Source organism: Allocoprococcus similis (assembly GCF_054660775.1).
Map to the genome: position 1 here is coordinate 1 of NZ_BAAHSG010000038.1, position 57,671 is coordinate 57,671.

Here is a 57,671-nt window from a genome sequence, read left to right on the forward strand (position 1 = left end):
GTAGGACAGGGTAAAGAAATGGATGGAGTAAAGATTTAAGTTTGTATGTGGTTTTGAAGGTACATGAGATAATTCGAGAGAAGTTGTAGACCAGATGGTTTGCAGCTTTTTTTGTGCAATAATCCAGGGATAACAGAAAAGAGCCGTGAGCCAACTGATAACTTTTGCGGAAGAATAGTATAAAAAAAGATTTGTAAATCGTAAAAGTAGAAATACAAATCTTTTTTAGGGATATTTTACCAGCCGCATCTGCCACAATTTGTACAGGGAATGCAGCTCTTCTTTTTTAGAAGAGGGTACCAAGGATGAATCTGAATATCCGGTAATTTATGAAGATCCAAGGTTAGAGAATGATAATGATCTTTCAAAATAATCTGATCATCATGACAATGGATAATCGTCAGTGGATAGATGGTTTTCTCTTCTGGAATCATGCAATTCTGATGAAGAACAGGAGTGTATTTATCTGCTCTAATCTGAATTAATTGATCTATTGTGATAATTTTATAGATATCGTCAGAATCTGAAACAATAGCAGGAGAGCTGTAAAGTGTATAACCAGCAGGAATCTCATAAGAATTTATTGTGAATTCTCCGATAGGAGTTACTATTTTTTTCATACGATTATTTGTTGAATCATCCATTTTTCTGTTCTTCTTTCATGGCGCTGTCTTTTCCCTGCATAAAATGATCTTTTTTCAGGATTGCAAAAGCCCGCTCATAATCATTTTTACGCATATATTTAACCATTTTTTTCAAATTCTCATTCGTTGGAACGATCCGCATGCCGTTTTTCAGCGAATACATACCCACTCTTACCAGCTCTGATAAATTGGATTCGTAGAATTTGGTGATCCGGTCATTATTGAAAATGCTGACAATTTCCAGATGCATCTGCGTATCAGCAAGCTCCCACTCATAAACATCGGAAGCAACCGCACACATATGTACCACTTTTTCTTCAATTCGATAGGAATATTCTTCTGCTTTTCCACTTTCAAAGATCAGTTTAAATGCACTGCCCTCTAAGAGTTCGCGGAGCTGATAAAGTTCATTGATATCTTTATCGGTGATTTCTTTTACAGTCATGGATTTATAATAATCGGTAACGATCAGACCTTCAGACTGCAGCATTTTGAGTGCAGTGCGTACCGGATTACGGCTCATACCAAGTTCTTCTGTCAGAAGTGCTTCTGTAAGAGGCATTCCTGGTGGATAAGTCAGATTCATAATATTATTTTTGATAATTTCATAAGCCTGATCGGCAAGTGATTTCCTTTTTTCAGCCATGTGAAATCCCCCTCTGTCTGGTGAATATATTAAGTATAACACATTAAAACGGGGTTTGTAAAAAACAAAATTGGGTATATGTAAAGTCGCGTTTAATATAAGAGTACAGACTGGTGATTGTATACAATGGTGCACGTATTTTCGACGGAAAACGGCATTTTCTATTGTGAAAATGTTGACTTTAAACAGGGGAAGTGATACATTGAATGCAGAAAGAAATTTGTATACAAATTTAAAGATTGTATACAAATTAAAAATGAAAATGTATAAGGTTTTAAGTTCATCAGGAGGAGAAAGACTATGAAATTAGGATTTATCGGAACAGGTAATATGGCAGGAGCAATTATGGGAGGCGTTATTAAAAGTAACGTATTCAAACCGGAAGAAATCATCGGAGCAGATCTTTTTGCACCAGGCCGCGAAAAAGTAAAAGAACTTTATGGAATCAATGTTACCGATAGCAATAAAGAAGTAATTGAAAAGTCAGAAGTTGTTATTTTTTCTGTAAAACCACAGTTTTATGCAGATGTCATTCAGGAAGTAAAAGATCTGGTAAGACCGGAACAACTTATTATCACGATCGCACCAGGAAAGACACTTGCATGGCTTGCCGAACAGTTTGGAAAAGATGTTAAGATTGTTCGTACAATGCCGAACACTCCGGCTATGGTTGGAGAAGGTATGACAGCTGCCACGCCGAATGAGTATGTAACAAAAGAAGAACTTGATTATGCATGCAAGATCCTTTCTGCATTTGGCAAAGTAGAAGTTGTGACAGAGCATATGATGGATGCAGTTGTTGCAGTAAGCGGAAGTTCACCGGCATATGTATTTATGTTTATCGAAGCAATGGCAGATGCCGCTGTTGCAGAGGGAATGCCGAGAGCACAGGCATACAAATTTGCAGCACAGGCAGTTCTTGGAAGTGCGAAGATGGTTCTTGAAACAGGAAAGCATCCGGGAGAACTCAAAGACATGGTATGCTCACCGGCAGGAACAACGATTGAAGCCGTAGGTGTATTGGAAGAACACGGATTCAGAAGTGCGATCATTGATGCAATGAAGGCCTGTGTTGATGTTGCAAAAGGAATGTAGATACGATATACTTGTTTACGGGGAAAAACATGTCCACGTAAACCTGAGAAGGACCGGGGCGTATGACGCAGCCGGTCCTTCTTTTATTCATAGGAAAATTCGAAGGAACTTCCTGTGAAATAAAAGACACTGCGTGTCGGGGATGCGCATTCGTGCGAAGAGGAAGAATGCCGCAAGCGACGACCGCAGATGTCGAATAGCTGTAAGCGGTCTATGAGGAACATGATACCACAGGAGGTAGATAGATGGCAGCAAAACAGAATGTAAAGCGGCGGATCGTAGATGCCGCATGGGAATTGTTCTATGAAAAAGGATATGATGATACGACAGTAGATGATATCATCCGTCTTTCTGAGACATCAAAAGGATCGTTCTATTATTATTTCAGCAGTAAAGATTCTCTGCTTGATACATTATCAACTATTCTGGATGAGAATTATGCAAAGCTTGAAGAGGAACTGGATCCGGAAATGAACAGTTTTGATAAACTGATGTATCTCAATTACCGTTCGCATTCATTTATGGAGCAGAAAATTGATGTCGCATTGTTATCATCTTTGTATTCGACACAGCTGATCGCAAAGGGAGACCGTAATCTTCTGGATCAGAACCGTACTTATTATAAACTGATCAGCCGGATTATTGAAGAAGGACATGTGCGCAACCAGATCAGCAGAGAGAAGAGTATTCAGGAAATTACAAAATATTATTCACTTTGTGAGCGGGCATTGGTATCGGACTGGTGTCTGAACAGGGGAAACTATTCTCTTGGAGAATATAGTAAAGAGTATATGCCAGTTTTGATGGAACATTTCCGGGTAAACGAGGCAGAATAGATTAAAAATAGAAGTTTCCGGCATGTAGACAACTTTGGGCTGGATAGTCATTGCAATAGGTAAGAGCCAGATGCAGGGAAACGTGTCAGAGTCTAATTTTGAAGAGTTGATTTGAGAGGAAATTACAAATGGGGAAAACAGAACTTACGGAGAAGTTTGACCGCCGTGAGAACTTAAGAGGAACTGCACTTACCATTATGGGTGGAATATTTTGGGGACTGGCAGGAGTGTTTGGAAAATATTCTTTTGTATACAGAGGAATGACAGCACAGTGGCTGGTAAATGTAAGACTTATTATTGTAGGAATTATCCTGCTTACGGCTGTATACAGAAAGCAGGGAAAGGATACCTGGAGAGTATGGAAAAATAAAAGACATGCGATTCGGATGATCCTTTATGGCGTGATCGGAATTGCTGCATGCCAGATGACATACTATATGGCGGTGGACGATTCCAATGCCGGTATTGCGACGGTACTTCAGTATACAGCGCCGGTTATGATCATGATATATCTTGCCATCCGTAATCGGAAAATGCCGAACTGTACCGAGCTTACTGCATTATTTCTGGCGTTTGCAGGAACCGTGCTTCTTGCTACTCACGGGAATCTGACAGAACTCAGTATTTCAAAAATAACGCTGGTTCTGGGACTTCTTTCAGCAGTGGCAACCGTCTTCTACAATCTGCTTCCGGGAGAGCTGATGAACGAGTATGGAACCTTTGAGATTGTTGGCTGGGCGATGCTAGTGAGTGGAATTTTATTACTTCCGGTTGTCAGACCGTGGACGATACAGGGAATTATCTGGGACTGGCAGACCGTGCTGTGTGTGGGAGTCGTGATTATCATTGGAACCGTGCTGTCTTTTGGATGCTACATGGAAGGTGTCCGGCTGATCGGAGGAACAAAAGCAAGTCTTTTTGCATCGATAGAACCGCTGACCGCAACGGTTATTTCAATCCTGTTCATGGGAGGTGCATTTTCATGGATGGATCTGTTTGGCTTTGTGGGGATCATCGGAGCAGTTACAATCCTGTCATTACCGAAAAAGAAGGCATAAAGAAAGGATTTTTATATGAAAGAGAGTCAGGGGAAAGGGTTAATTTCAGTACATATTGCTGTTGCATTGTTTGGCTTTGTAGGGCTTTTTGCAAAGCTGGTAGATCTGCCGGCGGTGATCATTGTACTTGGAAGAGTGTTTTTTTCATCCATTTTCCTCTGGCTTTTTCTGCGTTTTAAGAAGCAGAAAATTCGCCTGGAGGAGAAAAGTGATTATTTTTGGATGATCGGAGCCGGAATGGTTCTTGCGGTACACTGGAGCAGTTATATGCAGTCGATTCAGAGTTCGACTGTTGCTGTCGGGACGCTTACGGTATCTACATTTCCAGTATTTGTAATTTTTCTGGAGCCATATCTGTTTCATGAAAAACTGAAAAAATCAGATGTATTTTGTACACTGATGATGCTGGTCGGAGTTTTCTTTATCGTACCGGCATTTCAGATGGACAATCAGATCACACAGGGAGTTCTGTGGGGACTTTTGAGCGCGTTTACTTATGCAGTGCTTTCACTGATGAACCGGCGTTTTTCCTGTAAATACCCGGCGACATTGGTGTCCCTTTATGAACAGGGAACAGCGACGATCGTTCTGATTCCGACACTTTTTGTGTTAAAGCCGGTGATCACACTGGCAGATGCGGGTGTTCTGATGATGCTGGGAATTATTTTCACTGCGGTTGCACATTCTTTATTTATCGGTGGGCTTCGGACGGTCAAGGTAAGGACAGCGGGGATTCTGTCCGGACTGGAGCCGGTATACGGAACTCTGAGTGCATTTCTCTTTTTGAAAGAAGTTCCAAGCTTCCGGGAGTGCCTTGGTGGTGTGATCATTCTGGTTGCAGTTTTCTTATCGACACTGAAGCCGGAAGAGAAAGAAAAATAGCCGAAGATTCACTGGCAGGAAGGTTTGGCAGAAGGACAGAAAGGAAGGACTGGCATGAAAAAGGAACTGGAATATTTTACAATAGACGGTGAATTTGGCGGAAATCAGGACTGGTTTACCAATGTGGTCATGCATGTGGGTGGCTGCGCTGCGGCAACTGCATGCGACAGCTGTATCTATTTTGCAAGAAAATTTGGGATGAAAAGCCTGTATCCGTTTGATACATGGAAGTTGAATAAAGAGGAATATAAAAAATACAGCCAGATCATGAAGCCTTATCTGAGACCGCGGATCAATGGAGTTAACAAATTATATCTGTATACGGACGGATTCCGCAAATATCTGAAGGATAAGCAGAAAGATGGTGGAGTTTGTGTTTCTGCGGAAATGAAAGAATTTTCCGGGGAGCATACGGTGACGGAGGCAAAGCAGTTTGTCAGACAGCAGATCGGAAAGGAGATACCGATCCCGTATCTGATGCTCCGGCACAAGAATAAAGAGAAGTTTGAGGATTTTATCTGGCACTGGTTTCTGGTGATCGGTTATGAAGAAAAAGAGGACGGATTCTGGATCCGGGTTGCGACCTATGGGGAAGAAACCTGGCTGAACCTGGAAGAACTTTGGAATACCGGAGAAAAAGAAAAGGGCGGTATGATCGGATATCGTCTGGAAAATGTATAAAGACTTTCTAAAAACTATTTACGGACGGGAAAAGTTCCGTTACAATAGGTAGAGAAATCAATGAAAAGGAGATTGTATAAAATGGCAAATCCAATAGTAACATTTGAAATGGCAAATGGCGATGTGATCAAAGCGGAATTATATCCGGAAATCGCACCGAATACAGTGAATAACTTTGTATCTCTTGTAAATAAGGGATTCTATGATGGACTGATCTTCCACCGTGTCATCAGTGGATTCATGATCCAGGGTGGATGCCCGGATGGAACCGGAATGGGTGGCCCTGGATACAGTATCAAAGGAGAATTTAAGCAGAACGGTTTTGCAAATGATCTGAAGCATGAACCGGGCGTTCTTTCGATGGCGCGTGCAATGCATCCGGATTCAGCAGGATCACAGTTTTTCATCATGCATAAGACTTCACCACATCTTGACGGTGCATATGCAGCTTTTGGTAAAGTTACAGAAGGTATGGATGTTGTAAATAAAATTGCTGAGACGGCAACAGACTACAGTGACAGACCGCTGGAAGAACAGAAGATGAAAAAAGTGACTGTTGAGACTTTTGGAGAGGCTTATCCAGAACCAGAGAGAGTCTAACAGGAGTTACAAAGCAGACAACATTTGGAGAGACAGAATAATAAAGACGGGGGAGTCGGTGAAAGACAGGCTGAGAGGAAGCAAAAGAGCTTCGACCCTTTTTACCTGATACGGATCATGCCGTCGTAGGAAGTCATATTGATTTTTTAAGAGACACTTGTGCATGGCAGGTGTTTCTTTTTTTTCATAGGAAATTATGAAGGAACTTCCTGTGAAAAAAAGGCACTACGTGCCGGAGATGCGTACTTGCACGAAGATGAAGCATGTCGCAGGCAACTGTGCTCGGCGTGAGAATGTGCCAAGGCACATTCTTTTTATACAAAATATTCAGAATTATGGAAAAAGAGAGGAAGAGAGTCAAATGAGAACAGCACTTACAATTGCAGGAAGCGATTCAAGCGGAGGAGCAGGTATCCAGGCAGATATCAAAACAATGATCAGTAACGGAGTCTATGCTATGAGCGCAATTACGGCTCTTACTGCACAGAATACAACCGGAGTTACAGGAATTATGGAGGCAACGCCGGAATTCCTGGGAGAACAGCTGGATAATATTTTCACGGATATTTACCCGGATGCAGTGAAGATTGGAATGGTATCTTCAAGTGGTCTGATCACAAAGATCGCAGACAAATTAAAAGAATATGATGCGAAAAATATTGTAGTTGATCCGGTTATGGTAGCAACAAGTGGAGCAAGACTGATCAGCGAGGAAGCGATTGATGCGCTGAAGAGCCGCCTGCTTCCGATGGCAACCGTTCTGACTCCGAATATCCCGGAAGCAGAAGTGCTTGCAGGTATGAAAATCCAGTCGCAGGCGGATATGATAAAAGCAGCAGAAGAGATCGGCACCCAATATCACTGTGCAGTTCTTTGTAAGGGAGGGCATCAGCTGAATGATGCCAATGATCTGCTGTGGAGAGACGGTGGATATAAGTGGTTCTACGGAGAGCGGATCGACAATCCGAATACGCACGGAACAGGATGTACTTTATCCAGTGCGATCGCATCAAATCTTGCAAAAGGATATGATCTGGATGAGTCAGTAGAACGTGCGAAGAAATACATTTCCGGAGCACTTGCAGCAATGCTGGATCTTGGTAAAGGCAGTGGTCCGATGAATCATGGATTTGCAATTAAAAATGAATATACAGAAAGCAAAGTGGAGGAATAGAAGTATGAATGAAAAGGGAACCTCTATCTTTGAAAATGGACTGATCTGGTTTGGGGCAGGCGTGTCCCTTGCAGAGATCCTGACCGGTACTTATTTTGCGCCTCTTGGATTCGGAAAAGGAGTTCTGGCGATTATTATTGGTCATATCATAGGATGCACGATGCTTTTCCTTGCCGGAGTAATTGGTGGAAAGACCAGACGAAGTGCAATGGAAACAGTAAAAATGAGTTTTGGCGAGAAAGGAGGAGTCTTCTTCTCCTTCCTGAATGTGCTGCAGCTGGTTGGCTGGACAGCGATTATGATTTATGATGGGGCACTTGCAGCAAATGGTGTTCTTCATACCGGCAGATGGGTATGGTGTCTGGTGATCGGTGCACTGATCATCTTATGGATTGTGATCGGAATCACAAATCTTGGCAAGATCAACACGGTTGCAATGGCTGCTTTATTTATCCTGACACTGGTACTCAGCAAAGTGATCTTTGGTGATGGATCGGTAGCAGGCGCAGGTGGAGATGCCATGACGTTTGGTGCAGCGGTAGAGCTTTCCGTTGCCATGCCACTTTCCTGGCTGCCACTGATCAGTGACTATACAAGAGAAGCAAAAGAACCGGTAAAAGCAACCGCAGTCAGTGCCGTTGTTTATGGAGTTGTCAGCTGTTGGATGTATGTGATCGGTATGAACGCCGCGATTTACACAGGAGAGTCTGATATTGCAAATATCATGGTGAAGGCCGGACTTGGAATAGCAGGACTTCTGATCATTGTATTTTCTACCGTTACGACGACTTTTCTGGATGCTTACTCAGCAGGAATTTCATCAGAGTCAGTATTTTCAAAAATCAATGGGAAATATGCAGCAATTGTTGTCACTGTGATCGGAATGATCGGAGCGATCGTTTATCCGATGGACAACATTACCGATTTCCTGTACCTGATCGGTTCTGTATTCGCGCCGATGATCGCAATCCAGATTGCGGATTTCTATATTCTGAAGAGAAAGGACAGCCTGGGAGTATCTCTGGATGTCATGAATGGTGTGATCTGGGTGATCGGTTTTATACTTTATCGTATTCTGATGAATGTGGATATTCCGCTTGGAAATACACTCCCGGATATGGTCATTACCATCGTGATCTGTATTCTTGCAAGAAAATGTATAAAGACAGAAAAATAGCTTTGAAAGAAAATGGAAATGCCGTGTTGACATTTCCATTTTCTTTTGACAGAATATGTAGCGATCTACAGAATAGAGGTGGAAAAATGAATGATGATGCCTGGGAATGTGGTAAAATTTTATAAGAAAGAAGTTTTGGAGAATTTAGTTAGAAGATTGCGAGAGTGCAAAGCACGTAGCAATCTGGTATCAAAGGGGTCAAAATACCTTTTGCCAACAACATCTATATATGGGAAAAAGAGTTGGGCAGAATGAAAAAAGAGCTTACGACATATGATCGGGGGAAATGTCGTAAACTCTTTTTTCTGTAATTTCATTAAAGGAGAAATGAAAATAAAAAGTATCAAAATACTGAAAACGTCTTATTTGGTTTTGATTCCTAATCAAGTGGGGCAATTGTGACTGACTAAGATGCCGCCCCACCGAGGAATTCTTATCTAGTTGTTATCTTCAAGCTGATATTATAATACCAAGAGGCTGGGAATTTGTATATTCGCAAAAAAAACAAAAGAAAAAAGCTTTGAAAAATATAATTGTGCAAAATAACAGGGGAAAAATCAATTTATACAAAAGGTTATCTGGAATTGGGAAATTGATAATAAAATTTGCATAAATGTAAAAAAATGAGTGCGAATGATTTCTGTTTAAGAACAAATGTGTTTTTGAGAAGGAATTATGAATGATTATTGTAAATGTCAATATAAAAAATTTTCGAACATGAGGAGACCGGTATGAAAATCCTGAAAAAGAAAAAGAGCTTACGACATATGATCGGGGGAAATGTCGTAAACTCTTTTTCCAATAATTTCATTAAAGGAGAAATGAAAATAAAAAGTATCAAAATACTGAAAACGTCTTATTTTGTTCGGTTAAGTGTTATCCTTAACTTGTTATTATAATAGCATTTGCCGGCAGTTTTGTATATTCGCAAAAAAAACTAAAAGAACTGGAAAGTTAAAATAAAATTGTGCAAAATAACGAGGTGCAAAACAAGATTGACAAAAGAATGTAAAAAAAGGAAATTTTAACGGTAAAAATATATAATGTCTAATAATTAACAAGAGGTTACAGAAAGTTACAAGGAAAACTGTAATTTTTGAAAGTTTACTCCGGAAGCAAGGGGAAAAATAGAGGAGGATACTGTTTGTGAATGCCGGAAAGATTCAGATAATGGAAAAAGAGCTTGCGACATATGATCGGGGGAAATGTCGTAAGCTCTTTTTCTGTAATTTCATTAAAGGAGAAATGAAAATAAAAAGTATCAAAATACTGAAAACGTCTTATTTAGTTTCGTTAAGTGCTATCCTTAACTTGATATTATAATACCATGTGCATGCTCTTCTGTAAATTCGCAGAAAAGACAAATGTTACAAAAATGATGCTGCAAAATTGTGCAATATAGCCAAAGACATTACGGGAAATGGAAAATGTGAAAGTTTTATAATCTTACGACTTCTTATTTGATTTGCTTTTCCAATATGTTAAAATTAAAAAAAGCAGAAAATTTTACAGATAAGGGGAAAGATGATGAAAGAATTTGTTGAAATGCGGGATGTCCGTAAGATTTACCGTATGGGTGAAGTTGAGATTGCCGCAGCAGATGGAATTGATTTTCAGATAAAAAAGGGTGAATTTGCAGTTGTAGTAGGTCCAAGTGGTGCGGGAAAAACGACAGTGCTCAACATTCTGGGGGGAATGGATACGGCAACAAGTGGAGAGGTCTGGATCGATGGAAAGAATATTGTAAAGTATTCGCCGAGGCAGCTTACTTCCTATAGAAGGGATGATATTGGATTTGTATTCCAGTTTTACAACTTGATTCCGAACCTGACGGCGCTTGAAAATGTAGAGTTGGCACTGCAGATCTGTAAGGATCCGCTGGATGCGGAGATGGTTCTTAGGGAAGTGGGACTGGCAGACCGTATGAAGAATTTCCCGGCACAGCTTTCCGGTGGGGAGCAGCAGAGGGTATCGATTGCGCGTGCACTGGCAAAGAACCCGAAGCTTCTTTTGTGTGATGAGCCGACAGGGGCGCTGGATTACAATACCGGTAAGGCAATATTGAAGCTTTTACAGGATATGTGCCGTGAACGAGGGATGACAGTGATTCTGATCACACACAACTCAGCGATCACGCCGATGGCAGATCGTGTAATTAAGATGAAGAATGGAAAAGTCGGAAGCATGAAGCTGAATGAAAGACCGGTTCCGGTAGAGACGATTGAATGGTAGGTGGACGTAAAGACCGATGAAGAAAAATATTTTACGCAAAGACTTTATAATAGAAATTAAAAAGACGATGGGACGGTTTATATCGATCTTTTTTATCGTGGCATTGGGTGTCGCATTTTATTCGGGAATCCGTGCATCAGAGCCAAGTATGCGGATCACTGCAGATCAGTATTTTGATGATTCGGAGCTGATGGATCTGAAGGTAATGGGAACCATGGGACTTACCAAAGCGGATATCAAAGCGATTGGAAAGGTATCGGGAATTGAAGCTGTAGAAGGCGGATACAGCAAAGACGTGCTTTGCCCGGTTGGAGACAATGAAAAGGTTGTCCATATGCTGAGCATGCAGAAGAATTTTGATCAGGTTTCGGTTGTGGAAGGCAGGTTGCCGGAAAAAGCCGGAGAATGTCTGGTGGATGAAGATTTTCTGAGCTATACAGACCTGAAGGTTGGCGACACGGTAACTTTCCATTCTGGAGATGGAGAGGCATTGACGGATTCACTGGTTACAGATGCATACAAGATTGTCGGGATCGGGAACAGTCCGCTGTATATTTCATTTGGAAGAGGAAGTAGTACGATCGGAACCGGAGAGATCAGTGGATTTGTTGTAGTGGATAAATCCTCTTTTGACATGGATGTTTATACAGAAGCTTATGTGAAAGTGAGCGGTGCAGAAGAGAAAACTGCATTTACTGATGAATACAATAATCTGTCGGATGCAGCAAAGGAAGCCGTGAGTGCAATTGAAGAGGAACGCTGTGCAGTCCGCAAACAGGAGATCGTAGATGAGGCAAATGAAAAGCTTGCTGATTCAGAGAAGACTGTGAATGAAAAATCACAGGAACTGGAGGATGCGAAAAAAGAGCTGGAGAGTGGGAAAAGCAAGGCAGCCGAGGAACTGGAAAAAGCAAAGCAGCAGCTTACGGATGGAGAAGCAGAGCTTGCGGATGCAAAGCAGCAGATCGCAGACGGCGAGACGCAGCTTGCAGATGCAAAAGCGCAGCTGAATGAGAAGCAGGCACAGCTTGATTCGGCGGAGGCACAGTATGAGTCCGGGAAAGCACAGCTGGATCAGAAAGAACAGGAGCTTGCGGCAGCGGAGCAGACTTATCTGAGCAATTATGAAAAATATATGCCGTTCATTACGGCTGGAAAAGCGCAGATTGCAGCAGGCAGGACGCAGATCGCGGATGGAAAGAAGCAGCTGGACGAAGGTCTGACACCGCTCACACAGCTGAAAGACGGACTGGCTGGGATTGAAGATGGAATCAGCCAGTGTGATTCGGGGATTGCGGAATTGCAGAAGCAGATAAATGATGGAGATGCATTATATCAGAAGTATACAGAAATCCCGGAGTCAGAAAGAACGGAAGGAGAGCAGGCGTATCTCGAAAGCTGGAGTGGAGTCAAACCGGGACTGGAAACACAGCTTGCCGATATGCAGAATCAGAAGACAAAGCTTGAAAATACAAAGAGCGATATGCTGAACCGGGCAGGCTTTGCCACAGAAGCAGATCTGGAGGCCCAGATCGCCAGCCTGACTGCGCAGCGAGATGAACTGGATAAAAAAGAGGCTGCACTTATTGGACAGGAGCAGACGCTTGCCGCACAGGAAGAAGAGCTGTTAAGTGCAGGCAGACAGATTACAGATGGCAAGAGTCAGATTGCAGCAGCCAGATCCCAGCTTGACAGTACAAAATCACAGATCACGGACGGAAAAGCCCAGATTCAGTCAGCATGGGCACTTCTGAATGAAAAAGAGACTGCTTTAAATGCAAGCAAAGCACAACTTGCATCCGGTGAACAGGAGCTTGCAGATGGCCGGAGTGAATATGAGCAGGCAGCAAAAGAAGCGGAAGAGCAGATCGCGGACGGACAGGCGAAGATCACAGACGGAGAAAAGCAGCTTGCGGATGCAAAGCAGAAAATTGCAGACGCAAAGGCTGAGATCAAAAAGATCGAGAATCCGAAATGGTACGTGCAGACGAGAGAAGATGCGCTGACAGAATATCAGGGATACGGGGATAATGCAGACCGCATGCGTTCCATTGGAAAAGTGTTCCCGGTACTCTTTTTCCTGGTGGCAGCATTGATCAGTCTGACAACGATGACACGAATGGTAGAGGAACAGCGTGTACAGATCGGAACGATGAAGGCTCTCGGTTATGGAAAAGCTGCGATCGCAGGAAAATACATCGGATATGCGCTGATAGCAACGCTGGGAGGAAGTGTTTTTGGGGTACTGATCGGGGAGAAGATTCTGCCGCTTGTCATTATTTATGGCTATATGATTTTGTATAAGCATTTGCCGGCAATCCTGCTTCCGTATCACATGAGCTATGCAATCCAGGCTTCGGTGATCGCAGTTGCCTGTATACTGATCGCTACGATCGCATCCTGCTACAAAGAGCTGGCAGCAGAACCGGCAGAACTGATGCGTCCGGCAGCACCGAAGCAGGGCAAGAGGATTCTGCTTGAACGGATCGGAATTATCTGGAAGCATCTGAATTTTACATGGAAATCAACCGTGCGGAATCTGATCCGGTATAAAAAGCGATTCTTTATGACTATTTTCGGAATCGGCGGCTGTATGGCGTTGATGGTAGTCGGATTCGGACTGAAAGACTGTATCTATGAGATTGTCAGCTTACAGTATGAGAAGGTGCAGTTCTATGATGCGGCAACCTATATGAGTGATGACATTTCTGAGGAAAACAGACAGCAGATCCAGGAGTATCTGGATCAGAATGCAGATGTAAAAGAGACGATCGAAGTACATATGCAGAAGACAGATGTAAAGTCTGCATCTGGTAAAAAGACACTTTATCTGATGGTTCCGTCGGATGATGAAAAGATTGAGGACTTTTTAAGCTTCCACAGCAGAACGAATAAGAATGAAGTTTATTCACTGAAAAAAGATGAGGTGATCCTTACCGAGAAAATGGCATCTCTTCTGAATGTGAAGGTGGGAGATCAGCTTACAATCGAAGATGAAGACCGTGGGGACCAGACGGTTACCATTGGAGCAATCTGCGAAAACTATATGAGCCATTATCTGTATCTGTCACCGGAAAAATACGAGGAATTGTATGGAAAACCGGTCGAATACAATACGATCATTTACAGTGTGAAAGATGGAAAAGATGATCAGATCGAGAAGACAGGAACAAAGCTTCTGGCGATGGACGGAGTGTTGAATGTAAGCTACACCAGCAGTATTGAGGGCAGACTGGATGATATGCTCCGCAGTCTGAACCTGGTTATTGTGGTACTGATCGTATCGGCCGGAATGCTTGCCTTTGTGGTACTGTACAATCTGAATAATATCAATATTACGGAGCGCCAGAGAGAACTTGCCACACTGAAGGTTCTGGGCTTTTATGACGGAGAAGTTGCCTCTTATGTGTACAGGGAAAATATTCTGTTGACGATCATCGGATCAGTTGTAGGTATGGTGCTTGGCAATTTCCTGCACCGTTATACTATCCTGACGGTTGAAGTGGAAGAGGCGATGTTCGGACGTCAGATACACTGGCAGAGTTATCTGTACAGCTTCTTGTTTACTGCAGCATTTTCTTTATTTGTAAACTGGGTAATGTTCTACAAGCTGAAGAAGATTGATATGGTGGAATCTTTGAAGAGCGTGGAGTAAAAGCTTTTGACAGTGTATGTCAAAGATTTCTTATAGACGGTACACAAAGGATTGGAAAATATATTTCACAGAAATTTTATATTCTTCACAGAATTATTAGCACTCTTATTGAAAGAGTGCTAATTTTCTATTGACATTTAGAAATCAGGGTATTAAGATATTTCATGGACAGAAAAATACGGTGTTTGAAACCGCAAAAAGATAGAATATGAAATTTAGGAGTGATAAAAATGGCAGCAAAAAAAGGTAGTCTTTCAATCAGCAGCGAAAATATTTTCCCGATTATCAAGAAATGGGTATATTCCGATCATGATATTTTCGCAAGAGAGCTTGTTTCCAATGGATGCGACGCGATCACAAAATTAAAGAAGCTGGATATGATGGGAGAATATACACTTCCGGATGGTTATAAAGGAAAGATCCAGGTTATTGTAAACCCGGAAGAGAAGACTTTGAAATTCATCGATAATGGTCTTGGTATGACTGCTGATGAAGTAGAAGAATATATCACACAGATCGCATTTTCAGGAGCAACCGAATTTCTGAATAAATACAAAGATAAGACAACAGAGGACGATATGATCGGACACTTTGGTCTTGGATTCTACTCTGCATTCATGGTAGCTGATGAAGTTCATATTGATACCCTTTCTTATAAAGAGGGTGCCAAACCGGTACACTGGGTAAGTGAAGGCGGTACAGAGTATGAGATGGAAGAAGGGGATAAAGAGGAAGTTGGTTCTGAAATCACCTTATTCCTGAACGAAGACTGTGTAGAATTTTCAAATGAATACAGAATCCGTGAAGTCCTTGAGAAATACTGCTCATTCATGCCGGTAGAGATTTTTGTGTCAAAAGAAAATGCAGAACCGGAATATGAGACAATTCCGGAAGAGGAAGTCCTAGATACCGATACCGTTGTTGAGCATATCCACGAAGATGCCAAGATGGAAGAAAAGGAAAATGAGAACGGTGAAAAAGAAATGGTTGAAGTTTCACCGGCTTCCGATAAAGCAAAGATCGTGAAACGCCCGGTATCCATCAGCGATCCGGCACCGCTGTGGACCAAACATCCAAATGAATGCAGCAAAGAAGACTATATTGATTTCTACCGGAAAGTATTTATGGATTACAAAGAACCTCTGTTCTGGATCCATCTGAACATGGATTATCCATTCAACTTAAAGGGTATCCTGTACTTCCCGAAGATCAATACCGAATATGATTCTATCGAAGGAACCATCAAACTGTACAACAACCAGGTATTTATCGCAGACAATATCAAAGAAGTCATTCCGGAATTCCTGATGGTATTAAAGGGAGTTATTGACTGCCCGGATCTGCCGCTTAACGTATCACGAAGCGCATTGCAGAATGATGGATTCGTACAGAAGATTTCTGAATATATTTCCAAGAAAGTTGCTGACAAGCTTTCCGGAATGTGCAAGACAGATAAAGAAAACTATGAGAAATACTGGGATGACATCAGCCCGTTTATCAAATTCGGCTGCCTGAAAGATGAAAAATTCTGCGAGAAGATGAGCGATTATGTTCTGTTCAAGAACCTGGATCATAAGTATATGACACTCAAAGAATGCATCGAAAAAAATGGCGGAAAAGCAGAGCCGGAGGAAAAGACCGAGGGTGAAAATGCAGAGCAGTCAGCAGAAAAGAAAGAAGCAGAGAAGACAACGATCTACTATGTAACAGATGAACAGCAGCAGAGCCAGTACATCAATATGTTCAAAAAAGAGGGACTGGATGCAGTGATCCTGTCACATAATATTGATTCTCCATTTATTACTCAGATGGAGCAGAAGAACGAACATATTAAGTTCCAGAGAATCGATGCAGATCTGACCGATCACTTCAAAGAGGATGTATCTGAAGAAGAAAAAGAAGCATTCAAAGAAAAGACAGACAGTCTGGTCGAAACCTTCCGCAAAGCACTTGGCAATGACAAGCTGGAAGTAAAAGTGGAAAAGATGAAAGATGAAAATGTAGCATCTATGATCACACTTTCCGAAGAATCCCGCCGTATGCAGGAGATGATGAAGATGTACGGAATGTCAGGCATGGATCCGTCTATGTTCGGAACCAATGCAACTCTGATCCTGAATGCAAATCATCCGCTGGTAGAATATGTTGTAGAGCATAAAGATGGTGAAAATACAGAGATGTTCTGCCATCAGTTATATGACCTGGCAATGCTGGCACACAAGCCACTCAGCCCGGAAGAGATGACAGAATTTGTAAAACGCAGTAATGAAATTATGATGAAACTGGCAAAGTAATTTTGCTGTAGATACCAGGAAAAGTCTGAACCATTCAGATTCCCGTTTCCGCTTATGCGAAAAGGTCTGAATGGTCAGGCTTTTTTTGCTGTATTTGGAAACACTTTCCACAAAGTGTTGGTGAACTTCCCGGTTTTTTATAGTATAATATAACAAAAGAGAGGCGGTGGATACGATGAAGAATTATTCAGAGGATATAAGCAGACAATATCATATTCAGGTGGCCAACGGGGAAGTCGGTCGTTATGTCATTCTCCCGGGAGATCCAAAGCGCTGCAAAAAAATTGCACAGTATTTTGACAATCCGGTGATGATTGCAGATAACCGGGAATTTATCACTTATACAGGAACTTTAGATGGCGTAAAGGTAAGTGTCACATCTACCGGAATCGGCGGACCATCGGCGGCGATCGCAATGGAAGAACTGGCAAGATGTGGAGCAGATACGTTTATCCGGATCGGAACCTGCGGTGGAATCCAGCCGGAAGTAAAAAGCGGAGATATCGTGATTGGAACCGGGGCAGTCCGTATGGAAGGCACAAGCAAAGAATATGCGCCGATTGAGTATCCGGCTGTGGCAGATCTTACAGTTACCAATGCCCTGGTGCATGCCGCAAAAGAGAAGAACTGTGAATTTCATACCGGAGTTGTCCAGTCAAAGGATGCATTTTACGGGCAGCATGAGCCGGAGCTGATGCCGGCAGGTTATGAACTGATCAATAAATGGGAAGCCTGGAAGAAACTGGGATGTCTGGCATCAGAGATGGAGACGGCGGCACTTTACATTGTGGCAGCAAAGCTTCATGTACGCGTGGGTGCGTGTTTCCTTGTAATGGCAAACCAGGAAAGAGAAAAACTGGGACTTGAAAATCCGGTAGTGCATGATACAGACATGGCAGTACAGGTGGCAGTGGAAGCCATCAGAAAGTTAATCAAAGAGGATCGGTAAATGAAAGAAACAATATATAAACGAATCTTTGTGATCGTTCTGGATTCGCTCGGAATTGGTGCAATGCCTGATTCTGAGAAATTCGGTGACAGGGATGTAGATACATTTGGTCATATTTTAGACAGAATGGGAACACTGGAGATTCCAAATCTTCAGAAGCTTGGTATGCTGAATCTGCATACCGGGGGAAAGATGTACGGAATCGAGAATCCGGTTGGAAAAATTACCAGACTGAAAGAGGCGAGTAACGGAAAAGATACGATGACCGGACACTGGGAAATGATGGGGATTTATACAGAAAAACCATTTAAAACCTTTACCGAACATGGATTTCCACCGGAACTGATCGCAGAACTGGAAAAACGTTGCGGGAAAAAAGTGATTGGAAACCGTAGTGAGAGCGGAACAAAGATCATTGAAGAACTTGGGGAAGAAGAAATCGAAACAGGTGCAATGATCGTCTATACCTCTGCGGATTCTGTATTGCAGATATGTGGAAATGAAGAGACATTTGATCTGGCAAATCTGTACCGGTGTTGTGAGATCGCAAGAGAGATCACGATGAAGGATGAGTGGCGCGTGGGACGAGTCATTGCAAGACCGTATGTAGGAAAGAAAAAGGGTGAATTTAAAAGAACCAGCAACCGCAGAGATTATGCACTTGAGCCGACCGGAAAGACTGCACTTGACGCACTGAAAGATGCGGGAAAGGATGTGATCGCAGTCGGAAAGATCCATGATATCTTTTGCGGGGAAGGAATCACAGAATCGTATCATTCCAACAGCTCCGTGCATGGAATGGAGCAGACCATTGAGATTTGCAAAAAAGATTTTGACGGACTGTGCTTTGTAAATCTGGTTGATTTTGATGCACAGTGGGGACACCGGCGCGATCCGGTTGGCTATGGACATGAGATTGAGAGATTTGATAAAAATCTTGGAATTTTGCTGGATGATCTGCGGGAGGATGATCTTCTTATTATTACCGCCGATCATGGAAACGATCCGACCTACACAGGAACCGATCATACACGGGAATATGTACCGTTTTTGGCGTATTCCAAAAAGATGGATGAGGGTGGCGTGATCACGGAGGGAAATACCTTTGCAGTGATCGGGGCAACGGTCACAGATAATTTTGGTATAAAAATGCCGGAAGGAACGATCGGGCATTCGATTCTGAAGGAACTTATTTAGTAAGAAAAAGCAGGAAAAAAGAGAATGAAAAAAGAACAAATAATAAAAATGATAGAGATTGCGCTTTCGCAGCTTGCATATTCTTATACCCCTTATTCTGACTTTAAAGTAGGAGCTGCGCTGCTTGCAAAGAATGGGCGGATATATACGGGATGCAATATTGAAAATGCGGCTTATACACCGACAAACTGTGCGGAGCGTACTGCATTTTTCAAGGCAGTCAGCGAAGGAGTAAAAGAATTTGATGCAATCTGTATTGTAGGAGGAAAAGACGGTGTTGTGACAGAGTATGCACCGCCGTGCGGAGTATGCAGGCAGGTCATGATGGAATTCTGCGAACCGGAGACATTTCAGATCATTCTTGCAGTAGATGCAGAGCATTATGATATCTATACCTTGAAAGAAATGCTGCCAAAAGGTTTCGGGCCATCCAATCTTACAGAATGAGAAAGGACTCTTACTCAACCTCAAACGGAATCTCATACTTCGCAAAAATCCGCTGCGCCATCTTATCCCATGCCTGCTCCAGTGATTTGTCCAGCGTGAACAGGTTCATAGACGTTCCGGTCGTACAACTAAGCGTTGTCCCGTCATACTTAAAATTCAGGTACAGTCCCTGAACATCTGCCGGAGCAAACGAAAGCTTTTCCTGCTCGAGAAGCCGTGCAATATTCGGCGCAGACATAGAAAGAACAAAATGAAATCCCAGAGGAGTACGCTTTCCTTTGATCAGAGAAAGACAGAACTCGCGAAGTTCTTTCCAGAGAGCATATTCCCGGTCATTCAGAGCTTCTCTTTCTTCAGCACTGAAGAAATCTTTTTTCAGTCGTCCGTTAAATTGAAAGGTATTAAAAGTTGTGATATCTCCTTCAATAAATAAAAAGGAATCAAATGCAGGATGCAGTAAAAGTGCATTCATGCATTTTTTTGTATCCAGAGAAAAAATAAGCATAGACTTCCTCCTGTCATCAGTGTAATAGTATCAGTATAGCATAAATCTTGAGATATGCATAAGAATTTGATACAATACGGGAAAGAAAAAGGATGGATAACAAGATGAAAATAGAATTAAACCGGGATCAGATCAAATACATTGCAGTGTTTACCATGCTGCTCAATCATGTTGCAAATATATTTCTGCAACCAGGAACCTTTGCCTGCGAAGCGTTAAAGGATATCGGTTATTTTACGGCACCGGTCATGTGCTGGTTTCTGGTTGAAGGATACCGTTATACAAGGTCAGTAAAAAAATATGCAGGAAGACTGCTGATCTTTGCTGTCATTTCGCAGCTTCCGTATTATCTGGCATTTGCGCGGAATCATCTGGCACCGTGGTATACTTTAAATATGATGTTTACACTTTGTCTGTGTCTGTGTCTGCTGATAGCAGAGGAAAAAATATTAGATCCGGGAAAGAAAAGTCTGGTTGTACTGGGAATTATAGCAGTAAGCAGTATCTGTGACTGGGCAATTCTGGCTCCCTTGTATACGCTTTGGTTTTACCGGGCAGGAGAGGATCCGGAGCGCCGGAAAAAGGCATTTTTTATTGCGGCACTTGTTCTGGGGATTACGGTGACAGCAGAACTTCCGGGAGCTGTGGGAATTGCAGCGGGAGCAGGGGCAATGATCGCAGTACTGGCAGCGGGAGTCTGTGTTTTGGTATTTTATAACGGAAAAAAATCACAGAAACATTTTCTTGTGAAAAAGTATTTTTTTTACGTGTTTTACCCTGCACATTTGGTGATTTTGGCATTATTAAAGATTTGACTTTTATAATAGAAGAAAGTAAAATGAATAAGTTAGAGTATTTATCACATGATTCAATGAAAATGAAACTCATATTTTAATAAAAGATAGGATGCATAGCATGAAGAAAAGAACGATGGAGAAAGAACATCAGGCAGAAGAAAGAAGAAAAAAAGTTCTGATGGAAATTGCAGGAGCGGTTGTTGTACTGACTGTAATCGTAAGTATTGGTCTTTCGCATCTTGGAACAGATAAGGTGAATACATCAGCAGGAGTAAAAGCAATCAAGAAGCTGGAAAAAGCAGATGTATCTGAGGTGGAGACCAAAATTTCAAATATTGAAAAAGAAGAAAAACAGGCGACAGAGGACTGGCAGAACCGTCCGTTGTCCGAAAAATTTGCGCATGCGGTGATTCTCGGAGATTCGATCACAACCGGTTTTACCGTATATGATGTGCTTGATACTTCTAAGGTTGTAGCGGAAAAAGGAATGCACCTTGAACAGACCGGTGATCTGATCAAGACAGCTGCAGAGTTAAAGCCTGAAGTCCTTTTTCTGGCACTTGGACTGAATGATATTTCCGGAACAGATGGAGATACAGATGCATTTATTGAAAAATACAAAGCGGTACTTGCAAATGTGCGTGAGCAGATGCCGGATGCAGTGCTCTACATCAACTGTGTTCTTCCTGTTTCCGCCCAAAAAGAAGAAGAAGAGCCGGTTTATGCCAAGATTCCGGATTATAATACCGCACTCAAAGCATTGTGCGATGAAGAAGGAATTACATTTATCGATAATACAGAGATCGTAAAAGATGAGTATTACGAGCAGGATGGCGAGCATATGAAGTCGGAGTATTATCCAATCTGGGCAGAACATATGGCGGAGGTGGCCGGAATATGACAAAGAAAAAAGGGGAATTTACAGTTCTGCGTAATATCAGAGCTGGGATGGTAATTATTTTGCTTATCTATATCGGTCTGATCTTTCAGTCTAAGGGAGACAGCGATACACCGTTTGCAGATGTACAGAAAGCGGTTGTGGATGCGGCAGATGATAAGAACATGACACTTGCCGGAACCCAGGAGATCAAGAGATTCTATGGGATCAATCCGAAGGATTATGAAGATATAACACTGTATTATACGAATGAAACAATGGGAGTCAACGAGCTCCTTCTGGTGAAAACAAAGGACGAGAATGAGGCGGAGGCAGTTGAGGAAGCCGCAGAACAGCGAAAAAAGACACAGCTCGATAATTTTGAAGGATATGGGGCCGAGCAGGTAAAGCTTCTGGATGCTTCGATCATTAAGACGAAAGGTACATACGTGCTTTTTGTTATTTCACCAAAAGCTGAAACTGTAGAAAAGGCGTTTACAAAGAGCCTGAAGTAGATAAAAGGAAACGAAAAAGTTATGTTATTTAGTAGTCTGGTATTTTTGTTTACATTTTTGCCAATTACACTGTTGGTATATTATTTGGTGCCGCGTAAGGTAAAAAATGTGGTACTTTTGATCGCTTCCCTCATATTTTATGCGTGGGGAGAGCCGGTCTATATCTTCCTGATGCTGATTTCCATTCTGTTCAATTATTTTTGCGGAATGGACATTGCATTAAAAGCAGGAAGAAAATCGCAGGTTCACAGTCTGATCTTTACGATCGTTGTAAACCTGTTTATTCTTGGATTTTTCAAATATTACGGATTTATCGTAACGAATTTAAACGCGATCCTTCCGTTTTATATTCCCTATAGAAAACTGGAGCTCCCAATAGGAATTTCCTTCTATACTTTCCAGACATTGTCTTACATCATTGATGTATATAGAGGAAATGTAGACGTACAGGTAAATCTGATTGATTTCGGAACCTATGTTACAATGTTCCCACAGCTGATCGCAGGTCCGATCGTACAGTATGCAGATGTGGAGCGACAGCTGCGTGAAAGAAAGGAATCACTGACGAAGTTTGGATACGGTGCATGGTTCTTTGTGATGGGACTGGCAAAGAAGGTGCTTTTGGCGAATACGATTGGTTCGATTTATGAAAATATCGCGGCGATGGATGGAATGTCAGTAGTGACTGCATGGCTTGGATGTCTTGCATACACTTTCCAGATTTATTTCGATTTCAGCGGTTATTCGGACATGGCAGTCGGACTTGGAAAGATGTTCGGGTTTGAGTTTATGCAGAACTTCAATTATCCGTATATTTCCAAAAGTGTTACCGAGTTCTGGAGAAGATGGCATATTTCGCTGGGATCATGGTTCCGCGAGTATGTATATATTCCACTTGGAGGAAACCGGGTAACGGTTCCGCGGCATTTACTGAATCTTCTGATCGTATGGTTCCTGACCGGTCTCTGGCATGGGGCAAGCTGGAACTTTGTAGCATGGGGGCTCTTCTATGGAGTGATCCTCATTACTGAAAAATATTTTACAGGAAAAATACTTGCAAAGCTGCCGGGGGCAGTCCAGACGATTTACACAATGATTCTGGTCATGCTTGGCTGGGTACTGTTCTTCAGCCCGACACTTGGAAGCGCACTTACCTGGATCGGCAATATGTTCGGCCAGGGTGCAACCGGATTTATGGACAGTCAGGCATTGTACCTGATCATGCGAAACTGGCTCTTCTGGGTGGCAGGGATCATAGGAAGTACACCGTTTATGCATCTGCTCGGAAAGCGGCTGGTATTTGACGAGGAAAGACCGCATACGGTTCTGGCAGGCTGCCTGATGACAGGACTGTTTGTACTGTGTGTGGCATATCTGGTGACAGAAAGTTACAATCCATTTTTATATTTTAGATTTTAAGGAAAGACAATGGTAGAAAGAAAGAATAATAAACAAAAAAACAGAACAAAGTATTTTCTGCCAGGAGGGAAAAAACAGATCCAGGCGGTATGTGCGTTTTTATTTCTGGGAGCCCTTATTCTCAGCTGCGGGGTAAACCTTATGCACAAAGACAGGCAGATGTCAGAAAAAGAAATGCGTATGCTGGCGCAGAAACCGGAAATTTCTCTTTCCGGAATTGCTTCCGGAAGGTTTATGGAGCAGTACGAGGAGTATGTATCGGATCAGTTTGCAGGAAGAGATACCTGGGTAAGACTCAAGACATTTGCGGACAGTGTGGCGGGGAGGACAGAAGAAGGTGGTGTTTTCAAAGGAAAGGACCATTATCTGATGGAAGATGTTGCTGTGGCAGATGAAAATGATCTGAAAGAGAATCTGGATGCAATGAAGAATTTTAAAGAGCGTTATCCGGATATCAAGATGCATATGATGCTGATCCCGAATGCGGCAAATGTCATGGAGGACAAGCTTCCGGCATTTGCGGTGACTGCTAATCAGAGCAGACAGATCAGCCGTGTAAAGGCAGAACTTGGAGATTCTTATGACTGGATCGATGCAGAAAAAGTACTGGATGCTCACAAGGATGAAGCAATTTATTATCACACAGATCATCACTGGACTTCTCTTGGTGCATGGTATGCATTCCAGGGAGCAAAGACGCAGCTTGGACTGGATAAGAGTGAAGAAATTAAGATGAAAGCCTATGCGGTATCGGATTCTTTTAACGGAACGTTATCCGCAAAGAGTGGATATGAGACAGATTATAAGGAACCGATCTATATTTATCTGCCAAAGAGTGCAGATGCACCACAGGTTGCAGTCAATTATGTGGAAGAACAGAAAAAGAGTGCTTCTATGTATGATTCATCCAAACTGGATGAGAGAGATCAATATTCCGTATTCTTCGGTGGAAATCATGCAATGATCGATATTCAGTCAACACAGACAGAAAAACGCAGACTTCTGGTGTTCAAAGATTCATATGCAAACTGTTTTCTTCCGCTTCTGGCTCCGTATTACCGGGAGATCGTTGTGATCGACCCTCGTTATTATACCGGTAAATTAAGTTCTGTGATGTCAGATAAACAGTTTGATGATGTTCTGTTTCTGTACAATGCCAATACATTCTTTGAAGACCGGATGCTGGCGGGGGTACTGGATGAGAATTAACAGGAGAAAAACATGGCAAATAAAATAGAAAAGCAGTTTCTGGACACGGAAAATAAAGGACCGGTCCGGCTGAACAAATATTTAAGTGAAGCTGGTGTATGTTCCAGAAGAGAAGCGGACAAACTGATAGCAGCCGGACAGGTGACAGTTGACGGTGTGCGTGCAGAAACCGGAATGAAGGTTGAGCCGTGGCAGGTTGTGCGGATTGGGAAAAAGCAGGTATCCAGACAGGAAGAGATGATCGTGCTTGCGGTCAATAAGCCACGTGGAATCGTCTGTACTGAGGAAAGACGGGAGAGAGACAGTATTGTACGTTTTCTTAACTATCCGGTACGGATTACTTATGTAGGACGTCTGGATAAGGATTCGGAAGGGCTGCTTCTGATGACGAACAATGGTGACATTATCAACCGGATGATGCGTGCGGCAAATAAACATGAAAAAGAATATAAAGTTACAGTCAATAAGCCGGTGACAGATGAATTTCTCAAGGAGATGGCGGGTGGTGTCCCGATCCTGGATACTGTCACAAGACCATGCCAGGTAGAAAAGCTTGGAAAATATAAATTTAAGATCATTCTGACACAGGGACTCAACCGGCAGATCCGCCGGATGTGTGAGGCACTTGGCTACGAGGTAAAGGAGCTTCGGAGAGTGCGGATCATGAATATCGAACTTGGTAATTTAAAGCCGGGAGAATACCGGAAGGTTACGGATCAGGAACTGAATGAACTCTATGAGCTGATCAGGGATTCAAAGTCAGAGCCGACACCGTGGAACAATAATTAAAAGTGTGGATTTGGATATGGATAAGATGAAAAGGATGCAGGAGCTGGTAGAGCTTCTGAATAAAGCCGGAAAAGCTTATTATCAGGATGCGCAGGAAATTATGAGCAATTATGAGTATGATGCGCTGTATGATGAACTGAAAGGTCTGGAAGAAGAGCTGGGAACCGTTATGGCTTCCAGTCCGACGGTGAATGTAGGATATGAAGTATTAAGTGAGCTTCCGAAAGAACGTCATGAGTCACCGATGCTTTCTCTTGACAAGACAAAAGAAGTGGCAAGGCTGAAGGAATTTGTTGGAGACCAGACGGCTGTGATCTCATGGAAGATGGATGGTCTGACGATCGTTCTGACCTATCGTGACGGCGAACTTTTTAAGGCAGTTACAAGAGGAAATGGGGAAGTCGGTGAGGTCATTACCAACAATGCGAAAGTATTTAAAAATGTGCCGCTTCATATTCCGTATAAAGGGGAACTGATCCTGCGAGGGGAAGCGGTGATCGGTTACAAAGATTTTGAGCGGATCAATGAAGAAATTGATGACGTGGATGCAAAATATAAAAATCCACGGAATCTGTGCAGTGGTTCTGTCCGCCAGCTGAACAACAAGATCACGGCACAGAGAAACGTAAAATTCTATGCATTTACCCTGGTACGTGCAGAAAATGTGGATTTCCACAATTCCAGAAAAGAACAGCTTGACTGGCTGGAACAGCAGGGATTTGATGTGGTGGAGCATTATCTGGTGACAAGAGAAGAACTGGATGAGAAGGTTGCATTTTTTGCAGAAAAGATCGTAGAAAATGATTTTCCGTCAGATGGTCTGGTTCTTGTATATGACGACATTGCGTATGGGCAGTCGCTTGGGAGAACGGCAAAATTTCCACGTGATTCTTTTGCTTTCAAATGGGCAGATGAGATCCGCGAGACGCACCTTCTGGAGATTGAATGGAGTCCATCAAGAACAGGGCTTATTAATCCGGTAGCGATCTTTGAACCGGTAGAGCTGGAAGGAACAACGGTAAGCCGTGCAAGTGTACACAATTTAAGTATTATGGAGGAGCTGCATCTGGGAATCGGGGATACGATCGAAGTTTATAAGGCGAATATGATCATTCCACAGATCGCGAAGAATCTGACCGGCAGTGACAATATTGAGATCCCGAAAGTCTGTCCGGTTTGTGGTGGAGCTACGGAGATCCGTCAGATGAATGATGCAAAGTCGTTGTATTGCACAAATCCGATGTGTCAGGCAAAAAGAATCAAATCCTTTGCCTTGTTTGTCAGCAGGGATGCACTTAATATTGACGGGCTTTCTGAGGCGACACTGGAGAAATTTATTGCGAGAGGATTCATTCACAAATACAGAGATATCTTTCATCTGGATGTCTATCAGGAAGAAATTCAGACGATGGAAGGTTTTGGAGAAAAATCTTATGCGAACCTGATCGCAAGCGTGGATAAGGCGAGAAGCACAACACTTGCTAAAGTGGTATATGGACTTGGGATTGCAGGGATCGGTCTCGCAAATGCAAAACTGATCTGCCGCCATTTTAAAAATGATGTGGAAAAAATGACAGGAGCATCTGAAGAAGAACTGAGTGATATCCAGGGGGTAGGTCCGGTGCTTGCGGCGGCATTTGTAAAATATTTTGTATCAGAGAAAAGAAAAAAGGAATTTAAGCTCCTTCTCGGAGAACTGGAGATCCAGCAGGAAGAGATGGCAGAAGAACAGAAATTTGCAGGTATGAGTTTCGTTGTCACTGGCAGCGTGAATCATTTTGCAAACCGGAATGAGGTAAAAGAACTGGTTGAGAAGATGGGTGGAAAAGTGACCGGATCTGTAACGAAGAAGACAAATTATCTGATCAACAATGATGTAGAGTCTGCTTCTTCCAAGAACAGAAAGGCGAAAGAACTTGGAGTGCCGATCATTTCAGAGGAAGAGTTTATAGAACTTGCAGGGGTGGAAATCGAATAAGAAGGACAGAGGAATCTGCCTGAATACGACCGAAAAAAGGAGGACCAGCCAATGGCAGAAAATGACCAGAAGGACAAGACAGTTGAGAAAGTAACCGGTGAGGTAGAAAATACAGACAAAAAAGAAAATAACGAAGACCGCTATGAAAAGGTCTGTTTCATCTGTCACAGACCGGAGAGTGTGACCGGAAAGATGATCGATCTTCCGAACAATATCTGCGTGTGTCCGGACTGTATGCAAAAAAGCTTTGATGCAATGAACAATATGAATTTTGGCGGGATGGATTACAGCCAGTTTATGAACATGGGACCGATGATGGGATTTGGAGACATGGATGCACAGATCCCGAAGAGCCAGCGTGTGAAAAAGAAAAAGCCGGAAGAAGAAAAAGAACCGATCCTGAATATCAAGGATATTCCTGCTCCGCATAAGATCAAAGCGAAACTGGATGAATATGTAGTAGGACAGGAATACGCCAAGAAGGTAATGTCGGTTGCTGTATACAATCATTATAAAAGAGTGGCAACGGATACAATGGATGAGATTGAAATCGAGAAATCCAATATGCTGATGATCGGACCTACCGGATCTGGAAAGACATATCTGGTAAAGACACTGGCAAAACTTCTGGATGTGCCGCTTGCAATTACAGATGCGACCTCGCTTACCGAGGCCGGCTACATAGGGGATGATATTGAAAGTGTAGTATCGAAGCTTCTTGCAGCTGCGGATAACGACGTAGATAAGGCGGAACAGGGAATTATCTTTATCGATGAGATCGACAAGATTGCGAAGAAGAAGAATACCAGCCAGAGAGATGTCAGCGGAGAATCTGTACAGCAGGGAATGTTAAAGCTGTTAGAAGGCAGCGAAGTGGAAGTGCCGGTGGGAGCCAACAGTAAGAATGCGATGGTTCCGCTCACTACAGTCAATACAAAGAATATCCTTTTTATCTGTGGTGGTGCGTTCCCGGATCTTGAGCAGATCATCAAGGAAAGACTGATGAAGAATTCTTCTATCGGATTTGGAGCAGATCTGAAAGACAAATATGATCATGATAAGAAAATACTGGAGAAGGTGACGACAGAAGATCTGCGTAACTTCGGAATGATTCCGGAATTTCTGGGACGTCTGCCGATCGTATTTACCCTTCAGGGACTGGATGAAGAGATGATGGTTCAGATATTAAAAGAGCCGAAAAATGCGATTCTCAAGCAGTATCAGAAGCTTCTGGCGCTGGATGAGGTCAATCTGAAATTCGATGATGGTGCACTTCATGCGATCGCAAGAAAGGCAATGAAGAAGGATACAGGAGCCCGTGCACTGCGCGCGATTATTGAAGAATTCATGCTGGATATCATGTATGAGATTCCGAAGGATGACAGCATCGGGGAAGTGACGATCACGGAGGCATATATCGAAGGAACCGGAGGACCGCTGATCGAGTTGAGAAGCCAGTCCGTACCAAGGCTTGAGCATCACTAAGTATAACAATGACCTTCATATATCAAAAAAACATGACGGTCATACAAAAATAGAATGGAAAATATCCGTAAATTTAAAATTTACGGGTATTTTTTTGTTGAAAAATTGTATTAAAAGGTGTACATTAGACAATGTGTCTAAAAAATACAAGATATAAACAGGAGTGAGAGAGAATGGAGACTTATAAGTATTTACTGGATCTTGCAATTATTTTACTTTGTACCAAAGCACTTGGGCTTGCGACCAGAAAGGTACAGATGCCACAGGTTGTAGGAGCACTTCTTGCAGGAGTTCTTCTCGGACCGGCGATGCTTGGGGTCCTGACAGAGACAAGCTTTATACATAACGTTGCAGAGATCGGTGTTATCGTGCTGATGTTCTGTGCAGGTCTGGAAACTGATATACAGGAATTGAAGGCAAGCGGAAAAGCATCCTTCGTTATTGCACTGATAGGTGTTATCGTTCCACTGATCGGCGGTTATGCGACTGCAATGTTCTTTAACCGTCCGGATGTGATCGCATCCGATGCATCCTGCAGCGTATTTCTGCAGAATATCTTTATCGGTGTTATCCTGACAGCAACTTCCGTAAGTATTACGGTAGAGACATTAAAAGAACTTGGTAAATTAAAAACCAAATCCGGAAATGCGATTCTTGGAGCTGCGATCATTGATGACGTGCTTGGTATCATTGCACTGACACTGGTAACAAGTATGGCAGATGAATCGGTAAAGATTTCAGTTGTATTACTGAAGATTGTTGCATTCTTCGCATTTGCAGGTGTGATTGGATTTATCTTTTACAAGGTATTTAAAAAGTGGACAGATCAGGCGGAAAAGGGACTCAGACGTCATGCGATCATGGCATTTGTATTCTGTCTGCTGATGGCTTATGTGGCAGAGAAATTCTTCGGTGTTGCAGATATCACCGGTGCATTTATCGCCGGGCTGATCATTTCCAATACAAGTAAATCTGATTTCGTGCTGAAGAAATTTGATACCATGTCTTATATGCTGCTTTCACCGGTATTTTTCGCAAGTATCGGACTGAAGGTAGAACTTCCGAAGATGAGTACTGCAATTGTAGGCTTTGCAGTGATTCTTACCATTGTTGCGATCCTGACAAAGATCGTTGGCTGCGCCCTTGGTGCGAAGATGTGTGGATATAAGAATTATCAGTGTGCACGAATCGGTGTCGGAATGATCTCCCGTGGTGAGGTTGCGCTGATCGTTGCCAGCAAGGGAGAAGCACTCGGTATGATGGGCGGCAATTTCCTCGGACCGGTTATCATCGTGGTAGTGATAACAACGATCATCACACCAATTCTGCTGAAGATCGTATTCAAGAGCGGTCCGAATGTAAGTACCCTGGAAAAAGGAAAAGAAGTGACTTCCTTCTACGAGGATATTGAAAAGAAGCGTACCGAATAAAGAATGGGTATGGAGTGCAAAATGCGTAACCGTCCAGTATCGTAGTATAAGAAAGAAAAATCCCTCATATATTTTCCAAAAGAAAGTATATGAGGGATTTTTATGCCACAGGAAGAATGTAAAGAAAAGATCCTGTCGGAAGAATACAGGGATTTTATGATGAGGGATACCGGTGCTCTCGGGGAAAACTTTCCTTTGGAAAACGGATGCCGGATACCGTTGAAATACGGTTTTGAGCTTCTTTATATTGACCAGAGTGAAGACAGAAAAAAGTCACTTGCCGATTATCCTTATACAATGGTTCCGAAGTGTTATACAACACTGGATATGGCAGCGATCCAGCAGGCGGGAATTGCTGCGGTTCAGAATCTGCCTGGTCTGGAACTGAGCGGTGAAGGAGTTCTGGTTGGGATCATTGATACTGGGATCAACTATCTGGATCCCATTTTCCGGAATCTGGATGGTTCGACCAGGATCCGGCGAATCTGGGATCAGGAAGAACAAAGTGGAACAGCGCCCCGGGAAATCGGATATGGGAGTGAATATACGAAGGAACAAATCAATCAGGCGATCCTGAGTGAGAATCCAAAGGAAACCGTTCCGTCATTTGATACGGACGGACATGGCACTTTTGTTGCAAGTGTGGCATGCGGAGGGGCAAGTCCGGAGAATTTGTTTATCGGGGCAGCGCCGGAGGCGGAGATGGTGATCGTGAAGCTGAAACAGGCAAAAGAATACTTACGGGAGTACTATTTTGTAGACTGGGATGCCGGATGCTATCAGGAAAATGATCTGGTAGCGGCGGTTTTTTATCTGCAGAAGGTACAAGAAGAGCTGAAAAGACCATTGGTGATCTGTCTGGCAGTTGGAACAAGCTTTGGAGGACATGGAGGATATTCAATTCTGTCAGAGTATCTGCAAAATGTGGCGGCGAGCGAAGGAATCGGGATTGTGACCGGAAGTGGCAACGAGGCAGATAAAAGGCATCATTATCTGGGAATTCTGGAACAGGAAAATAATCTGCCGGTCGAGATCAACGTAGGGAATAATACCAGAGGTTTTGTGATGGAACTATGGACAGAACTTCCGAATCTTCTGGCACTTTCTATCGCATCTCCAACAGGACAGACAGTAGGACCGGTCCCGCTCAGACGGGGAATAGGAGAGTATGTGTTTGTATTCGAGCAGACCAGGGTGATATTAAATTACCGGGTTCTGGTAGAGACGACCGGGGCGCAGCTGGTATTTTTTCAGTTTGACAGACCGGGAAGCGGAATTTGGAAGATTATACCGGAAACACTGGAACTGGGGAATGGAATCTTTCATATCTGGCTTCCAATGGAAGAGTTTCTGACGGGAAATGTCTATTTTATCCGTGCAAATCCGGAATATACGGTGATGGAACCAGGGGATACCGGGGCGGTGGTCTGTGCAGCGTATTATAATGGAAAGGAAAATAGCATTGCAGTCAGTTCGGGAAGAGGTTATACTAGAGATAACAGAATCAAACCGGATTTTGCTGCGCCGGGGATCAATGTGACAGGGATCAATTTAAGGGGGCAGTTTATTGCAAGATCTGGTTCCAGTATAGCAGTTGGGATCACTTCCGGAGCACTGGCACTTTTTATGGAGTGGCTGGATAGGCAGGGAGTGGATCTGGATGCATCACAGATGAAGAATCTGCTGATACTGGGAGCTTCACGGAAGACAGACATGAGTTATCCGAACCAGGAATGGGGATATGGAGCATTGAACCTTTACCGTACTTTTGAGCAGATCAGGCGGTTCTGAAAAATACGCAGATGCGAAAGGGGAAAAAGTAAATGAGTGATTTTTTTGATATAATAGGAAAGCGGATTTCAGATACCGTGGATGACCTTGGAAAGAAGGCAGGAGATACGATCGATATCCAGAAAAAGAAAAATGAGATCTATGGTCTGAAGCGAGACAGCGAGCGGGATATGACAGAGATCGGACGATTGGTATATGAGCGTTTCAAACAGGGAGAAGTGGTAGATACCGATTTTATCGCGTTCTGCGAAGCAATCGAAAAGCGTGAAGAACAGACAGAGATATGCGAGCAGGAAATCGCGCGCATCAAAGGAGAATAATTATGGAAATCCTGAGCATTTTAACCGGAGCTTTTGTTGCCGGGGCCGATCTTGGAATTAAAAAATATACTGAAGAAAATGTAAGAGACGGGGAAGAACGCCGGATTTGGAAGGGAAAAGGAATCTACCGCAAAGTCCACAACAAAGGTCTGATGATGAATCGTCTGGATTCCAGACCAAAGGTGGTAAAAGGCATGTCGGCGGCAGCACTTGGAATCCTGTTTTTCTGGGATCAGCTTCTTTGGAAAGAACCGGGACGCAAACTGACAAAGTTTGGAACATCGCTGATGCTGGGCGGAGCAGTTGGTAATACTTATGACCGTTTCAAAAGAGGTTATGTGGTCGATTATCTGTCTCTGAAAACAAAGAACAGGAAACTCTCAGATATCACTTTTAATCTCTCGGATCTGGCTCTTTTTGCAGGAGCGATCCTGACGGTATGGAGTTCTTTATTTGGAAAAAAGAGATAAAAATAATTCAATGTATTTGAAAAAATACTTGATTATTTTTTAAGATTTGAGGTATTATAAGTCTTGCTGATGTGGCATCGTCTGGCATATGCCATGCAGAAAAAAAGAATAGAATCTTGGTTATATTGGAAACGATACATTCCTCCGGAATGATGAACGAACAACACATTTTCTGTTACGCTTATTATGAAGGAGGATATTTTTATGCCAAAAAACAAATTTCAAGACGTTATTTTCACAATTATCATGGTGTTCGCGATGGTTTATACCATGATCTGTTATAACATTGCTCTCAACGTAGGAGGAATGAACAACCAGGTATTTTTAAATGCATTCCACGAGCTGGTCATCATGGGACCAATTGCATTCATCCTTGATTTCTTCCTGATTGGACCATTTGCAAAGAAAAAAGCATTTTCCATTGTCAATCTGGAAAGAGATAATGCCTTTCACCTGGTGATCGCTATTTCCGTAGTATCCATCATCGGAATGTGCCCGCTTATGAGCCTCGCAGCAACCCTGCTCTTCAAGAATGCCGGAACCCAGTTCGTAGCCGTCTGGCTCCAGACCACTGCAATCAACTTCCCGATGGCATTCTTCTGGCAGCTCTGCTTCGCCGGTCCATTAGTAAGAAAGATTTTTGGTCTATTATTCCCGGAAAAAGAAACATCCAAAATCGCCGATGGACAGGAAGCCTAATTGAGGTAAAGCGTAAATCCATTTGAAAATATAAAACAATGATTTACGACTTCGGTTCAATACCCAGTCAAAGAAGTAAAACTTAGTCAACAACGTAAATAAAAAATAATCCCTGGTAGATGCGTCTTTGCACGATGGAAACGAGACTTAATCAATTGTGGAAGCCATTGCTGACACAATTGATGCTTTCAAAGGCTCGTTGGAATGGTTCGTGCAACTTAGCAGCTACCAGGGATTATTTTTTATGCCCTCTTGCGACTACCCCTCAAGTTCTTTCAACACCTTCCTGAACTGAAACGTAAACAAAACCGTCGTGAAGGATACCGCCAGGAAGTCTGCAATCGGTTCAGCCATATAGACTGCACTGGTCTTGTTCCCGGTCAGAATATGCGGCAGCAGATAGATCAGTGGCAGCAACAGGATAAATTTACGTGTAACAGCGACAGCAATCGAAGCCTTTGCCTTTCCGAATGATGTAAATGCCATCTGGCATGCGATCTGGATTCCGAAAAGCAGCAGGCAGGCACAGTAAATCCGGAGCGCTGATTTAGTAAAACCAAGCAGTGCAGAATCTGAAGTAAACATTTTTGCAAACACCTGCGGGAAGAGCATAATAAATGTCCACAGAAGTGTGGAATAACAGAGGCTTGCTGTTAAAAGAAGTCTGAAAGCTTTTTTAACACGATCTCCGTTTTTTGCACCGTAATTATAGCTCAGGACTGGTTGCGCACCCTGTCCCAGCCCCTGCAGCGGCAGCATTGCGAACTGCATGACACTGGTAAGAATCGTCATGGCACCAACTGCGATATCTCCTCCGTATTTCAGCAGAGAAGAGTTGAAGCATACGGAGATGATACTCTCACTTGCCTGCATGATAAATGTGGCAATCCCGAGAGCGACACAAGGAAGAATAATCTCCGGTTTCAGGATGAGATTCTTTTTCCGGATGTGCAGGATCGTCTTTTTGCCGCACAGGAAAGAAAGAACCCAGATGCAGGAAACTGCCTGTGACAGAATTGTGGCAAGAGCAGCACCTCTGACTCCCAGATGGAATGCAAAGATAAACAGCGGATCCAGCACAATGTTCATCACTGCTCCGATCAGAACAGAGAGCATACCTGTTTTGGCAAAGCCCTGTGTGGTGATAAACATATTCATGCCAAGGGTAAGCTGGACGAAAATAGTGCCGACAGCGTAAATATTCATATAATTTACAGCGTATTCGATCGTATTTTCACTGGCACCGAAGGCAAGAAGGAAAGTACGGTTACCAAATAGCAGGATGACTGTCAGGATTATAGAAATCAGAATCTGCAGGAAAAAACAGTTGCCCAGAATATGTTCAGCAGTATTAAGATCATTTTTTCCCATTGAAATCGAAGCACGCGGCGCACCACCGCCTCCAACCAGTGCTGCAAAAGCGGAAATGATCATAATCAGTGGCATACATACGCCAACTCCGGTAAGGGCAAGTGCACCATCACCAGGAATGTGTCCGATGTAAATACGGTCAATAATGTTGTACAGCATATTGATGAGCTGTGCGGTGATCGTCGGAATCGCAAGCCGGAACATCAGCTTTCCGACGGGTTCAGTACCCAGAAAATCTTTGTCTTTGTTCATGTCTAATAATCTCCTTTGTGATAAATAGTTGCTACGTTGGATGCCAGACGTTCATTCAGCGAGGCGAACATCTGGAATTCTTCTAACGAAAATCCGTCAAACAGATTGTGGTAAAAAGCAGACTGGAATGTGTCGATTGCTTCGGTAACATTTTCACATGATGGCAGCAGGGAAAGATGCGTTTTCCTGCGGTCTGTCTGGTCTGCTGTTTTTGAAAGGAACCCCTTCTGACACAAAAGATCAACTGCCTGGGATACATTCCCTTTTGAAAGCATCCGGAGCTCGGCGATATCACCTGCGGTATCTTTTGTTGGGTTATTATGTAAGAAAGCAATGATCTTAGCCTCGATCAGCGAGAGATCATACTGGCGGCATAATTCTTTCAACATCTGTTCATGCATTTTCCCAATTCGCTGCATTAATTCAAGCAGATATGTAATGTTCATCTATACACCTCCGTTTTTTTAATAAAAAAGTTCTAAAAAGAACCATTTAGATAATATCTTATATCCATTGAGATAAAATGTCAATAGAACGAAAACATGAAAATTGTTTGTTAAAATATAAACGGTATAATTGTATACGAAAATACATTTTTTTACTTTAACATATTGACGTGAGGAAAATTTGCTGTTACAATAATAAACAATTTATAGACCATAGTTCAAGGAGGACATAAGTACATGCTTACAGGATTTAAAAACGCAGTAGAAGTTGATTTCACATTGGAAGAAAATAAAAAGAAAATAGAAGAAGCATTCAAACAGGCTCATGCAGAAGCAGGTGCTGTTTACCCGCTGATCATCGGTGGAAAGAAAGTTGAGACAGAAAAGAAGATCGCTTCTGTATCACCGGCTACAAAGGAAGTACTCGGATATGCATGCTCATGCAGCAAAGAACAGGCTGACGAGGCAATCAAGGCATCTTACGAAGCATTCAAAAAATGGAGCCTTACATCTGTAGAAGAAAGAGTACGTGTATTAAGAAGACTTGCAGCACTTCTGATCGAGAACCGTTTTATCATGGATGCATGGAACGTCCTTGAAAGTGGAAAGAACTGGGGAGAAGCTGACGGAGAACTTTGCGAACAGCTTGACTTTATCAATTCTTATGTAATGCATATCCAGGATCTGGGAAAAGGAAAAGAACTGGTTCCGACAGATGAACTTACAAAATGCGTTTACATCCCGATCGGTGTAGGTGTGGCTGTTTCTCCATGGAACTTCCCACTCTCACTGTTTGGTGGAATGATCGTATCTGCAGTTGTTACAGGTAACACGATCTGCTGTAAACCATCTTCAGACGCTCCGATCGTTGCATACAAATTCGTAGAACTCTGCCAGAAAGCTGGTATTCCGGCTGACGTAGTAAGTTACATTCCTGGATCAGGATCAGAGATTGGTGACTTCATCGTAGAACATCCGCTTACAAGATTTGTAAACTTCACAGGATCAAAAGCAGTTGGATGCAGAATCAATGAACATGCAGCCAAGATCGCTGACGGACAGAGATGGATCAAACGTGTTGTAGCTGAGATGGGTGGAAAGAATGCAATTATCGTAGATTCAACAGCAGACATCAAGAAAGCAGCAAACGGAGTTGCAAGCTCTGCATTTACATTCCAGGGACAGAAATGCTCTGCATGCTCAAGAGCAATTGTTCTGGCAGATGTATATGATGAGTTTGTAGATGAAGTTGTAAAATGCGCAGCAGAACTGAAGGCAAACCAGGGATCAGGCGAAAGCAATGCAGCGATGGGACCGGTTATCAACCAGGGCGCTTATAACAGTATTACAAATTATATCGAGATCGGACGTAAAGAAGGAAATGTTGTATTCGGTGGTACATACAGTGACGCAGAAGGATATTATATCGATCCTACTGTAATCCGCGATATCAAGAGAGATGCAAGAATCGCCAATGAAGAAATCTTTGGACCAGTCCTTGCTGTTATCAAAGTAGATTCTTTTGATGAAGCACTTGATGTAGCAAACCAGACAGAATATGGTCTTACAGGATCTGTATACAGTGAGACACGTGAAAATATCCAGAGAGCAAAAGTAGAATTCCAGGTAGGTAACTTATACTTTAACAGAAAATCTACAGCAGCAGTTGTACTTCAGCATCCATTTGGTGGATTTAATATGTCCGGAACAGATGCGAAGACTGGTACAGCAGATTATCTGACAAACTTCATGAACCTTAAATCAATCACAGAAGATCTGAATTCATAGGAAGAGCCGGACTTAGAAAAAGGGCAGAGAATCAGAGTGTGTATAAAAGCGAAGTATTGGCCTGGCAGATTATAGAAAAACCGGTGGCTTGTGTAAAAAGACATGAGCCACCGGTTTTTATTATCAGGAATTCTATTTTTTGAAGCAAAGTGTCCAACAAGTGATACTGGTGAGTTGCTTAGCTGTCTGGAAATGCTGACTGCTATTTACTCATCTTTAAATCCTTCACCCACTACATCATTCGATTCCATGATTACAAGGAAGGATTTTGGATCAATCGTTTTGATCAGTTTGCGTATTCCGTACATCTGCTTATTGTTGCAGGCGCACATTACGATGTGCTTATCATCTTTGGAATAGCTTCCCATACCATTTAAAATTGTAGAGCCGCGTCCGAGAACCTCATCGATCTTGAAGCAGATTTCAGTGCTGTGCTCAGGATCGGTTACGATTAGGGCAAGCTTTCCTTCATCAATTCCGTACATAACTTTATCCATAACAAGAGAGAGCAGATAGCTGACGATCAGACCGTAGATCAGGCTGTCCACGTCATGGGATACAATTACGGTTCCAAGGATCACAATTACTGCATCCAGTGCAAATGCAATATTTCCAAGGGAAAGGTGTGGGTTCAGTGCTTTGATCGACATCATGATAAAGTCAGAGCCTCCGGTTGAAGAATCCCGCATATAGATCATTGCATAACCAAGTCCGGAAAGGACACCGCAGCAGATGGCAGAAAGAAGTCTGTCACCCTGATAAACCGGGAATAGCGGTGCGATCACGTCTATGATTATGGAAGTAATGATGATTGTCCGGACTGAATTCAGGAAAAATCTGCGGCCAAGAAGCCGGAAACAACAGATGGCGATCGGGATGTTAAGGATCAGGGCAACAGTACCGATTGGCAGTCCGAACAACTGGTAAAAGATCAGGGCGATTCCGTTTACCCCTGCCATCGGAAACTTTGCGGCGGCAGCAAAATTATAGACACCGACAGCGATCAGGATTCCTCCGATAATATCAGTTGCGATATCTTTTGTAAGTTCCAAAACTTTGTTCTGATTCATGATAGTATCCTCCTTGATGTTGATGAAATGTGATTTATAAAAAGCAAAGGCTTGCCAGAAAGACCAAAAAAAACATCTGCTAATTATATCTGGATATAATCGCAAATGCTCTTCATTTCTTTAGTATACGCGCCATAGGATAAGGATGTCAACGGTTGTTTGGGTTGTATCCGTAAAATAAATTTGTTATGATAATGAACAGGAAAAGTTGCAAATTACAGTGATAAAGTGAGGGACAGATTATGAAAATAGTTTTTTTGGATGTAAAAACAATTGGAGAAGATATTGATCTTTCTGGATTTGACAGGCTTGGTGAAGTCGTAAAATACGATTTTTCTACATCAGAAGAAGTACCGGAAAGAGTTCAGGATGCAGATGTGATCATTTTGAATAAAGTACAGGTCAATGAGCAGACGATTGGAAAAGCAGAGAAGTTAAAGCTGGTATGTGTGACGGCAACGGGGACCAACAATCTGGATAAAGAATATCTGGAAAAAAGAGGAGTTGCATGGAGAAATGTAGCCGGCTATTCGACAGAAACGGTGGCACAGCACACTTTTGCAATGCTTCTCTATCTGCTGGAAAAGATGCGTTATTACGATGATTATGTGAAAGAAGAGCGGTACATTAATGATACAATATTTACGCATTTTGCAGAGCATTTCACGGAGATCAGTGGCAAAACGTGGGGAATCATAGGTCTGGGAACAATTGGCCGGAGAGTTGCGGATATCGCAAAAGCATTCGGAGCACAGATTATTTATTACTCTGCATCAGGGCGTCCGGCGCAGGGAGGTTACGAACAGGTAGATCTGGATACGTTGCTTGCGAAATCTGACATCATATCCGTTCATGCACCGTTAAATGAGCATACAGAGGGCTTAATGGATAAAGCAGCTTTTTCAAAAATGAAAAAAACCTGTATTTTCCTGAATCTCGGACGTGGTCCGATCGTAGTCGAGCAGGATCTGTATGAGGCATTGGAAAATGACGAAATAGCTGCAGCCGGACTTGACGTACTTTGCCAGGAGCCGATGAGTGAGACGAATCCGCTGCGAAAAATAAAAGACAGCAAAAAACTGCTGATTACACCACATGTAGCATGGGCGAGCGTAGAAGCAAGGACAAAGCTGATGGGGATTATACTTGGACAGGTAAAAGAATATTTTCAAATTTAAGAAACCGGAGTTGTCGCATGGATTTTAGTGATATGTGGCAACTCCGGTTTTGCTTAAAATATTTGTTTACTTGTAAAGAGTCACAAACTGTCCAATCTGTCCGTCAGACAACCTTTTACATCTCCGCGTATAATTTCACAAGCTCAACCACAATATCCACAGCCTTGTCCATTCCCTCCGCCGTGATGTGTTCATATGGTCCATGGAATGCATGTCCCCCTGTTCCCAGGTTCGGGCAAGGAAGTCCCATAAAGCTGAGCTGGCATCCGTCTGTTCCGCCACGGATCGGAAGCACAAGCGGTGCAACACCCGCATTTTCACAGGCTTTCTTTGCATTCTCAATCAGATGCATGCATCCGGCAATAATCTCAGCCATATTCTGGTACTGGTCAGTAATCGTAAGCTTTACAGTGCCTTCTCCCCATTTTTCATTGAGGTTCTTCTCAATATGGCGAAGAGTTTCCTTTCTGGCTTCAAACAGATTCTTGTCATGATCTCTTACAATATAATGAAGCTCTGCTTTTGCCACATCTCCACTCATACCGGTCAGATGGTAGAATCCTTCATAATCCTCCGTTTCACGAGGAATTTCAAGTCCTGGAAGCATATTATTAATTTCAGCAGCAACCAGGCACGCATTGATCATCGTATCCTTGCTGGAACCCGGATGCACAGCAAATCCTGTTATTTCAAAATCTGCCTTGCATGCATTGAAGTTTTCATACTGAATTTCGCCTTCGGTATCGCCATCCAGAGTGTAGGCAAAATGTGCACCAAATTTTTCTACATTAAAATGATCAGTTCCACCACCGACTTCTTCATCTGGTGTAAAAGCGATTGAGATCGGTCCGTGCGGAATATTTTCTTTGATCAGTGCTTCAGCCATGGTCATGATCTCGGCAACTCCGGCTTTATCATCGGCACCAAGAACGGTTGTACCGTCTGTTGTGATCAGGGTGCGTCCGGCAAGAGATGGAAGATGCGGGAAATCTTTTACGGTAAGGGTACGTCCACTTGTGCCAAGTGGCAGATCACCGCCATCGTAATTCTTGTGTACGACCGGGATGATGTCATGGTCACAGTAATCGGAAACGGTATCCATGTGTGCGATAAATCCGATAGATGGCTTATTCTCATATCCCGGTGTGGCAGGAAGCTTTCCATATACATAGCAGAATTCGTCCAGACTTACGTCAGAAATCCCGAGGGCAGTCATCTCATCTGCCAGAATACGTGCCAGGTCGAACTGACACTGGGAAGAAGGAGAAGTCGTACTGTGTTCATCACTTGGGGTACGGACTACTACATAATTTAAAAGTCGTTCATATGCTCTCATAATCAAACCTCTTTTCATTAACATTTCTTATCCGAGTATAACATTTTGCAGGTGAATATGCAATTTTAAAAATAGATTATTCAACCTGTTACATCCTTGAAAATGTATGTAAAATACAAAAATACGTCCTTAAAAATGTTTTATCTATACAAAAATACGTCCTTAAAAATATTGAACCACACATTTTTTAGTGATAAAATAAAAATAAACAGGATATAATGTTTATAGAATCATAGATCATAAAGCAAGGAGGATGCCAGATGAAGCGCTTTGCATTAGAAAAATTAAAAGAGTGGAAGAAAAAAGCAAACAGGAAACCTTTGATCATCCGTGGAGCCAGACAGGTAGGAAAAACATGGCTAATGAAAGAATTTGGAAGGACATGTTTTGAAAAAGTTGCTTATGTAAACTTCGACAGTAACACAAGAATGCAGCAGGTATTTGATGGTGAAATTAATATAGAAAGAATCATACTGGCAATCAGTGCAGAAACAGGAATTTCTATTGATGTGAAAGACACATTGCTGATATTTGATGAAGTACAGGAAGTCCCGAAAGCATTGTCTTCTCTGAAATATTTTTGCGAAAATGCTCCTGAATATGCAATTGTGGCAGCAGGTTCTCTTTTGGGTGTGGCATTGCATAAAGGAACTTCTTTTCCGGTTGGAAAGGTAGATTTTATGGATCTTTATCCATTGACATTTCAGGAATTTTTGTGCGCATTAGGAGAGGAACGCTTCGTAAATATTCTTCAGGGAACGGATACCGATATGGTGACAACATTCAAATCTAAATATATAGACCGGTTACGCGAATATTATTATGTAGGTGGCATGCCGGAAGTAGTACAGACGTATGTAGAAACGAAGGATTTTAATCAGGTCAGAGAGATACAGAAGAATCTGTTGAATTATTATCAACAGGATTTTTCAAAACACGCCGAGACTTCATTGGTTCCAAGACTGAATCTTGTATGGAATTCGATTCCGATGCAGCTGGCGAAGGAAAATAAAAAATATATCTATGGACAGGTGAGAAAAGGATCAAGGGCAAAAGATTTTGAGCTGGCAATACAATGGCTTTTAGATTGTGGATTGATTCATAAGGTACAAAGAGCAGGGAAAGCTGCGCTGCCACTGAAGGCATATCTGGATTTGGATGTGTTCAAAATATATCTTCTGGATGTGGGGCTTTTGATGGCGATGACGGATATGGATGCGCAGGTAATTATCGATGGAAACCGTATATTTACAGAGTTTAAAGGTGCGTTAACGGAGCAGTATGTTTTACAGCAGCTGATCGCACTGGATCATATAGAACCGTATTACTATTCGACTGCAAATTCCAGTGGTGAAATTGATTTCCTATTACAGGGAAGAACTTCGATTATTCCGTTGGAAGTGAAAGCGGAGGAAAATTTGCGGGCAAAAAGCCTGAAAGCTTTCTGTGAAAAATATAAGCCTAAATATGCGGTAAGAATGTCTATGTCAGATTACCGGAAACAGGAATGGATGACAAATATTCCTTTGTATAATATCGACAGGATCAAAGAATATCTGGAACAGTAAAAAGCTGAAAATATGAAAAATTATGGAAATCTATAAGGGTTGAAAAATAAAAAAATTGCACAAAACAAATAAAAAAGTTTGAAAAACAGCAAAAATATGGGCCAAAAAAGATGTGATTTTGGTTAATCTTGATAATCCATGAGTGTTATAATACAGCTGTAACAAGGAAATAGGTACTTTACCAGAAGTCAGTGATTGGAGGAAAAGATAAATGAATACTTTAAAAGCTGAAAAAAGAAACATGCAGACAAAAGCCAAAAAACTCAGAAGAGAAGGTTATGTAACCGGCAATGTATTCGGACGTGAGATTGAAGGCTCCATTCCGGTACAGATGACACAGAAAGAAGCGGAAAAGTTCCTGAAAGCCAATGGCAAAGGAAGCCAGATCATGCTGGATCTGGACGGAGAGCAGATTGATGTGCTGGTAAAAGAAGTCGATTATGATTCTATGGGTTCAAAAGTACTTGAAATAGATTTTCAGGCACTGGTAAGTGGAGAAATGGTACATTCCGTAGCAGAAGTTGTGATCCACAATCAGTCAAAGGTTGTCACAGGTGTTGTTGAGGAACTGCTTAGTGAAATTGAATACAAAGCACTTCCATCTGCACTTGTTGAAAAAGTAATTGTTGATGTTGGGGATTTGAAGGTCGGAGAAACCATTAAAGTCAAAGACCTTGACATCGCAAAAGATAAAGATGTCAAGCTGATCACAGATCCGGAAGCAGATGTAGCAGGTGTGGCTGCCGTTCATAATGATGTTCCGGAAACAGATGAAGAAGAAGCAGCAGCTGAATAAAAAGATTTTGTAAAAAAGGCGGACGCTTTGCAGAAATTTGAACTGCGAAGTGCCCGTTTTTTTTGTTTCATAGGAAGTTCCGAAGGAACTTCCTATGAAACAAAAGGACTACGTGCCGGAGATGCGCATTCTTTTTATATAACTGAAAATTTCTAATCCCATTTTTTAGCATGAAATTATAACGGAATATTTACATAAAATCAGGAATCTTTATACAATCTTTATACTAAAAATACTATCATTGATTTGAAAAAACAGGAGTAAAAACAGTAAGAGGAAGGAAAGGTTATGTTCGAGATTGAGAGTATTATTTTATTTACAGGGATCCTGAGCTTTCTACTGATCGCCGGCTTGCATCTGATGCGTGAACTCGATATTTTCCTGAAGAAGGATAAAGAAGAGAGAGAGGAAGAAAGATACAGAGGAGAAAGGAAAAGAAACAAATGACAGTATTATATAAAAAGATGACACAGACGCAGATGATTGTTGTCGGGTATTTGCTGCTGATTCTTTTGGGAAGTATTCTCTTAATGCTTCCGGTTTCATCAAGGGATGGAAATATGACATCTTTTGCAGATGCATTATTCACCTCGACATCTGCATCCTGTGTGACGGGGCTGGTTGTACAGGATACGTATCAGCACTGGTCTTTTTTTGGACAGCTTATCATTTTGATTCTGATCCAGATCGGCGGTATGGGATTTATGACACTTGGTGTCTGTGTGGCAATTCTGCTAAGAAGAAAGATAGGGCTTAAAGTCCGCGGAATTTTGCAGGAGAGTATCAATAGTATTCAAATTGGTGGAATTGTAAAGCTTACAAAGAAGATTATTAAGGGAACACTTTTTTTTGAAAGCATTGGAGCCGTATTGCTGATGATCCGGTTTATTCCGGAATTTGGAATAGGAAGGGGGATCTGGTATGGGATCTTTCATTCTATATCAGCTTTTTGCAATGCCGGATTTGACCTTATGGGAGAGAATGGTGCCTATCAGTCACTGGTCAGATATTCGGATGACTGGCTGGTAAATACAGTGATCATGCTGCTGATCATAATCGGTGGAATCGGTTTTTTTGTGTGGGATGATCTGTCTGTGAAAAAACTCCACTGGAAAAAATATCATCTGCATACAAAGATTGTTTTATCGACAACAGGTTTTTTGATTATAGCAGGAGCAGTTTTATTCCTGATACTGGAAAGAAATAATGTACTGGCAGGGATGCCTGTGAAAGAACAGATACTCTGTTCTTTATTTCACTCGGTGACAGCCAGAACAGCAGGGTTTAATACAACCGATACAGGAGCGTTGACGGAAGGCAGTAAACTTGTTACTATGATTCTGATGTTCATAGGAGGAAGCCCGGGATCTACAGCAGGTGGAATTAAGACGACAACCGTAGTGGTTCTCATTGTATTTGTGCGTGCAAATCTGATGGAAGCAGCCGGTTGTAATGTATTTAACAGAAGACTGGATGAAACTGCGATCAGAAAGGCCAGTGTTGTAATGTGTACGAATCTGTTCCTTATACTAACAGGAACGATCTTCATGGAAATTATGCAGCCGTTTTCTTTGTCGGATGTGATGTTTGAAGTCTTTTCTGCAATGGGAACAGTGGGAATGTCTGCGGGAATCACAAGAGATGTATGCATGGCATCAAGGATGATGCTGGTATTTCTGATGTTTTGCGGAAGAATAGGAAGTCTGACATTTGCACTTTCACTGAAAGGACACAGACATGAAGCACCGATCCGGAAACCGGTAGAAGAAATTACGATAGGATAGAACGAGGAGTAGAAAAATGAAATCAGTATTGATTATAGGACTTGGAAGATTTGGCCATCATCTGTGTATTGATATGGCCAATCGGGGAAATGAGGTAATGGTCATCGATAAAGATGAGAAAAAGACAACGGATTTACTGGAATACGCAACGGCAGTACGGGTAGGGGACTGTACAAATGAAGAAGTATTAAGAAGTCTTGGAGTAGGAAATTTCGATCTTTGCTTTGTGTGCATCGGATCAAATTTCCAGAGTAGTCTGGAGATAACAAGCCTGGTAAAAGAGCTTGGAGCCAAACATGTTGTCAGTAAGGCGAACAGGGATATCCATGCAAAATTTTTATTGAGAAACGGAGCGGATGAAGTCTTTTATCCGGATCGGGATATTGCAGAACGACTGGCTGTAAAATACAGTGCAAATCATGTTTTTGACTATTTTGAACTCAGTAAGGATTATTCGATTTTTGAAATCCAGCCGAAGGATGCATGGATCGGGCGGACGATAGAAGAAGCGGATATAAGGGCAAACTATCATATAAATGTATTTGGAATAAAGAAAAATGCAGAGCTGGTGGTCCTTCCGAGAGCGGATTATGTGATGCATGAGAAGGATCATCTGCTTGTAGTAGGTCTTACAAAGGATATTGACCGTCTGCTTGCAAGTATGAAATAATGAATGATGGGGGAAAGAAAATGATAAAAGAGAGAGTAAAATATATGGTGCACTCGGTTGCAATCATGGCGGTTGCAACATTTTTGTCTTTTTTTCTCCAGAGTTATGGAATTCGAAAAGAAAATATTCTGATGATCTATATTGTAGGTGTACTGGTCATAACAGTTACAACTACCGGTTATCTGTATGGAATGATGGCTTCTGTATGCAGTGTGCTGCTGTTTAATTATTTTTTTACGGTGCCGGTGCATACATTTGCGATGACGGATCAGAATGATGTGGTACTTCTGGTGTTTTTCCTTATCACAGGATTTATTTCCGCAAGTATTATGGTACGGTTTCATAATCAGGTGCGTATTGCAGAGGAAACAAGGGCACAGATGGAAAGAGAAAAGTTGAAAAGCAATATGCTGAGAAGTATTTCCCATGATTTCAGGACACCTTTGACTGGAATCATGGGAGATGCTGGACTTTTAAAAGAGGCGGATGATCTGGATGCCGGAGTCAGAAAGGAACTGGCAGGAGAGATACAGGAGCAGTCTGTATGGCTGATGCGCCTGATGGAAAATATTTTGAATATGACAAAGCTGGAAAGTGAAGAATTTGAGATCCGGAAAGACCAGGAAGTAGTGGATGATCTGATCTATGAAGCCGTATCACATATCATAGGACTCCGGGAAAAGAGGAGATTTGAAATTAAACTTCCGTCGGAGCTGATCGTTGTAAATGTAGATGGAAAACTGATGGTCCAGGTGCTGGTCAATCTTCTGGATAATGCGATGAAGCATACAGGGGAAAATGGATGGATCTGTATAGAAGCCAGATATGATGCAGGAAAAGTGTGGATCAGTGTAGAGGATGACGGAGACGGGATTCCGGAAGATTTGAAAGAAAATATTTTTGACGAATTTGTTACAAGATCAGATGAAAAAGGGGACAGACAAAGAGGAATCGGTCTGGGACTGGCTATATGTAAAGCGGTAGTAAATGCACATGGTGGAAATATTTGTGCAGAGAACAGAAAAGAAGGCGGAGCAAGGTTCATGTTCTGGCTGGAGGCAAGGCAGGTAAGTACAGATGGCAGATAAGCATAAAATTTTAATTGTGGAAGACGATAAATATATTATTAACTTTATCTCGATGAGTCTTAAGAAAGAAGACTATGATTTTGTGATTGCGAAGACATGCGGAGAAGCAAATGCACTGTTCTATGCAAACAGACCGGATATGATCATTCTGGATCTTGGACTTCCGGATGGTGACGGGATTGAGATTATAAAAAATGTAAGAGAGATCTCGAAGATACCGATCATTGTGGTCAGTGCAAGACAGGAAGAGGAAGAAAAAATACAGGCACTGGATCTGGGGGCAGATGATTATGTGACAAAACCGTTTTATATGGGCGAACTGCTTGCCAGAATCCGTGTGGCGCTCAGAAAGAGTAACCAGATTCCGGAAGAAAAGAAAGAAAAAATCTTTCAGTGTGATTATCTGAAAGTGGACTGGGAAAAACATCAGGTATCGATTGATGAAAAAGAAGTTCATCTGACTCCGATGGAATATAAGATTTTGAAACTATTGATCGACAACAGAGGAAAGGTACTGACACATAATTATATTCTCAGCCAGATCTGGGGCAGTGCACAGGGAGTAGAAGCAGCCAACCTGAGGGTATTTATGGCAGCACTGCGAAGGAAGATAGAAAAAGATCCGGGAAATTGCAGATTTATCCTGACAGAAGTCGGAGTGGGGTACCGGTTTAGAGAGACTGCGGAATAAAACAATTTGCAGGCGAGGAAATTAGTTAGAAAAAACGAATGTTATTCTTGAATGACTACCTACAGGACTGATATGATAATGATATAAATTATCAATAAATGGTTTTGACCAAAGGAGACAGATAGAGGAATGACACTAAAAGAATTACAAGTCGGAAAGACAGCTACGATTCTTTCCGTAGGAGGAAGTGGTGCACTCAGGCAGCATTTCCTGGATATGGGACTGATCCAGGGAACAGAAGTAACGATTGTAAAGTATGCGCCGATGGGGGATCCGGTTGAGATCAGGATCCATGGTTATGAACTTACGATCCGTCTGGAGGATGCCGGACAGATTGAAATTACACCGGCCCATGAGCCACATTATAAGAAGAAGGAAGGCAGACAATCGTTAGGAGATGCACAGCATCCGGGGTATGGAGAAGCAGGCATTTTTCATGAGAAGAAAACAGAGCATCCATTACCGGAGGATACGACACTTACGTTTGCATTGGTTGGAAATCAGAATTGTGGAAAAACAACGCTGTTCAACCAGCTGACCGGATCGAATCAGCATGTGGGTAATTTTCCAGGTGTTACGGTTGACAGAAAAGACGGTGTGATCAAGGAACATCCCAACACCCGTATTACCGATCTTCCGGGAATTTATTCTATGTCTCCGTACAGCAGTGAGGAAATCGTTACAAGAGAATTTCTACTTCAGGATAAACCGAAGGGAATCATCAATATCGTAGATGCAACCAACATTGAACGGAATATGTATCTGACGATGCAGCTTATGGAACTTGAGATCCCGATGGTTGTTGCGCTGAATATGATGGATGAGATGCGTGTGAACGGAGGCTCTGTGCGTGTGAATGAGCTGGAAGCATTTCTCGGAGTACCGGTTGTACCAATCTCGGCAGCAAAGGGAGAAGGAATTGCGGAACTGGTAGAACATGCACTGCATGTCGCAAAATATCAGGAAGCACCGGAAGAAGTGGATTTCTGTTCTGCTGAAGGTCAGGAAAGTGCGGTTCACAGATGCATTCATGCGATCATGCATCTGATTGAAGATCATGCGAAGGAAGCAGGGATTCCGGTCAGATTTGCAGCAAGCAAGCTGGCAGAGAATGATGAACTTGTCCTGGAAAAATTAAAGCTGAGCCAGAATGAAAAGGAGCTTCTGGAACATATCAATCTGCAGATGGAAGAAGAATGCAAGGTAGACCGTTCATCGGCAGTAGCGGGAATGCGTTTTAACTATATCCAGCGTGCCTGTGAAGATACGGTATTAAAGCCACATGAGAGCAGGGAGCGGGTGCGAAGCAGGAAGATCGATCAGGTTCTGACAGGAAAATATACCGGAATTCCGGCATTTATCGCAATTATGGGACTGGTATTCTGGCTGACATTTAATGTGATCGGAGCATTTTTACAGGATCTTCTGCAACAGGGAATTGACCAGGTGATCATAGCCTGCAGTCAGGCACTGGATGCAGCAGGAGTCAACAGCGTATTAAAGTCACTGGTTGTAGATGGAATCTTTCAGGGGGTTGGAAGCGTGCTGAGTTTCCTGCCGATCATTGTTACACTGTTCTTTTTCCTTTCGATGCTGGAGGACAGTGGATATATGGCAAGGGTTGCGTTTATTATGGATAAACTTTTGCGAAAGATTGGTCTTTCCGGAAGAAGTATTGTACCGATGCTGATCGGATTTGGATGTACAGTACCGGGAGTTATGGCGAGCCGGACACTTTCTTCAGAGCGTGATCGTAAAATGACGATTATGCTGACTCCGTTTATGAGTTGTTCAGCAAAACTTCCGATCTATGCATTCTTTACAGCGGCGTTTTTCCCAGGGAAGGGTGCAATTGTAATGATCGGTCTCTATTTCTTCGGAATCCTGATGGGAATCCTTACTGCACTTGCAATGAAAGGGACGATGTTCAAAGGAGAACCTGTTCCGTTTGTTATGGAGCTTCCGAATTATCGTATGCCGGGAGCGAAAAATGTTGGTCAGCTTCTCTGGGAAAAAGCAAAAGACTTCCTGCAGAGAGCATTTACCGTTATTTTTGGTGCAACGATCGTGATCTGGTTCCTGCAGAGCTTTGATCTGCATCTGAATATGGTGACAGATTCACAGGCAAGTATCCTTGCAACGGTAGCAGGTATGATCGCACCTGTATTCATTCCACTTGGATTTGGTGATTGGAGAATATCAACGGCACTGATTTCCGGATTTATGGCAAAAGAGAGTGTTGTCTCCACTCTTTCAATTTTGTTTGGGTCAACAGCAGCACTGACAGCGGTGATCAACACAGCCGGTGCAGCAGCTCTTTTGATTTTCTGTCTTTTGTATACACCGTGTGTGGCAGCGATTGCTTCTATTAAAAGAGAACTTGGTGGTAAATGGGCGATCGGTGTTGTGATCTTTCAGTGCGTAATTGCATGGGTTGCAGCATTTATTGTGCATGGAATTGTATGTTTATTTTAAAACAAAAACTTCTGGGAACAGGGAAACTGCTTCCAGAAGTTTTTTATTGCAGATATTTTTTCAAGGCATCCAGATAAGTTGTCCCTAATCTGCTTAACATTCTTTTTTTATGTGTAATATACCCAATCCGCATATCACTTTCGTCAGCAAGAGGAACGGCAATGATATCTTTTCCATTCAACTTTTTGTCGATTACACCACTGCATACTGTGTAGCCATTTAGCCCGATCAGAAGATTAAATAAGGTGGCACGGTCCCGTACACGGATATTTTTTTTTCGTTCAGATACAGAAAAGATTTCTTCTGAAAAATAAAAGGAATTGTGTTCACCCTGTTCAAAGGAAAGATATGGATAATCGTCCAGTTCTTCATTGGCTATTATTTTGTGATCGGCGAGAGGATGACGTCTGCTGATAAATACATGTGGTTTTGCAACAAACAGCTGATGAAAAATAAGCCCGTTGGATTTTAAAATTTTTTCCAGAACCGTTTCATTAAAATTATTTAAGAAAAGAATTCCAATCTCGCTGCGCATTTTTGCTACATCTTCGATGATTTCGTATGTCTGGGTTTCGCGGAGACTGAAATCATATTCATCCTGTCCGTAGGCTTTGATCAGATCGACAAAGGCATTGACAGCGAAAGAATAGTGCTGCGTAGATACACAGAATTTCTTTTTCCCGCCGGAAGTTCCTTTGTATTTATCTTCGAGAATAGCGGCCTGTTCCAGAACCTGTCTGGCGTATCCTAAGAAATCCTCGCCTTCTTTTGAAAGGATGATCCCTTTATTAGTCCGGAGAAAAATGGTAATCTTCATTTCTTTTTCCAGTTCACGGATTGCGTTTGTCAGGCTTGGCTGGGAAATATAAAGACGATTTGCGGCTTCGGTAATTGTTCCTGTTTCAGCAACAGTTACGACGTATTTTAATTGTTGAAGAGTCATATTTTTCACTTTCTATAAAGAATATTGTTTTTGGGTTTGGGATATTAGAAAAGTATCTGGAAAATGTATCTTAGCGGAAAATACTTCTGGTCAGATATCCTGGTAATATTGTAGCATGGAAGAAGGGAGCGTGAAACATTTTTTTGATATTGCTATAGTTTTAAACTATGGCAAACTGCATTTTTTTTGTATTTTTCAGATGCAGAATACTCTGCTATACTTTCAAACATAAAAGACAGACAGTACGAAAGAAAAAAGGAGAGCTATATTATGAGTAAAAATACACCATTTCGTTATGATTATGTAGGAAGTTTTTTAAGACCGGAAACACTGAAAAGAGCAAGAAGAGATTTTGAAGAAGGAAAGATTTCAAAAGAAGAACTGACAAAAGTAGAGGATGCTGCAATTTTAGACCTGGTAGAGAAGCAGAAAAAAGCCGGATATCGTGTGATCACAGACGGCGAGTTCAGAAGAGCAACCTGGCATCTTGATTTCATGTGGGGATTTAACGGGGTAGGACATGAGCCGACTAAGACCGGACTTCCGTTCCACGGTGAAGCTGCAATGATCGATGATACTTATCTGACTGGAAAAATTTCCGTAGATCAGCATCCATTTGTAGAACATTTTAAATTTGTAAAGGCACTGGAAGATGAAAATACAGTAGCAAAGCAGACGATCCCGGCACCGGCACAGTTCCTGGAACAGTTTATTATGCCAATGTCCCTTCCGAATACCAATCAGTATTATCCGGATGTGGAAGAACTGGCAGAAGATATCGCAAATGGATATAAGAAAGTTATTCGTGACCTGTATGATGCGGGCTGTAGAAACATTCAGTTGGATGACTGTTCATGGGGAATGTGTGTAGATCCACATGCTACAGCAATTTTCGGAACCGATGAAGCCGGACTTCAGAAAATCATGGAACAGCTTCTTGCTATCAATAACCGTGCAATTGAGGGAGCGCCGGAGGACCTGGTGATCAACACGCATGTATGCCGTGGAAATTTCCATTCTACTTATGCAAGCAGCGGTGCGTATGACTGTGTGGCAGAAACTTTATTTGCCCGTGAAAATGTAAGTGCATATTATCTGGAATTTGATGATGCGCGTTCTGGTGGATTTGAGCCGCTGAAGAGTGTAAATGGCGATAAAAAAGTGGTTCTCGGTCTGATTACAACCAAGTCATCAAAGCTGGAAGATAAGGAAGACGTAATTAAAAGAATTCATGAGGCTGCAAAATATGTCCCACTTGAAAGACTGTATTTAAGCCCACAGTGTGGATTTGCTTCCTGTGAAATCGGAAATAAGCTGACAGAAGAAGAACAGTGGAAGAAACTTGCACTTGTAAAAGAAATTGCAGAGGAAGTCTGGGGAGAAGAAAAATAATCCGGATATAAAAATTTAAGAAAATAGTAGGTACAGCTCCTTTTGAATCGTGTTACAATAAGAACAGATTTGAAAGGAGCTGAAAATTTATGAATGAAGTAATCAAAAACATGGAAGAGCGCAGAAGCGTCCGCAGCTACAAACCGGATATGATCAGTAAAGAAGATCTGGATGCGATCATTGAGGCTGGAACTTATGCGGCAACAGGAATGGGGATGCAGTCACCGATCATCGTAGCAGTGACCGATAAAGCAACGAGAGATCAGCTCTCTGCAATGAATGCAAAGATCATGGGAACAGATACAGATCCATTTTATGGAGCACCGGTAGTTCTTATTGTACTTGCAGACAAGGCAAGACCAACTTATCTTTATGATGGAAGCCTTGTGATGGGGAATCTGATGAATGCGGCACATTCTCTTGGAATCGGAAGCTGTTGGATTCACCGTGCAAAAGAAGAATTTGAATCTGAGGAAGGAAAGGCTCTTTTGAAAAAATGGGGAATCGAAGGAGACTATGAAGGAATTGGACATTGTGTGCTCGGATATGCGGCAGCAGAACTTCCTGTAGCTAAACCGAGAAAAGAAAACTATGTCTATTATGCAGAAGCATAGGAGTGTGATGTATGGATTACGAAGGACAGATTTGCCGGGCACCGATGGAGAGAAGTTCTTTTATGCTTCCGGTAATGGTTGGATGTTCATACAACCAGTGTAAGTTCTGCAATTTATTCCGGCATCTGAAGTATCGGGAGCTTCCGATAGAACAGATTGAAGAGGAACTTAAGAGAGTTCGTGATCTGAATGGAAAGCCGAAAAAGATCTTTCTGGGGGATGGCAATGCGTTTGGCCTGAAGACGGAGAAATTGTATGAGATTCTGGATCGGATCGAATATTACTTCCCGGAATGTGAAGGGGTCAATATGGATGCAACCGTTACAAGTATTTTACATAAAAGCCAGGAAGAACTGGAAATGCTTGCAGCAAAAAAAGTAAAGCATCTGTATCTTGGAATTGAAAGTGGATTGGATGATGTACTGAAATTTATGAAAAAGGATCATGACCTGGGACAGGCGTACCAGGCAATTGACAGGCTTCATGAAGCAGGGCTGATCTATGATGCACATATTATGACCGGAGTCGCAGGAAAAGGAAGAGGAATGGAAAATGCAGAAGCACTGGCGCAGTTCCTGAACAGGACCAATCCGGCGCATGTAGTGAATTTTTCCATGTTTCTGCATAAAGAAGTTCCGTTGTATGAAGATATACGGCAAGGTACTTTTGTTCCGGCAGATGAGCTGGAAACAATTCGTGAAGAATATCATCTGATCGAGAGGATCGCACCGGAAAAAGCAGGAGCAAATATTTTATATGATGGTTTTCATGACTTTATCCATGTGAGAGTCAGAGGACATCTTCCGGGTGATAAAGAAAAAATGCTTGCCAAATTAAGCGGTATCATTCAGGAATATGAGGGAAAAGAACCGGTTTATTCCTTTGTACAGGGGGAATGCCCGGATCTGGAATACTGTGATGATGGTAAGGCAGTATGGGATATGGACCGGAAGAATTCATAGAATCTGCTGTATTATGAATCGGCAGAAATTGAGCGCGTCATCAGGCGCGCTCTTGAATTTGGAACAGAAAATATGTCATAAAAAATCCACTGTATCTGATCTTTCAGCTACAGTGGATTTCAATTTGATCCATCCATTGGATTATCCTCCTTATTCACTTCTTATCTATCTGAAACTATTATCTCAAATAGTTTTTTTTATATAAATTTCAATTATTATGCCATTGGTCTGTACCTCTTACTCTCATTGATTTGATATTGTATAAATTATCTTGCCATTGGTCTGTACCTCTTGCTTTCATCAGATTTGTTCTGGTTTTAAATTATGTTCCTTTTGGTCCATACCTCTTACTTTCATTAGATTTGTTCTGGTTTTAAATTAAGTTTCCGGTGGTCTGTACCTCTTACTTTCTTTAGATTTTGTTCTGGTTTTAAATTATGTTCCTTTTGGTCCGTACCTCTTACTTTCATTAGATTTGTCCGAGTTTTAAATTAAGTGTCCTTTGGTCCATACCTCTTACTTTCTTAGACTTTGGAGTTAAGATTAAGTTTCTGGTGGTCCGTCCTCCTTTTGTTTTGTTGATATTATAATATCGCATAAAATACAAAATGTCAATAAAAATTCTGAAAAAAATAAAATTATCTTAAAAATATGCAATAAATATTAGATATAGATAAAAATAGAGAAATATATAAATTAAACGAATGAATAGACGAACAATAATACTCTTGGGAGAGCATTTAAGCTTGAAATGCGTGTGAGCAGATGATAAAGTGAATGTATTATAACTGAAAAGACGAAAGAAAGGATTGGTAGAACAAATGGAAGTAAAAAACTGGATATATGAAGTTTTGTTATGTCACTGATCGTCTTTGGTGTTGCTTTTGGGTGTATTGAGACCGGGAGCGGCAGAATTTACATTTTATCTGGCAATTCTGTTTGGGATCATTGGTGTTATACAAGTTGTTTATGGATAAAATCTCAATTGTAAGTTCATGGTCTGCATGATAAGATGATACCATGAACTTACAAAGGAGAAGACTATGAATCACTATACTGGATATGAATTACTGTGGCTTTTTTTCATTTATTCTTTTGGTGGCTGGGTATTGGAAACGATATCGGCAACATTGAAACAGAAGAAGTTTGCCAATCGTGGTCTGGTTAACGGACCGCTTTGTGTGTTGTATGGTCTGACGGCAATTGCGATGACGATCGGCTTGCAGGAACTTCGTGGAGTCTGGCTGTTCATTTTTGCAGCTGTTTATGCGACTGTGGCAGAATGGGTCAGCGGTCATCTGATTGAAAAAGCGTTTAAGGCGAGATGGTGGGATTATTCAAACATCAAATGGAACCTGGATGGATATATCTGTCTTCCGGTTTCGCTGTTCTGGGGTGTTCTGGGTTATCTGACTGTGAGATGGTGTAATGGGATCACACTGGTTTTATTACATATTCTGCCGAAGCTTTTGATGCATATTGTGCTGCTGACACTGATTGTGGTACTTTTTATTGACATCTTTGGTTCTTTTATGCTCCTTACCGGAAAGAGTAAGAATCCGGAGCGGTGGATTGCAACCGATGCCGGGATGGATAAGGTAAGTGCCAAGATTGCAGGAAAAATTATCAGAAGCCTGGAAAAGCGTCTGAAAAGGGCATACCCAAAGGCAAGGAAGGTCGAAGAGGCAATCCGGGAAGAGGATGAAGAAGAGGTATTCGCAAAAGGATGCGGTTTTTATAAAATCGTGATGCTGTTTATGATCGGTGCTTTTCTGGGAGATATCACGGAAACAATTTTCTGCCGTGTGACGGCAGGGGTATGGATGAGCAGAAGCAGTGTGGTCTGGGGACCGTTCAGCATTGTCTGGGGACTTGCAATCGCACTTGTTACGGCACTTTTATACAAGTATAAGGATAAAGGGGATCGTTTTCTATTCCTTACGGGGACACTGCTTGGTGGTGCGTATGAGTATCTCTGTAGCGTGTTTACGGAACTTGTATTTGGAAAAGTGTTCTGGGATTACAGCAAGATCCCGTTTAACCTGGGAGGACGAATTAATCTGCTTTACTGTTTTTTCTGGGGAATTGCTGCAGTTGTATGGTTTAAAATATTATTTCCGCCAGTGGAAAAATGGATTGAAAAAATACCGGCAGTTGCAGGAAAGCTTTTGACCTGGTTTTTATTAGTATTTATGGTCTGCAATATTCTGGTATCCTGTGTGGCACTGGTAAGATACAATGAAAGAGGAAATGGTGTACAGGCGACGAATGTTGTCCAGAAGTGGGTGGATGTGCATTATGATGATGCGAAGATGAAAATGATTTACCCGAATGCGAAGACGACGGAATCAAAGAAATAAGATAAGTTTTAGAATGAAAATCGACAAGAGGTTATAAAGCCTCTGCCGATTTTCTTTTTTTATAGGAAACAGCAGAAAAGAAGAGCGTGCAGAGCGTAAAAACTCTGACACGCTTATTTTTTTACCATAAAAGCAAATGAGGACGGAAAGGAGCATAGAACATGGCGAAACGAAAGTACAAGCGTCTGCATTACGAGGACAGGCAGACCATAGAGGCTATGAGTAAGCAGGGCAGCAGTGTAAGCGATATTGCAGAGGTGCTGGGAACACATAGGGACACAATTTATAGAGAGTTCAAACGCTGCAACGCCACACTGAAAACGTACACAGCGGCAGCAGGGCAGCAGGCATTATAAACCAGCAAAAACGAAAGAAAGGGAAAACATGAAAGCAGTAGATTTTAACAAATTACAAGTAGGGGATTTAATACAAGTACCACGTACACAGTTTGCGCCTATGCGCTGGGGCTGGAATGGCTGGTTATTCAGCGAGGCGGTAGTAATAAGAAAAGGCATAGGAAGAAAAAGTAAAAAGAATGTAGTTACGGTGGAAATGATGATACCGACAGAAAGAAACAACTACAAAACGGCTAAAGATACATTTTATGCAGATTGTGTTTTTACGACACCAGCAATAAATAACGCAAAAAACATTTTGAAGAAATACGGAATAGTGGACGCAGAGGACTTTTACAAATTCATTGAGCGGGACGACGTAACGGGCTGCGATTGGATAAGGTTTTTAATAGAAAAAGGATTTTTATTTAATGAGTAGGCGGCAGCAGCCGCCACGAGTGCCGTTAGTTCAGTTGGTTAGAGCAGCCGCCTCATAAGCGGCAAGTCGTGGGTTCAAGTCCCACACGGCACATTGCGTAGCAGGCATGGCGAGCCTGCGGCAGAGGGCAGCAGGCTAATAGCTGCAATCTGTATACCGTGGAAAAATAGCGGCGGTCATACCAGCCAGAAAGTATGTGGACAGTCAACAGGTTTTCAGTTGCTTTTTAATGCGAAAAGCAGCCCGCACGGTAAAACCAAAC

The 57,671-nt window shown here is 42.2% G+C and carries 51 protein-coding genes, 1 tRNA gene and 1 riboswitch; of the genes, 44 read left to right on the top strand and 8 right to left on the bottom strand.

The features are described from left to right. Window positions 1-236: 236 nt before the first annotated feature. Window positions 237-644 carry a hypothetical protein gene (locus ACYQ5K_RS13620; RefSeq protein WP_173688007.1) on the bottom strand — a complete coding sequence of 136 codons (408 nt, stop codon included), beginning with the start codon at window positions 642-644 and terminating at the stop codon, window positions 237-239. After that, on the bottom strand, window positions 637-1,290 hold the full coding sequence (locus ACYQ5K_RS13625) for a GntR family transcriptional regulator (protein WP_173688008.1): 654 nt from the start codon (window positions 1,288-1,290) through the stop codon (window positions 637-639). The genes ACYQ5K_RS13620 and ACYQ5K_RS13625 overlap by 8 nt, the downstream gene beginning before the upstream one ends. Window positions 1,291-1,590: 300 nt before the next feature. On the opposite strand from ACYQ5K_RS13625, the gene proC reads away from it, so the two are divergent. The 14 genes from proC to cdd all read left to right on the top strand — a co-directional run bounded on the left by proC (window position 1,591) and on the right by cdd (window position 19,567). After that, window positions 1,591-2,385, top strand: a complete 795-nt coding sequence (gene proC, locus ACYQ5K_RS13630; RefSeq protein ID WP_173688009.1) for a pyrroline-5-carboxylate reductase — start codon at window positions 1,591-1,593, stop codon at window positions 2,383-2,385. Between the two features lie 245 nt (window positions 2,386-2,630). Next, window positions 2,631-3,221 carry a TetR/AcrR family transcriptional regulator gene (locus tag ACYQ5K_RS13635; RefSeq protein WP_173688010.1) on the top strand — a complete coding sequence of 197 codons (591 nt, stop codon included), beginning with the start codon at window positions 2,631-2,633 and terminating at the stop codon, window positions 3,219-3,221. A gap of 128 nt (window positions 3,222-3,349) precedes the next feature. After that, complete coding sequence (locus ACYQ5K_RS13640) at window positions 3,350-4,279, top strand: DMT family transporter (protein ID WP_173688011.1); 930 nt, start codon at window positions 3,350-3,352, stop codon at window positions 4,277-4,279. A gap of 15 nt (window positions 4,280-4,294) precedes the next feature. Next, the gene (locus tag ACYQ5K_RS13645; protein ID WP_173688012.1) at window positions 4,295-5,161 is read left to right on the top strand and encodes a DMT family transporter; all 867 of its coding nucleotides are present in this window, start codon (window positions 4,295-4,297) and stop codon (window positions 5,159-5,161) included. 54 nt (window positions 5,162-5,215) lie between these two features. Next, complete coding sequence (locus ACYQ5K_RS13650; RefSeq protein ID WP_195231169.1) at window positions 5,216-5,842, top strand: hypothetical protein; 627 nt, start codon at window positions 5,216-5,218, stop codon at window positions 5,840-5,842. A gap of 81 nt (window positions 5,843-5,923) precedes the next feature. Continuing rightward, window positions 5,924-6,442, top strand: a complete 519-nt coding sequence (locus tag ACYQ5K_RS13655; protein ID WP_173688014.1) for a peptidylprolyl isomerase — start codon at window positions 5,924-5,926, stop codon at window positions 6,440-6,442. Between the two features lie 38 nt (window positions 6,443-6,480). Next, window positions 6,481-6,591, top strand: a riboswitch (TPP riboswitch). A gap of 212 nt (window positions 6,592-6,803) precedes the next feature. Then, complete coding sequence (thiD, locus tag ACYQ5K_RS13660) at window positions 6,804-7,616, top strand: bifunctional hydroxymethylpyrimidine kinase/phosphomethylpyrimidine kinase (protein WP_173688015.1); 813 nt, start codon at window positions 6,804-6,806, stop codon at window positions 7,614-7,616. Window positions 7,617-7,620: 4 nt separating this feature from the next. Next, complete coding sequence (cytX, locus tag ACYQ5K_RS13665) at window positions 7,621-8,793, top strand: putative hydroxymethylpyrimidine transporter CytX (protein ID WP_459777791.1); 1,173 nt, start codon at window positions 7,621-7,623, stop codon at window positions 8,791-8,793. A 1,527-nt stretch (window positions 8,794-10,320) separates the two neighbouring features. Beyond that, on the top strand, window positions 10,321-11,025 hold the full coding sequence (locus tag ACYQ5K_RS13670) for an ABC transporter ATP-binding protein (RefSeq protein ID WP_022220838.1): 705 nt from the start codon (window positions 10,321-10,323) through the stop codon (window positions 11,023-11,025). Window positions 11,026-11,041: 16 nt separating this feature from the next. Beyond that, window positions 11,042-14,680, top strand: coding sequence for an ABC transporter permease (locus ACYQ5K_RS13675; RefSeq protein ID WP_459777792.1), 3,639 nt, complete (start codon window positions 11,042-11,044; stop codon window positions 14,678-14,680). 230 nt (window positions 14,681-14,910) lie between these two features. Further along, entirely contained in the window at window positions 14,911-16,974 is a 2,064-nt protein-coding gene (gene htpG / locus ACYQ5K_RS13680) for a molecular chaperone HtpG (protein ID WP_195231173.1), read from the top strand. Window positions 16,975-17,149: 175 nt separating this feature from the next. Then, complete coding sequence (gene udp, locus ACYQ5K_RS13685; protein ID WP_195231177.1) at window positions 17,150-17,923, top strand: uridine phosphorylase; 774 nt, start codon at window positions 17,150-17,152, stop codon at window positions 17,921-17,923. Beyond that, window positions 17,924-19,120 carry a phosphopentomutase gene (locus tag ACYQ5K_RS13690; protein WP_195231179.1) on the top strand — a complete coding sequence of 399 codons (1,197 nt, stop codon included), beginning with the start codon at window positions 17,924-17,926 and terminating at the stop codon, window positions 19,118-19,120. A 24-nt stretch (window positions 19,121-19,144) separates the two neighbouring features. Next, complete coding sequence (gene cdd / locus ACYQ5K_RS13695; protein WP_459777793.1) at window positions 19,145-19,567, top strand: cytidine deaminase; 423 nt, start codon at window positions 19,145-19,147, stop codon at window positions 19,565-19,567. 10 nt (window positions 19,568-19,577) lie between these two features. On the opposite strand, the gene ACYQ5K_RS13700 is transcribed toward cdd, so the two are convergent. Beyond that, a complete protein-coding gene (locus ACYQ5K_RS13700; RefSeq protein ID WP_195231181.1) occupies window positions 19,578-20,072 on the bottom strand; it encodes a DUF5721 family protein in 495 nt (164 codons plus the stop codon). 104 nt (window positions 20,073-20,176) lie between these two features. Between ACYQ5K_RS13700 and ACYQ5K_RS13705 the strand changes: the two genes are divergently transcribed. The 13 genes from ACYQ5K_RS13705 (at window position 20,177) to ACYQ5K_RS13765 (ending at window position 33,851) form a co-directional block, all read left to right on the top strand. Next, on the top strand, window positions 20,177-20,887 hold the full coding sequence (locus tag ACYQ5K_RS13705) for a TraX family protein (protein WP_195231183.1): 711 nt from the start codon (window positions 20,177-20,179) through the stop codon (window positions 20,885-20,887). Window positions 20,888-20,987: 100 nt separating this feature from the next. Continuing rightward, on the top strand, window positions 20,988-21,770 hold the full coding sequence (locus tag ACYQ5K_RS13710) for a GDSL-type esterase/lipase family protein (protein ID WP_195231185.1): 783 nt from the start codon (window positions 20,988-20,990) through the stop codon (window positions 21,768-21,770). After that, window positions 21,767-22,261 carry a DUF4358 domain-containing protein gene (locus tag ACYQ5K_RS13715; RefSeq protein ID WP_117556791.1) on the top strand — a complete coding sequence of 165 codons (495 nt, stop codon included), beginning with the start codon at window positions 21,767-21,769 and terminating at the stop codon, window positions 22,259-22,261. Before ACYQ5K_RS13710 ends, ACYQ5K_RS13715 begins: the two co-directional genes overlap by 4 nt. 21 nt (window positions 22,262-22,282) lie before the next feature. After that, window positions 22,283-23,680 (top strand): MBOAT family O-acyltransferase, encoded by a 1,398-nt coding sequence (locus tag ACYQ5K_RS13720; RefSeq protein WP_173688026.1) that lies wholly within the window; start codon window positions 22,283-22,285, stop codon window positions 23,678-23,680. A gap of 9 nt (window positions 23,681-23,689) precedes the next feature. Further along, window positions 23,690-24,889 carry a DHHW family protein gene (locus ACYQ5K_RS13725; protein WP_195231187.1) on the top strand — a complete coding sequence of 400 codons (1,200 nt, stop codon included), beginning with the start codon at window positions 23,690-23,692 and terminating at the stop codon, window positions 24,887-24,889. A gap of 12 nt (window positions 24,890-24,901) precedes the next feature. After that, window positions 24,902-25,678 carry a pseudouridine synthase gene (locus tag ACYQ5K_RS13730; protein ID WP_173688028.1) on the top strand — a complete coding sequence of 259 codons (777 nt, stop codon included), beginning with the start codon at window positions 24,902-24,904 and terminating at the stop codon, window positions 25,676-25,678. A gap of 16 nt (window positions 25,679-25,694) precedes the next feature. Further along, window positions 25,695-27,656, top strand: a complete 1,962-nt coding sequence (gene ligA / locus ACYQ5K_RS13735; protein ID WP_173688029.1) for an NAD-dependent DNA ligase LigA — start codon at window positions 25,695-25,697, stop codon at window positions 27,654-27,656. A gap of 51 nt (window positions 27,657-27,707) precedes the next feature. Continuing rightward, the gene (gene clpX / locus ACYQ5K_RS13740) at window positions 27,708-29,141 is read left to right on the top strand and encodes an ATP-dependent Clp protease ATP-binding subunit ClpX (protein WP_055158510.1); all 1,434 of its coding nucleotides are present in this window, start codon (window positions 27,708-27,710) and stop codon (window positions 29,139-29,141) included. Window positions 29,142-29,314: 173 nt separating this feature from the next. Beyond that, entirely contained in the window at window positions 29,315-30,571 is a 1,257-nt protein-coding gene (locus tag ACYQ5K_RS13745; RefSeq protein WP_173688030.1) for a cation:proton antiporter, read from the top strand. A gap of 102 nt (window positions 30,572-30,673) precedes the next feature. Continuing rightward, window positions 30,674-32,362, top strand: coding sequence for a S8 family peptidase (locus tag ACYQ5K_RS13750; RefSeq protein ID WP_173688031.1), 1,689 nt, complete (start codon window positions 30,674-30,676; stop codon window positions 32,360-32,362). 32 nt (window positions 32,363-32,394) lie between these two features. Then, window positions 32,395-32,682 (top strand): hypothetical protein, encoded by a 288-nt coding sequence (locus ACYQ5K_RS13755; RefSeq protein WP_173688032.1) that lies wholly within the window; start codon window positions 32,395-32,397, stop codon window positions 32,680-32,682. Between the two features lie 2 nt (window positions 32,683-32,684). After that, window positions 32,685-33,152, top strand: coding sequence for a signal peptidase II (locus tag ACYQ5K_RS13760; RefSeq protein ID WP_173688033.1), 468 nt, complete (start codon window positions 32,685-32,687; stop codon window positions 33,150-33,152). Window positions 33,153-33,356: 204 nt separating this feature from the next. Beyond that, window positions 33,357-33,851 carry a DUF2798 domain-containing protein gene (locus ACYQ5K_RS13765; RefSeq protein ID WP_173688034.1) on the top strand — a complete coding sequence of 165 codons (495 nt, stop codon included), beginning with the start codon at window positions 33,357-33,359 and terminating at the stop codon, window positions 33,849-33,851. 258 nt (window positions 33,852-34,109) lie between these two features. On the opposite strand, the gene ACYQ5K_RS13770 is transcribed toward ACYQ5K_RS13765, so the two are convergent. After that, window positions 34,110-35,474: an MATE family efflux transporter gene (locus ACYQ5K_RS13770; RefSeq protein ID WP_178024629.1), complete on the bottom strand. Its 1,365-nt coding sequence runs from the start codon at window positions 35,472-35,474 to the stop codon at window positions 34,110-34,112. Between the two features lie 2 nt (window positions 35,475-35,476). Then, a complete protein-coding gene (locus ACYQ5K_RS13775) occupies window positions 35,477-35,920 on the bottom strand; it encodes a MarR family winged helix-turn-helix transcriptional regulator (RefSeq protein WP_459777794.1) in 444 nt (147 codons plus the stop codon). Window positions 35,921-36,157: 237 nt separating this feature from the next. On the opposite strand from ACYQ5K_RS13775, the gene ACYQ5K_RS13780 reads away from it, so the two are divergent. Beyond that, complete coding sequence (locus ACYQ5K_RS13780; protein WP_195231196.1) at window positions 36,158-37,708, top strand: L-glutamate gamma-semialdehyde dehydrogenase; 1,551 nt, start codon at window positions 36,158-36,160, stop codon at window positions 37,706-37,708. Window positions 37,709-37,914: 206 nt separating this feature from the next. Here ACYQ5K_RS13780 and ACYQ5K_RS13785 read toward each other — a convergent pair whose 3' ends face one another. Then, window positions 37,915-38,778, bottom strand: a complete 864-nt coding sequence (locus ACYQ5K_RS13785) for a YitT family protein (RefSeq protein ID WP_173688038.1) — start codon at window positions 38,776-38,778, stop codon at window positions 37,915-37,917. Between the two features lie 242 nt (window positions 38,779-39,020). Between ACYQ5K_RS13785 and ACYQ5K_RS13790 the strand changes: the two genes are divergently transcribed. Then, window positions 39,021-39,956, top strand: a complete 936-nt coding sequence (locus ACYQ5K_RS13790; protein WP_178024633.1) for a D-2-hydroxyacid dehydrogenase — start codon at window positions 39,021-39,023, stop codon at window positions 39,954-39,956. Between the two features lie 115 nt (window positions 39,957-40,071). Here ACYQ5K_RS13790 and pepT read toward each other — a convergent pair whose 3' ends face one another. Beyond that, a complete protein-coding gene (gene pepT / locus ACYQ5K_RS13795) occupies window positions 40,072-41,292 on the bottom strand; it encodes a peptidase T (RefSeq protein WP_178024635.1) in 1,221 nt (406 codons plus the stop codon). Between the two features lie 260 nt (window positions 41,293-41,552). Between pepT and ACYQ5K_RS13800 the strand changes: the two genes are divergently transcribed. The 8 genes from ACYQ5K_RS13800 to feoB all read left to right on the top strand — a co-directional run bounded on the left by ACYQ5K_RS13800 (window position 41,553) and on the right by feoB (window position 50,364). Continuing rightward, window positions 41,553-42,860 (top strand): ATP-binding protein, encoded by a 1,308-nt coding sequence (locus ACYQ5K_RS13800; protein ID WP_178024637.1) that lies wholly within the window; start codon window positions 41,553-41,555, stop codon window positions 42,858-42,860. Window positions 42,861-43,071: 211 nt separating this feature from the next. Continuing rightward, window positions 43,072-43,656 (top strand): 50S ribosomal protein L25, encoded by a 585-nt coding sequence (locus tag ACYQ5K_RS13805; protein WP_173688042.1) that lies wholly within the window; start codon window positions 43,072-43,074, stop codon window positions 43,654-43,656. Window positions 43,657-43,944: 288 nt separating this feature from the next. Then, on the top strand, window positions 43,945-44,103 hold the full coding sequence (locus ACYQ5K_RS13810) for a hypothetical protein (RefSeq protein WP_178024639.1): 159 nt from the start codon (window positions 43,945-43,947) through the stop codon (window positions 44,101-44,103). After that, window positions 44,100-45,440, top strand: a complete 1,341-nt coding sequence (locus ACYQ5K_RS13815) for a TrkH family potassium uptake protein (protein WP_178024641.1) — start codon at window positions 44,100-44,102, stop codon at window positions 45,438-45,440. Before ACYQ5K_RS13810 ends, ACYQ5K_RS13815 begins: the two co-directional genes overlap by 4 nt. Before the next feature lie 16 nt (window positions 45,441-45,456). Beyond that, on the top strand, window positions 45,457-46,110 hold the full coding sequence (locus ACYQ5K_RS13820) for a potassium channel family protein (RefSeq protein ID WP_178024643.1): 654 nt from the start codon (window positions 45,457-45,459) through the stop codon (window positions 46,108-46,110). Window positions 46,111-46,130: 20 nt separating this feature from the next. After that, window positions 46,131-47,198: a sensor histidine kinase gene (locus tag ACYQ5K_RS13825; protein WP_459777795.1), complete on the top strand. Its 1,068-nt coding sequence runs from the start codon at window positions 46,131-46,133 to the stop codon at window positions 47,196-47,198. Further along, the gene (locus ACYQ5K_RS13830) at window positions 47,188-47,889 is read left to right on the top strand and encodes a response regulator (RefSeq protein WP_178024647.1); all 702 of its coding nucleotides are present in this window, start codon (window positions 47,188-47,190) and stop codon (window positions 47,887-47,889) included. Before ACYQ5K_RS13825 ends, ACYQ5K_RS13830 begins: the two co-directional genes overlap by 11 nt. A gap of 129 nt (window positions 47,890-48,018) precedes the next feature. Further along, window positions 48,019-50,364, top strand: a complete 2,346-nt coding sequence (feoB, locus tag ACYQ5K_RS13835; protein WP_173688047.1) for a ferrous iron transport protein B — start codon at window positions 48,019-48,021, stop codon at window positions 50,362-50,364. Between the two features lie 43 nt (window positions 50,365-50,407). Here feoB and ACYQ5K_RS13840 read toward each other — a convergent pair whose 3' ends face one another. Continuing rightward, window positions 50,408-51,307 carry a LysR family transcriptional regulator gene (locus tag ACYQ5K_RS13840; protein WP_459777796.1) on the bottom strand — a complete coding sequence of 300 codons (900 nt, stop codon included), beginning with the start codon at window positions 51,305-51,307 and terminating at the stop codon, window positions 50,408-50,410. 270 nt (window positions 51,308-51,577) lie between these two features. On the opposite strand from ACYQ5K_RS13840, the gene ACYQ5K_RS13845 reads away from it, so the two are divergent. From ACYQ5K_RS13845 to ACYQ5K_RS13875, 7 genes are all read left to right on the top strand, one after another. After that, on the top strand, window positions 51,578-52,699 hold the full coding sequence (locus ACYQ5K_RS13845) for a 5-methyltetrahydropteroyltriglutamate--homocysteine S-methyltransferase (RefSeq protein ID WP_173688049.1): 1,122 nt from the start codon (window positions 51,578-51,580) through the stop codon (window positions 52,697-52,699). 89 nt (window positions 52,700-52,788) lie between these two features. Continuing rightward, window positions 52,789-53,313, top strand: a complete 525-nt coding sequence (locus ACYQ5K_RS13850) for a nitroreductase (RefSeq protein ID WP_173688050.1) — start codon at window positions 52,789-52,791, stop codon at window positions 53,311-53,313. Between the two features lie 11 nt (window positions 53,314-53,324). Next, on the top strand, window positions 53,325-54,275 hold the full coding sequence (locus tag ACYQ5K_RS13855; protein ID WP_459777797.1) for a radical SAM protein: 951 nt from the start codon (window positions 53,325-53,327) through the stop codon (window positions 54,273-54,275). Between the two features lie 1,043 nt (window positions 54,276-55,318). Then, window positions 55,319-56,635, top strand: coding sequence for a putative ABC transporter permease (locus ACYQ5K_RS13860; RefSeq protein WP_459777798.1), 1,317 nt, complete (start codon window positions 55,319-55,321; stop codon window positions 56,633-56,635). Between the two features lie 161 nt (window positions 56,636-56,796). Next, on the top strand, window positions 56,797-56,991 hold the full coding sequence (locus tag ACYQ5K_RS13865; RefSeq protein ID WP_118628460.1) for a helix-turn-helix domain-containing protein: 195 nt from the start codon (window positions 56,797-56,799) through the stop codon (window positions 56,989-56,991). Window positions 56,992-57,019: 28 nt separating this feature from the next. After that, window positions 57,020-57,409 (top strand): hypothetical protein, encoded by a 390-nt coding sequence (locus ACYQ5K_RS13870; protein WP_390423248.1) that lies wholly within the window; start codon window positions 57,020-57,022, stop codon window positions 57,407-57,409. Between the two features lie 19 nt (window positions 57,410-57,428). Beyond that, window positions 57,429-57,502 (top strand) — tRNA-Ile (locus tag ACYQ5K_RS13875). Window positions 57,503-57,671 lie beyond the last annotated feature (169 nt).

Coding starts and splice junctions, on each gene's coding strand:
- ACYQ5K_RS13620 (WP_173688007.1), bottom strand. CDS start 644: ATGGATGATTCAACAAATAATCGTATGAAAAAAATAGTAACTCCTATC.
- ACYQ5K_RS13625 (WP_173688008.1), bottom strand. CDS start 1,290: ATGGCTGAAAAAAGGAAATCACTTGCCGATCAGGCTTATGAAATTATC.
- proC (WP_173688009.1), top strand. CDS start 1,591: ATGAAATTAGGATTTATCGGAACAGGTAATATGGCAGGAGCAATTATG.
- ACYQ5K_RS13635 (WP_173688010.1), top strand. CDS start 2,631: ATGGCAGCAAAACAGAATGTAAAGCGGCGGATCGTAGATGCCGCATGG.
- ACYQ5K_RS13640 (WP_173688011.1), top strand. CDS start 3,350: ATGGGGAAAACAGAACTTACGGAGAAGTTTGACCGCCGTGAGAACTTA.
- ACYQ5K_RS13645 (WP_173688012.1), top strand. CDS start 4,295: ATGAAAGAGAGTCAGGGGAAAGGGTTAATTTCAGTACATATTGCTGTT.
- ACYQ5K_RS13650 (WP_195231169.1), top strand. CDS start 5,216: ATGAAAAAGGAACTGGAATATTTTACAATAGACGGTGAATTTGGCGGA.
- ACYQ5K_RS13655 (WP_173688014.1), top strand. CDS start 5,924: ATGGCAAATCCAATAGTAACATTTGAAATGGCAAATGGCGATGTGATC.
- thiD (WP_173688015.1), top strand. CDS start 6,804: ATGAGAACAGCACTTACAATTGCAGGAAGCGATTCAAGCGGAGGAGCA.
- cytX (WP_459777791.1), top strand. CDS start 7,621: ATGAATGAAAAGGGAACCTCTATCTTTGAAAATGGACTGATCTGGTTT.
- ACYQ5K_RS13670 (WP_022220838.1), top strand. CDS start 10,321: ATGAAAGAATTTGTTGAAATGCGGGATGTCCGTAAGATTTACCGTATG.
- ACYQ5K_RS13675 (WP_459777792.1), top strand. CDS start 11,042: ATGAAGAAAAATATTTTACGCAAAGACTTTATAATAGAAATTAAAAAG.
- htpG (WP_195231173.1), top strand. CDS start 14,911: ATGGCAGCAAAAAAAGGTAGTCTTTCAATCAGCAGCGAAAATATTTTC.
- udp (WP_195231177.1), top strand. CDS start 17,150: ATGAAGAATTATTCAGAGGATATAAGCAGACAATATCATATTCAGGTG.
- ACYQ5K_RS13690 (WP_195231179.1), top strand. CDS start 17,924: ATGAAAGAAACAATATATAAACGAATCTTTGTGATCGTTCTGGATTCG.
- cdd (WP_459777793.1), top strand. CDS start 19,145: ATGAAAAAAGAACAAATAATAAAAATGATAGAGATTGCGCTTTCGCAG.
- ACYQ5K_RS13700 (WP_195231181.1), bottom strand. CDS start 20,072: ATGCTTATTTTTTCTCTGGATACAAAAAAATGCATGAATGCACTTTTA.
- ACYQ5K_RS13705 (WP_195231183.1), top strand. CDS start 20,177: ATGAAAATAGAATTAAACCGGGATCAGATCAAATACATTGCAGTGTTT.
- ACYQ5K_RS13710 (WP_195231185.1), top strand. CDS start 20,988: ATGAAGAAAAGAACGATGGAGAAAGAACATCAGGCAGAAGAAAGAAGA.
- ACYQ5K_RS13715 (WP_117556791.1), top strand. CDS start 21,767: ATGACAAAGAAAAAAGGGGAATTTACAGTTCTGCGTAATATCAGAGCT.
- ACYQ5K_RS13720 (WP_173688026.1), top strand. CDS start 22,283: ATGTTATTTAGTAGTCTGGTATTTTTGTTTACATTTTTGCCAATTACA.
- ACYQ5K_RS13725 (WP_195231187.1), top strand. CDS start 23,690: ATGGTAGAAAGAAAGAATAATAAACAAAAAAACAGAACAAAGTATTTT.
- ACYQ5K_RS13730 (WP_173688028.1), top strand. CDS start 24,902: ATGGCAAATAAAATAGAAAAGCAGTTTCTGGACACGGAAAATAAAGGA.
- ligA (WP_173688029.1), top strand. CDS start 25,695: ATGGATAAGATGAAAAGGATGCAGGAGCTGGTAGAGCTTCTGAATAAA.
- clpX (WP_055158510.1), top strand. CDS start 27,708: ATGGCAGAAAATGACCAGAAGGACAAGACAGTTGAGAAAGTAACCGGT.
- ACYQ5K_RS13745 (WP_173688030.1), top strand. CDS start 29,315: ATGGAGACTTATAAGTATTTACTGGATCTTGCAATTATTTTACTTTGT.
- ACYQ5K_RS13750 (WP_173688031.1), top strand. CDS start 30,674: ATGCCACAGGAAGAATGTAAAGAAAAGATCCTGTCGGAAGAATACAGG.
- ACYQ5K_RS13755 (WP_173688032.1), top strand. CDS start 32,395: ATGAGTGATTTTTTTGATATAATAGGAAAGCGGATTTCAGATACCGTG.
- ACYQ5K_RS13760 (WP_173688033.1), top strand. CDS start 32,685: ATGGAAATCCTGAGCATTTTAACCGGAGCTTTTGTTGCCGGGGCCGAT.
- ACYQ5K_RS13765 (WP_173688034.1), top strand. CDS start 33,357: ATGCCAAAAAACAAATTTCAAGACGTTATTTTCACAATTATCATGGTG.
- ACYQ5K_RS13770 (WP_178024629.1), bottom strand. CDS start 35,474: ATGAACAAAGACAAAGATTTTCTGGGTACTGAACCCGTCGGAAAGCTG.
- ACYQ5K_RS13775 (WP_459777794.1), bottom strand. CDS start 35,920: ATGAACATTACATATCTGCTTGAATTAATGCAGCGAATTGGGAAAATG.
- ACYQ5K_RS13780 (WP_195231196.1), top strand. CDS start 36,158: ATGCTTACAGGATTTAAAAACGCAGTAGAAGTTGATTTCACATTGGAA.
- ACYQ5K_RS13785 (WP_173688038.1), bottom strand. CDS start 38,778: ATGAATCAGAACAAAGTTTTGGAACTTACAAAAGATATCGCAACTGAT.
- ACYQ5K_RS13790 (WP_178024633.1), top strand. CDS start 39,021: ATGAAAATAGTTTTTTTGGATGTAAAAACAATTGGAGAAGATATTGAT.
- pepT (WP_178024635.1), bottom strand. CDS start 41,292: ATGAGAGCATATGAACGACTTTTAAATTATGTAGTAGTCCGTACCCCA.
- ACYQ5K_RS13800 (WP_178024637.1), top strand. CDS start 41,553: ATGAAGCGCTTTGCATTAGAAAAATTAAAAGAGTGGAAGAAAAAAGCA.
- ACYQ5K_RS13805 (WP_173688042.1), top strand. CDS start 43,072: ATGAATACTTTAAAAGCTGAAAAAAGAAACATGCAGACAAAAGCCAAA.
- ACYQ5K_RS13810 (WP_178024639.1), top strand. CDS start 43,945: ATGTTCGAGATTGAGAGTATTATTTTATTTACAGGGATCCTGAGCTTT.
- ACYQ5K_RS13815 (WP_178024641.1), top strand. CDS start 44,100: ATGACAGTATTATATAAAAAGATGACACAGACGCAGATGATTGTTGTC.
- ACYQ5K_RS13820 (WP_178024643.1), top strand. CDS start 45,457: ATGAAATCAGTATTGATTATAGGACTTGGAAGATTTGGCCATCATCTG.
- ACYQ5K_RS13825 (WP_459777795.1), top strand. CDS start 46,131: ATGATAAAAGAGAGAGTAAAATATATGGTGCACTCGGTTGCAATCATG.
- ACYQ5K_RS13830 (WP_178024647.1), top strand. CDS start 47,188: ATGGCAGATAAGCATAAAATTTTAATTGTGGAAGACGATAAATATATT.
- feoB (WP_173688047.1), top strand. CDS start 48,019: ATGACACTAAAAGAATTACAAGTCGGAAAGACAGCTACGATTCTTTCC.
- ACYQ5K_RS13840 (WP_459777796.1), bottom strand. CDS start 51,307: ATGACTCTTCAACAATTAAAATACGTCGTAACTGTTGCTGAAACAGGA.
- ACYQ5K_RS13845 (WP_173688049.1), top strand. CDS start 51,578: ATGAGTAAAAATACACCATTTCGTTATGATTATGTAGGAAGTTTTTTA.
- ACYQ5K_RS13850 (WP_173688050.1), top strand. CDS start 52,789: ATGAATGAAGTAATCAAAAACATGGAAGAGCGCAGAAGCGTCCGCAGC.
- ACYQ5K_RS13855 (WP_459777797.1), top strand. CDS start 53,325: ATGGATTACGAAGGACAGATTTGCCGGGCACCGATGGAGAGAAGTTCT.
- ACYQ5K_RS13860 (WP_459777798.1), top strand. CDS start 55,319: ATGAATCACTATACTGGATATGAATTACTGTGGCTTTTTTTCATTTAT.
- ACYQ5K_RS13865 (WP_118628460.1), top strand. CDS start 56,797: ATGGCGAAACGAAAGTACAAGCGTCTGCATTACGAGGACAGGCAGACC.
- ACYQ5K_RS13870 (WP_390423248.1), top strand. CDS start 57,020: ATGAAAGCAGTAGATTTTAACAAATTACAAGTAGGGGATTTAATACAA.